This window comes from Levilactobacillus yiduensis, from assembly GCF_024718525.1.
In the GTDB taxonomy this organism is placed as follows: domain Bacteria; phylum Bacillota; class Bacilli; order Lactobacillales; family Lactobacillaceae; genus Levilactobacillus; species Levilactobacillus yiduensis.
In genome coordinates this window covers 1-57,671 of record NZ_JAMXAZ010000017.1, presented here as the reverse complement: position 1 = coordinate 57,671, position 57,671 = coordinate 1, and the positions used below count along the sequence as shown (strand labels likewise).

Annotated in this window: 51 protein-coding genes and 1 riboswitch (1 of these 52 running past the window's edge); of the genes, 19 read left to right on the top strand and 32 right to left on the bottom strand. The window is 52.7% G+C overall.

What is annotated here, in order from left to right; translation table 11 throughout:
* Window positions 1–911 carry the 5' portion of an aminotransferase-like domain-containing protein gene (locus tag NGM66_RS09940; protein WP_258115590.1) on the bottom strand. 304 nt of this gene lie to the left of the window's left edge, so only the first 911 of its 1,215 coding nucleotides appear in the window; it begins with the start codon at window positions 909–911; its stop codon lies beyond the left edge, outside the window.
* A gap of 530 nt (window positions 912–1,441) precedes the next feature.
* On the opposite strand from NGM66_RS09940, the gene NGM66_RS09935 reads away from it, so the two are divergent.
* The gene (locus NGM66_RS09935; RefSeq protein WP_208907890.1) at window positions 1,442–2,350 is read left to right on the top strand and encodes a LysR family transcriptional regulator; all 909 of its coding nucleotides are present in this window, start codon (window positions 1,442–1,444) and stop codon (window positions 2,348–2,350) included.
* Between the two features lie 354 nt (window positions 2,351–2,704).
* On the opposite strand, the gene NGM66_RS09930 is transcribed toward NGM66_RS09935, so the two are convergent.
* Window positions 2,705–3,955 (bottom strand): AAA family ATPase, encoded by a 1,251-nt coding sequence (locus NGM66_RS09930; protein WP_208907888.1) that lies wholly within the window; start codon window positions 3,953–3,955, stop codon window positions 2,705–2,707.
* Window positions 3,956–4,249: 294 nt separating this feature from the next.
* Here NGM66_RS09930 and NGM66_RS09925 point away from each other — a divergent pair, with 294 nt between their 5' ends.
* The 3 genes from NGM66_RS09925 (at window position 4,250) to NGM66_RS09915 (ending at window position 6,818) form a co-directional block, all read left to right on the top strand.
* Window positions 4,250–5,062, top strand: a complete 813-nt coding sequence (locus NGM66_RS09925; protein WP_258115589.1) for a hypothetical protein — start codon at window positions 4,250–4,252, stop codon at window positions 5,060–5,062.
* A gap of 20 nt (window positions 5,063–5,082) precedes the next feature.
* Window positions 5,083–5,820 (top strand): hypothetical protein, encoded by a 738-nt coding sequence (locus NGM66_RS09920; protein WP_258115588.1) that lies wholly within the window; start codon window positions 5,083–5,085, stop codon window positions 5,818–5,820.
* A gap of 590 nt (window positions 5,821–6,410) precedes the next feature.
* Window positions 6,411–6,818 carry a hypothetical protein gene (locus tag NGM66_RS09915; RefSeq protein WP_208907882.1) on the top strand — a complete coding sequence of 136 codons (408 nt, stop codon included), beginning with the start codon at window positions 6,411–6,413 and terminating at the stop codon, window positions 6,816–6,818.
* Window positions 6,819–7,147: 329 nt separating this feature from the next.
* On the opposite strand, the gene NGM66_RS09910 is transcribed toward NGM66_RS09915, so the two are convergent.
* From NGM66_RS09910 to NGM66_RS09895, 4 genes are all read right to left on the bottom strand, one after another.
* Complete coding sequence (locus tag NGM66_RS09910) at window positions 7,148–9,619, bottom strand: MucBP domain-containing protein (protein ID WP_208907879.1); 2,472 nt, start codon at window positions 9,617–9,619, stop codon at window positions 7,148–7,150.
* 267 nt (window positions 9,620–9,886) lie between these two features.
* A complete protein-coding gene (locus tag NGM66_RS09905; protein WP_208907877.1) occupies window positions 9,887–10,123 on the bottom strand; it encodes a DUF2922 domain-containing protein in 237 nt (78 codons plus the stop codon).
* 36 nt (window positions 10,124–10,159) lie between these two features.
* Window positions 10,160–10,357, bottom strand: a complete 198-nt coding sequence (locus tag NGM66_RS09900; protein WP_208907875.1) for a hypothetical protein — start codon at window positions 10,355–10,357, stop codon at window positions 10,160–10,162.
* Window positions 10,358–10,460: 103 nt separating this feature from the next.
* Window positions 10,461–11,024 (bottom strand): sigma-70 family RNA polymerase sigma factor, encoded by a 564-nt coding sequence (locus NGM66_RS09895; protein WP_208907873.1) that lies wholly within the window; start codon window positions 11,022–11,024, stop codon window positions 10,461–10,463.
* A 464-nt stretch (window positions 11,025–11,488) separates the two neighbouring features.
* Here NGM66_RS09895 and NGM66_RS09890 point away from each other — a divergent pair, with 464 nt between their 5' ends.
* Window positions 11,489–12,595, top strand: a complete 1,107-nt coding sequence (locus NGM66_RS09890) for a hypothetical protein (RefSeq protein WP_208907871.1) — start codon at window positions 11,489–11,491, stop codon at window positions 12,593–12,595.
* 923 nt (window positions 12,596–13,518) lie between these two features.
* Here the strand turns inward: NGM66_RS09890 and NGM66_RS09885 are convergent.
* The 9 genes from NGM66_RS09885 to NGM66_RS09845 form a co-directional block, all read right to left on the bottom strand.
* Entirely contained in the window at window positions 13,519–13,911 is a 393-nt protein-coding gene (locus tag NGM66_RS09885; protein ID WP_208907869.1) for a hypothetical protein, read from the bottom strand.
* A gap of 13 nt (window positions 13,912–13,924) precedes the next feature.
* Window positions 13,925–14,233 (bottom strand): hypothetical protein, encoded by a 309-nt coding sequence (locus tag NGM66_RS09880; RefSeq protein ID WP_208907867.1) that lies wholly within the window; start codon window positions 14,231–14,233, stop codon window positions 13,925–13,927.
* On the bottom strand, window positions 14,226–15,524 hold the full coding sequence (locus tag NGM66_RS09875) for a Y-family DNA polymerase (protein WP_208907865.1): 1,299 nt from the start codon (window positions 15,522–15,524) through the stop codon (window positions 14,226–14,228). The genes NGM66_RS09880 and NGM66_RS09875 overlap by 8 nt, the downstream gene beginning before the upstream one ends.
* Window positions 15,525–16,034: 510 nt before the next feature.
* Window positions 16,035–16,688: a thiamine phosphate synthase gene (gene thiE, locus NGM66_RS09870; protein WP_208907863.1), complete on the bottom strand. Its 654-nt coding sequence runs from the start codon at window positions 16,686–16,688 to the stop codon at window positions 16,035–16,037.
* Window positions 16,688–17,503 (bottom strand): bifunctional hydroxymethylpyrimidine kinase/phosphomethylpyrimidine kinase, encoded by an 816-nt coding sequence (gene thiD, locus NGM66_RS09865; RefSeq protein ID WP_208907861.1) that lies wholly within the window; start codon window positions 17,501–17,503, stop codon window positions 16,688–16,690. Before thiD ends, thiE begins: the two co-directional genes overlap by 1 nt.
* Before the next feature lie 597 nt (window positions 17,504–18,100).
* Window positions 18,101–18,889: a hydroxyethylthiazole kinase gene (thiM, locus tag NGM66_RS09860; RefSeq protein ID WP_208907859.1), complete on the bottom strand. Its 789-nt coding sequence runs from the start codon at window positions 18,887–18,889 to the stop codon at window positions 18,101–18,103.
* Between the two features lie 170 nt (window positions 18,890–19,059).
* Window positions 19,060–19,164, bottom strand: a riboswitch (TPP riboswitch).
* Window positions 19,165–19,211: 47 nt separating this feature from the next.
* Window positions 19,212–20,048, bottom strand: coding sequence for an oxidoreductase (locus tag NGM66_RS09855; protein ID WP_208907857.1), 837 nt, complete (start codon window positions 20,046–20,048; stop codon window positions 19,212–19,214).
* Between the two features lie 591 nt (window positions 20,049–20,639).
* Complete coding sequence (locus NGM66_RS09850; RefSeq protein ID WP_208907854.1) at window positions 20,640–21,398, bottom strand: ABC transporter permease; 759 nt, start codon at window positions 21,396–21,398, stop codon at window positions 20,640–20,642.
* On the bottom strand, window positions 21,395–22,045 hold the full coding sequence (locus NGM66_RS09845; protein WP_208907852.1) for an ABC transporter ATP-binding protein: 651 nt from the start codon (window positions 22,043–22,045) through the stop codon (window positions 21,395–21,397). Before NGM66_RS09845 ends, NGM66_RS09850 begins: the two co-directional genes overlap by 4 nt.
* 598 nt (window positions 22,046–22,643) lie before the next feature.
* Here NGM66_RS09845 and rlmD point away from each other — a divergent pair.
* Both rlmD and NGM66_RS09835 read left to right on the top strand, forming a co-directional pair.
* Entirely contained in the window at window positions 22,644–24,170 is a 1,527-nt protein-coding gene (rlmD, locus tag NGM66_RS09840; protein ID WP_208907850.1) for a 23S rRNA (uracil(1939)-C(5))-methyltransferase RlmD, read from the top strand.
* 451 nt (window positions 24,171–24,621) lie between these two features.
* The gene (locus NGM66_RS09835) at window positions 24,622–25,065 is read left to right on the top strand and encodes a hypothetical protein (RefSeq protein ID WP_208907848.1); all 444 of its coding nucleotides are present in this window, start codon (window positions 24,622–24,624) and stop codon (window positions 25,063–25,065) included.
* Window positions 25,066–25,631: 566 nt separating this feature from the next.
* Here NGM66_RS09835 and NGM66_RS09830 read toward each other — a convergent pair.
* Complete coding sequence (locus NGM66_RS09830) at window positions 25,632–26,375, bottom strand: SDR family oxidoreductase (protein ID WP_208907846.1); 744 nt, start codon at window positions 26,373–26,375, stop codon at window positions 25,632–25,634.
* Between the two features lie 205 nt (window positions 26,376–26,580).
* Between NGM66_RS09830 and NGM66_RS09825 the strand changes: the two genes are divergently transcribed.
* Both NGM66_RS09825 and NGM66_RS09820 read left to right on the top strand, forming a co-directional pair.
* Complete coding sequence (locus tag NGM66_RS09825; RefSeq protein WP_208907844.1) at window positions 26,581–27,438, top strand: DUF368 domain-containing protein; 858 nt, start codon at window positions 26,581–26,583, stop codon at window positions 27,436–27,438.
* A 202-nt stretch (window positions 27,439–27,640) separates the two neighbouring features.
* Window positions 27,641–27,916 carry a helix-turn-helix domain-containing protein gene (locus NGM66_RS09820; protein WP_208907842.1) on the top strand — a complete coding sequence of 92 codons (276 nt, stop codon included), beginning with the start codon at window positions 27,641–27,643 and terminating at the stop codon, window positions 27,914–27,916.
* Between the two features lie 61 nt (window positions 27,917–27,977).
* On the opposite strand, the gene glpK is transcribed toward NGM66_RS09820, so the two are convergent.
* From glpK to NGM66_RS09805, 3 genes are all read right to left on the bottom strand, one after another.
* On the bottom strand, window positions 27,978–29,495 hold the full coding sequence (gene glpK / locus NGM66_RS09815) for a glycerol kinase GlpK (RefSeq protein WP_208907840.1): 1,518 nt from the start codon (window positions 29,493–29,495) through the stop codon (window positions 27,978–27,980).
* A 464-nt stretch (window positions 29,496–29,959) separates the two neighbouring features.
* Window positions 29,960–30,607 carry an endonuclease III domain-containing protein gene (locus NGM66_RS09810; RefSeq protein WP_208907838.1) on the bottom strand — a complete coding sequence of 216 codons (648 nt, stop codon included), beginning with the start codon at window positions 30,605–30,607 and terminating at the stop codon, window positions 29,960–29,962.
* Between the two features lie 186 nt (window positions 30,608–30,793).
* Window positions 30,794–31,054, bottom strand: a complete 261-nt coding sequence (locus tag NGM66_RS09805; protein ID WP_208910978.1) for a hypothetical protein — start codon at window positions 31,052–31,054, stop codon at window positions 30,794–30,796.
* 162 nt (window positions 31,055–31,216) lie between these two features.
* On the opposite strand from NGM66_RS09805, the gene NGM66_RS09800 reads away from it, so the two are divergent.
* From NGM66_RS09800 to NGM66_RS09790, 3 genes are all read left to right on the top strand, one after another.
* The gene (locus NGM66_RS09800; RefSeq protein ID WP_208907836.1) at window positions 31,217–31,942 is read left to right on the top strand and encodes a gamma-glutamyl-gamma-aminobutyrate hydrolase family protein; all 726 of its coding nucleotides are present in this window, start codon (window positions 31,217–31,219) and stop codon (window positions 31,940–31,942) included.
* An 81-nt stretch (window positions 31,943–32,023) separates the two neighbouring features.
* On the top strand, window positions 32,024–32,680 hold the full coding sequence (locus tag NGM66_RS09795; RefSeq protein WP_208907834.1) for a DUF6198 family protein: 657 nt from the start codon (window positions 32,024–32,026) through the stop codon (window positions 32,678–32,680).
* 380 nt (window positions 32,681–33,060) lie between these two features.
* Window positions 33,061–34,935, top strand: coding sequence for a DUF5776 domain-containing protein (locus NGM66_RS09790; protein WP_208907832.1), 1,875 nt, complete (start codon window positions 33,061–33,063; stop codon window positions 34,933–34,935).
* Between the two features lie 321 nt (window positions 34,936–35,256).
* On the opposite strand, the gene NGM66_RS09785 is transcribed toward NGM66_RS09790, so the two are convergent.
* Both NGM66_RS09785 and NGM66_RS09780 read right to left on the bottom strand, forming a co-directional pair.
* Window positions 35,257–37,098 carry a S53 family peptidase gene (locus NGM66_RS09785; protein WP_208907831.1) on the bottom strand — a complete coding sequence of 614 codons (1,842 nt, stop codon included), beginning with the start codon at window positions 37,096–37,098 and terminating at the stop codon, window positions 35,257–35,259.
* Between the two features lie 632 nt (window positions 37,099–37,730).
* Complete coding sequence (locus tag NGM66_RS09780; protein ID WP_208907830.1) at window positions 37,731–38,621, bottom strand: alpha/beta hydrolase fold domain-containing protein; 891 nt, start codon at window positions 38,619–38,621, stop codon at window positions 37,731–37,733.
* 167 nt (window positions 38,622–38,788) lie between these two features.
* Here NGM66_RS09780 and NGM66_RS09775 point away from each other — a divergent pair, with 167 nt between their 5' ends.
* A complete protein-coding gene (locus tag NGM66_RS09775) occupies window positions 38,789–39,583 on the top strand; it encodes a tyrosine-protein phosphatase (protein ID WP_208907829.1) in 795 nt (264 codons plus the stop codon).
* A gap of 66 nt (window positions 39,584–39,649) precedes the next feature.
* Window positions 39,650–40,588 carry an alpha/beta hydrolase gene (locus NGM66_RS09770; protein WP_208907828.1) on the top strand — a complete coding sequence of 313 codons (939 nt, stop codon included), beginning with the start codon at window positions 39,650–39,652 and terminating at the stop codon, window positions 40,586–40,588.
* Window positions 40,589–41,015: 427 nt separating this feature from the next.
* Here the strand turns inward: NGM66_RS09770 and NGM66_RS09765 are convergent, their stop codons facing one another.
* Entirely contained in the window at window positions 41,016–41,237 is a 222-nt protein-coding gene (locus NGM66_RS09765) for a hypothetical protein (protein ID WP_208907827.1), read from the bottom strand.
* A 27-nt stretch (window positions 41,238–41,264) separates the two neighbouring features.
* Entirely contained in the window at window positions 41,265–42,560 is a 1,296-nt protein-coding gene (gene purB, locus NGM66_RS09760; protein ID WP_208907826.1) for an adenylosuccinate lyase, read from the bottom strand.
* Between the two features lie 273 nt (window positions 42,561–42,833).
* Between purB and NGM66_RS09755 the strand changes: the two genes are divergently transcribed.
* Together NGM66_RS09755 and NGM66_RS09750 are read left to right on the top strand one after the other, a co-directional pair.
* Complete coding sequence (locus tag NGM66_RS09755; protein WP_208907825.1) at window positions 42,834–44,120, top strand: adenylosuccinate synthase; 1,287 nt, start codon at window positions 42,834–42,836, stop codon at window positions 44,118–44,120.
* Window positions 44,121–44,145: 25 nt separating this feature from the next.
* The gene (locus tag NGM66_RS09750; RefSeq protein WP_208907824.1) at window positions 44,146–45,132 is read left to right on the top strand and encodes a GMP reductase; all 987 of its coding nucleotides are present in this window, start codon (window positions 44,146–44,148) and stop codon (window positions 45,130–45,132) included.
* An 87-nt stretch (window positions 45,133–45,219) separates the two neighbouring features.
* On the opposite strand, the gene NGM66_RS09745 is transcribed toward NGM66_RS09750, so the two are convergent.
* From NGM66_RS09745 to NGM66_RS09725, 5 genes are all read right to left on the bottom strand, one after another.
* Entirely contained in the window at window positions 45,220–45,594 is a 375-nt protein-coding gene (locus NGM66_RS09745; RefSeq protein ID WP_208907823.1) for a hypothetical protein, read from the bottom strand.
* A 201-nt stretch (window positions 45,595–45,795) separates the two neighbouring features.
* Complete coding sequence (locus NGM66_RS09740; RefSeq protein ID WP_208907822.1) at window positions 45,796–46,227, bottom strand: universal stress protein; 432 nt, start codon at window positions 46,225–46,227, stop codon at window positions 45,796–45,798.
* Window positions 46,228–47,802, bottom strand: a complete 1,575-nt coding sequence (locus NGM66_RS09735) for an Nramp family divalent metal transporter (protein ID WP_208907821.1) — start codon at window positions 47,800–47,802, stop codon at window positions 46,228–46,230.
* A 224-nt stretch (window positions 47,803–48,026) separates the two neighbouring features.
* Window positions 48,027–48,458, bottom strand: coding sequence for a universal stress protein (locus NGM66_RS09730; protein ID WP_208907820.1), 432 nt, complete (start codon window positions 48,456–48,458; stop codon window positions 48,027–48,029).
* Between the two features lie 3 nt (window positions 48,459–48,461).
* Window positions 48,462–50,054: an Nramp family divalent metal transporter gene (locus tag NGM66_RS09725; protein WP_208907819.1), complete on the bottom strand. Its 1,593-nt coding sequence runs from the start codon at window positions 50,052–50,054 to the stop codon at window positions 48,462–48,464.
* A 389-nt stretch (window positions 50,055–50,443) separates the two neighbouring features.
* On the opposite strand from NGM66_RS09725, the gene NGM66_RS09720 reads away from it, so the two are divergent.
* On the top strand, window positions 50,444–51,109 hold the full coding sequence (locus NGM66_RS09720; protein ID WP_208907818.1) for a metal-dependent transcriptional regulator: 666 nt from the start codon (window positions 50,444–50,446) through the stop codon (window positions 51,107–51,109).
* Window positions 51,110–51,348: 239 nt separating this feature from the next.
* On the opposite strand, the gene nhaC is transcribed toward NGM66_RS09720, so the two are convergent.
* Together nhaC and NGM66_RS09710 are read right to left on the bottom strand one after the other, a co-directional pair.
* Window positions 51,349–52,791: a Na+/H+ antiporter NhaC gene (gene nhaC / locus NGM66_RS09715; RefSeq protein WP_208907817.1), complete on the bottom strand. Its 1,443-nt coding sequence runs from the start codon at window positions 52,789–52,791 to the stop codon at window positions 51,349–51,351.
* Window positions 52,792–53,243: 452 nt separating this feature from the next.
* The gene (locus tag NGM66_RS09710; protein WP_208907816.1) at window positions 53,244–53,780 is read right to left on the bottom strand and encodes a GNAT family N-acetyltransferase; all 537 of its coding nucleotides are present in this window, start codon (window positions 53,778–53,780) and stop codon (window positions 53,244–53,246) included.
* Between the two features lie 169 nt (window positions 53,781–53,949).
* On the opposite strand from NGM66_RS09710, the gene NGM66_RS09705 reads away from it, so the two are divergent.
* On the top strand, window positions 53,950–54,339 hold the full coding sequence (locus NGM66_RS09705) for a hypothetical protein (RefSeq protein WP_208907815.1): 390 nt from the start codon (window positions 53,950–53,952) through the stop codon (window positions 54,337–54,339).
* Between the two features lie 680 nt (window positions 54,340–55,019).
* Here NGM66_RS09705 and NGM66_RS09700 read toward each other — a convergent pair.
* Window positions 55,020–55,883 (bottom strand): aldo/keto reductase, encoded by an 864-nt coding sequence (locus NGM66_RS09700; RefSeq protein ID WP_208907814.1) that lies wholly within the window; start codon window positions 55,881–55,883, stop codon window positions 55,020–55,022.
* Window positions 55,884–56,089: 206 nt separating this feature from the next.
* Here NGM66_RS09700 and NGM66_RS09695 point away from each other — a divergent pair, with 206 nt between their 5' ends.
* On the top strand, window positions 56,090–56,707 hold the full coding sequence (locus NGM66_RS09695; protein ID WP_208907813.1) for a hypothetical protein: 618 nt from the start codon (window positions 56,090–56,092) through the stop codon (window positions 56,705–56,707).
* Window positions 56,708–56,749: 42 nt separating this feature from the next.
* Here NGM66_RS09695 and NGM66_RS09690 read toward each other — a convergent pair whose 3' ends face one another.
* The gene (locus tag NGM66_RS09690) at window positions 56,750–57,538 is read right to left on the bottom strand and encodes a potassium channel family protein (RefSeq protein ID WP_208907812.1); all 789 of its coding nucleotides are present in this window, start codon (window positions 57,536–57,538) and stop codon (window positions 56,750–56,752) included.
* Window positions 57,539–57,671 lie beyond the last annotated feature (133 nt).

Here is a 57,671-nt window from a genome sequence, read left to right as displayed (position 1 = left end):
GCCGCACACTGCACGCGGTAGTGGTCCTTGAGGATGTTGACATGGGCGTCCAGGTCATTGGCCGTCAGGTAGGCGTCAATCGCTGCGTGGGTCACGCCGGTCGCCTCCAGGTCGCTGGCCAGCCGCACCTTCATGATGGCGTCCAGCAACTCCCCGTCGGCCACCAACCACCCGGTCCGTAAGGCGGGCATCAAAATTTTCGACAAGCTGGACACGAAGATGACGCGGCCCTCGGTGTCAAAGCTCTTGATGGCTGGTAACGGTGTTTGGTCATAGCCCAAGTCGCGGTACGGGGAGTCCTCGAGGATGATGAAATTATAGCGATTGGCGAGGGCCACCAGCTGTTCGCGCTTGGCCACGCTCATGGTGATGCCCGTGGGATTGTGGAAGTCCGGCACCGTGTACAACAGCTTGATGCCTGGATGGCGTTTTAAGGTGGCCTCCAGCTGATCAAGGTCGATGCCATCCGATTGTAGGCCCACACCGTAATACGTCGGCTGGTAGAGGTCTAAGGCCGCCAGCGCCCCCACGTAGGTCGGCACCTCGACCGCCACCTCGTCACCCACGTTCAGTAGCGCCTTAGCCACCAGTTCAATGGCCTGTTGCCCACCGACCGTCAAGACCACGTGATCGGCGTCCGTCGTGACCTGACCCCATTTACCGATCCGCGCCGCCAGCTTGGCCCGCAACGCCGGATTGCCCTGCGGATTCTGGTACTGAAACAGGTGCGCGCCCTGCTTGGCGATGGCCGTATTGAAGGCCCGCTGGACCGCCGCCACCGGGAACAAGCTCTCATTGGGACTGCCGGCCGCAAACGAAATGGCGCTGGGGTCCGGGTCATTTGCGAACAGGCCACTCAACGCTGACGGCACATCTGGATTCGCACGAGTTGCCAACAAATCTTTCAACATGGAAATCACACACCTTTCTGACAGCGCGGGGCTGTCGGCTAATCAACGGTAGCTTCATGAGAGTGGGACGAAAAGCGGTGAGCTAGCGAGCATTAAGACTGATAAGCGAATAATCCCGGGTTTGGCTTGTTTGCTTATCAGTTTTAAGCGGAACCAGCCGCCTTTTGGCCCAGGTTTCGGCCCTATAGGCTTGGTGATACCACCTACCGGGGCACTTTGTCCCAAGCCCTAACCTTGCGTTCATGATAGAATATCGGTGCGTGAAAAGCTGGTTCAACTATTTGGAAATTACGTGAATGTAATTCATCTTTACCAATTTGGGTGGGGACCGGTTGGGCGGGTTGCTAGCTCATTTCACAGTTTTACCAAATTCCCCGTAACCCCACTGCTAATTCACTGCCCCAACCACCCATCTCTCGTTCCCCTAGCCGCACGCTTATGCTAAAATACGAGTAATGGAAAAACTGTTCATCTATTTCGACTTTACGTGAATCACATTCAACTTACGAACATTTTAGGGGGTGTCGTCGATGTTACCTTTTGCTTACCGCGTCTTCCAAGCTATCGTGCAAGAACAAACCTTTTACCGAGCGGCCCAAACGCTGAACGTCACGCCCTCAGCCATCAGTCACTCCGTCAACCAATTGGAAAAGGAGCTGGGCTTTCCGCTCTTCATCCGCAACCGCACCGGCGTCGAGCTGACACCGGACGGGGAAAACGTCTTACCCTTGATTCAGGGAGTCATCAACGCCGAGGACCGGCTCCAACAAGCTGCCGCCAACATCAACGGCCTCAACGCCGGGTCGGTGCGGCTGGGGGCCTTCTCCTCCGTGTGCATCACCTGGCTGCCGCCCATCATTCGGCAGTTCAAGCAAGACTACCCGCAAATTGACATCAACCTAGAGCAGGCCGGCTTCAGCGACATCGCCGCCGCCGTCAAAACGGGCCGGTTGGACCTGGGGCTGTCCGCCTTACCGGTCGCCGAAAAGTTGACCGTCCTGCCGCTGGTCAAGGACGAAATCTACTGCATCACACCGAGCGATTTCATCCCCGCCAACCGGACCACCGTCACGGCCGCCGACTTGGTCGATCAAAACTTCATCCTCCAACGTGGCGACTACGACAAGGACACCAAGGCCGCACTCGACCACTACCGCATCCGACCGAACGCGCTCCGGTTCTCCATTGATGACCAGTCGATTCTGGCCATGGTCGAGGCTGGCATGGGCATGGGCATTTTGCCCGAACTGGCCTTGGAACGGGTCAGCGGTAACGTCAACGTGTACCCGTTCGACACGCGTTTCTACCGGACAATCTGTCTGGTGGTCAACTCCGAACAGGCCAAGGCGCCCTCGACCGCCAAGATGATTGCGGCCATCACGAGCTACGTTGCCAAGGCCTATCCGGATAAGGTGTTGGAACATCCGCATGTGGGGTAGTGCTAGGTCTGTCCGCCTTACCGTTCGCTAGATATGAGTTGGAACGCGGTGGGCGCCGGGCCAAGCCAAAGTGCGGTCTTGACCCTCACCTTGAAGCCGATAACCCGCGTCTCCAAGGTGCCAGTTCCCTAACCAGCAAGCTGCTAAGGGAACTCCCACGGCTGAACTCATATCTAGCAAACTCTCGGCTACGGTGGCGATTGGCAGTGATAATCAACTTAATACCCCACCGCTGATGCGTATTAACACCACTAGTTACTACACTCCTAGAAATTGAATTAACATTTTTAATCGATCCAAGTTAAAGCCACCAACAGAGACGCGCCATTTCGACGCGTGCCTGTTGGTGGCTTTTTAATCATTTTGACCGTCATTGATTGGTTTCAAAGCTGGGACTGCTCGATATTTCCCCAGGATATAGTCCTTCCCATAACTGGCATCATTCCGGACCTTTTTTCCCGACGGCTCAACAATCGTGTCCAATGAATACAGGTCTGACACACCATCCTGATTCTTGTCCACAAACCAAATTTCATCGCGTCTGAAATTGCTTCGGTCGAGTGTATACAGTTCTTGGGTAGTGAAAATCAGTTGTGCCCCGTGCGGATTCGTACTGGTGTTGTGGAATATCAATAGGACGTACCGCAACAGTAAGGGGTGTAGCTTGGCGTCCAGCTCATCAACCAATAGCGTACCGCCCGTATCCAATACTTGTTTCAAATCTACGTACAGCATTAACATCTTGCGTGTACCACTGGATTCATCACTAATTGACGTTTGTTTCAGTTTGTCGGTTCGCGGATCACGGTGAAAGGTCACCACCTGAAACCGCTCATCTTCTACTTCCGGCAAATCGCGCTTGATAACGCCCAGCTCTTCAATTCCCACGTCAATCGCATGACTGAAATTCTCAAACGCTGCCTTTTCTTTAGGGTCCCGCAACAGCTGAATCATCCGACTAGATGCTCGGCCTGTAAAACTTCTGAGCTTAATTGATTCTGTTCGTGGATTGCCATAATCCTTGATTGCCAAGTGTTCAAACCAATCACTCACTTCTCGAACGATTGGAATATTCAGGTTGGCCAGCGCCGATAAAAATAACGACCCTTTACCGATTGCTGGACTGATGGCCTGCACTGCCGCATTCTCCATTAGTATTCCCGTCACCGTGTCAGCCGTGCGATCTAAAATGTTCAAATAACGTTCTTCTACCTTAGATTTATCCCGTTGATAAAGGAATTCCGAAGTGACAACGCCCTTCAAATACCCAAACCCGTACTGAAAGATATTGGTTTCAGTAGAAAATAACACACTGAATTCTGTTGGCGTCTGGTCATCTGAAAACCAGTACGGGGTAACTCGGCGCTGGTACTGCTCACTGACAAAGGACCGACGAACCAGTGCTCTCATCAATGACAAGGCCCGGATGACCGTCGTCTTCCCAGAGGCATTCGCTCCGTACAAGGCCGCTAACTTTAGCACTCGTTCATGTAGCACATCTACGACAACATCGGCTGGCAGCTCTTTCAATGCAGTCGCCGTTAGGTCTAGCGTCACTTCATTCCTGAAACTTTTGAAATTCTTGATAGTCAATTGATGGAGCATAGGCTCACTTCCTTTTTCTCTTTAGAATATCCTATTTAATTGTTTTTTCAATTATTATCGATTTTTTCTCAAATATTTCTATTTTGCCTATTATTCGGGATTTACCTTCTTCATCGTTTTCTATCTGGTCATCCCCACCTACCACGATTTTTGGCGGTCTTCTGTGGCCAAGTCCGCGACGCCCATCGTTTAGCAACTGCACCACACTATTAATCCGAAATATAATTATCCACAAAACCAATTCATCTCCGGATTATCGTGATATAATTATAAAGTAATTTTGCATCTACATAAATGAAGGGAGAAATCATGAATAAGTTGCCTAAATTTTTAGCTGTCGGTTTGGCTACCCTTAGTATGGGGGTCGTTACGCTCTCCGCCCCCACGTTACCGGCTGCCGCTAAAACCAAGGCTGCTAAAGTGATCAGCACTAAGAAGCTGGCCAAGCCCCGTTACTACGCCAATGGTGGGCACCTTTACACCAGCACCAAGCTCACCAAGAAGGCCAAGCACAATTTCACGCTCATCAAGTCGCCGCTCTCAGCGACTAAATCGGCGAAAGTCAAGAAGCCCAATGGTAAGACGGCCACTTACTACTACGTTTCTCAGAAAAAAGGCACCGTCAAAGGGTGGGTGTGGCAAGGCTATTTAAACCGCACCAAGAACTACGCCCAACGTCGCTCCGACATCCGTCGCGTCAAAGCGCTCGCCCGTTATTTCCCGAAAGTCAAGGTGGAAAAGGGCTGGGAAGATGAAAGTACTCGCACTAGCATCATCTACGACTGTAACCGTGCCAAGTTAGCCACGGCCTATTTAAAGGCACCTTTGAAAGGGTCCATCGACTTTAGACCCATCGGCATCGGGGACGCCATCGCCGAGATGTACGCTTCAGACCCCAAAGAATCTCGGGCTATTCTGGCCGCTTACAACATCTTCAAAGGCCGGTTCGATCACAAGACCAATGCTAAGCTGGCCAAGACCCAAAAGCTGGTCCTCAAGCGTATTTCACAATACAAGGATCCTTCAGACTACCACTCTGACTTCTTGGAAGAAGCTACCGAGAAACTCACCAAGCAGTTAATCGCCGCTCTCAAAACCATCAATTAATTCCAATGGAGGTCTTCACAATGAATAAATTTATCAAGACAACCGCTGTGAGTCTCGTTGCCCTCAGCCTAGGCGTTTCATCCCTGCCAACTACCACCTTACCCGCACTGGCTAAGACCAAGGCGGCGAAGGTCCTCAGCTCCAAGAAACTAAAGAAGACGGCCTACCACGTCAATGGCGGCTACCTCTATTCCAGTACGAAGCTGACCAAGAAGTCCCACAAAGCCTTCAAGTACCTGAAGACCACCTTCTACGCCACCAAGTCCGTTAAGCTCAAGAAGCGCAACGGCAAGACGGCTACTTACTACTACGTCAAGAACAAGCGTGGCAACGTGAAGGGCTGGATCTGGAAAGGTAATTTGAAGAAGGTCAACACCAAGGCTTTGGCCCGGCGCAAGTCGGATATCAAGCACGTCTTAGCGGCAGTGCGGGCGATGTCCTCTGGTGACCAATCGGATGCTTTAGATGCATTTAAAGACGTCACGACCAGCAATGCATATGATGACTACAGTGGCTTGCCTGGAGTCATTCAAAATATCCATGGTTTTTCCGCAAAAGATGGTCAGGCTACCATTCAGGCTGTAGCCAGCTTTAAAGGTCGGTTTAATTCTGTAACCAACGCCAAGTTAGTTGCTATGAGCGACCAACTCGCTGAGACAATCTCTGCAAGTGACGATCCTACTGACGACTCAGATATTTACCAAGCAAGCGAAAACCTCGGAGAAACACTAGCAGATGCCGTGGCAACGTTAGATTAACTCCATTAACACTACCTGCTAAATCAAATACCATCAACGCTCAGCCATTATCTTCGACGAGCGTTGGTGGTATTTTTATTTTGGTTGCCGTCCCCATTTTAGCGCCAGCCTTATCCGCTTATTTATATTACACCATATAATATTAATTATAAGTGTATTTAATAGGGATTATCTATCCCGTGTGTTACCATGACTTTATAGCGAAAGGAGGGATCTATTTGCGTAAATTCACAGCACAGTTACCCGCTTGTTCTGATGTGAAGTCCACCGATCTACCGTCAACGGCTCATCTGAACCAAGTGGATCGAACACCCCGATCAAGACCGCAATCACTAGGCACTTAAAGGTTGCCCACCGAAGATGATTAGTCGAGGCGGATAATCTTTTGAACTATTACCGTATATAGCCGCAAAAGAGTTAATTTTAGTGATTTGTCACAGCTTTTCCTATCGCGACTTTAAAACTAGCCCCAGTCAACCGCTTGATTACGTCAAACAGCCAATCGTTAAGGGCCTTTTTCGTCACCATGTACATAAGGTCTGCACGTCACCCATCACTGCCATCAAACTATAATGGAGGTCTCCACTATCATGAATACCCTTATTAAAACAACTACCGTGAGTCTCATCGCCCTGAGCTTAGGCGCTGTGGCCCTACCCATCGCCACCTTACCCGTACACGCCAAAACCAAGGCGGCTACAGTTCTCCCCGGCATCCATATTTTGAACAAAAAGACTGCCTACCACATCAAGGGTGGTTACATCTACGCGAATACGCAACTGATCAAGAAGACTCACAAGTCCCTGAAATACCGGAAGACCAACTTTTACGCCTCCCAGGCCGTCCAGATCAAGAAACCCAACGGCAAAACGGCAACTTACTACCACATCCAAAATAAGCGTGGCAACGTTAAGGGCTGGATCTGGAAGGGCCACCTGAAAAAGGCCAACGCCAAGTCCTCGTCTCAATATGTAACGGGCCACATCTACACGTCTTAGCAGCAATGCCGATGGTGCCTCCGACATTGCTAACGCCGTTCAAAATCTTAGTGAAGCCCTGGCAGATGCCCTTTCGACGTTAAAATAATTGTGTTAACAGCCAGCTGTTAAACCAAATACCATCAGCGTTCAGCCGTTAGAGGCGGGGCGTTGGTGGTATTTCCTGTCATCCCACACAATATGAAGCCGCTAAGATCATCCTAGAATTTTAACTATCAGAGCATATCACCGATGGCGACTGTCTCTCACAAAATACACTTCTGCAATTTTTATGTAAGATCACACTGTCGAAACAGCGTGATTGCGGGTAAATACCCACGAAACGGTTCTTATCCGTGTTGACGCTTCAATCTAAGCCCTAGCCAGCCCAGCATCCCCGTCAACAAGGCCACGCCCCAGATTGCGGACGTCGGTTGGTCACCAGTCTGCGGCAGCGTCGTCGCACCGGTAGTCGATACCGGTTGCGTCGCGGCGTTCGCTGGCGTCACGTGGCTGTGCGCCAATACTGTGACCTGGCCGGCCGACTGACTGCCCGTGGCACTCGGCGGCGTCAGCCCTGGCAGCGCCGTATCCCCAGCACCATCATCCGTGACCGTCCCCGGTTGGTGGGCACCCCCCGGCGTACCCGCGCCAGGTTGGGACCCGGTATTATGATTGCCAGTGTTGTGGTCTCCGGTCCCTTGACCGCCAGGAGTATCGGGTTGACCACCATCCTGACTGCCGCCTTGGTCGCCATCTTGCCCGCCAGTCTGACCACCACCCTGATCACCCGACTGATTGCCGCCATCCCCATCCGGCGTCTCTTCGTCCGGTGCTGGTGCGGGCGTCGTCGGTCCTGGTTCTCCTGGCGTCGTTGGGTTGCCACCCTCATCCGTTCCCGGTGGTGTTGGCTTGTCTGGTCCCTCCGCGTCGGACTCCTCTTCCGCGTAAACGTAGGTCACATCAATCGCGTTATCCCCGTACACACCCGTGGCGTTGTCCGGTGTCGTTTGCAGGACGTAATGCGGAATCGTTTCCGGCGTCGTCGCGTACGCTTCACCGACCAGTCCCGGCTTTAACGTAGTTGACGGCGCAATTTCAACGCCCGCTTCATCTACGTAATGGACCGTTACGTCAGCCGCACTGTGGGAAATCGCGTATGGCTGAATCACCGCAAAGTCCAGCGAGCCGCCAGTGGGGTTGTGAACCCCGGTCAAGTAATAGTAGTCCGGCAATGGGTCAACCAGAATGCTGTCATTACCGGGCCATGACGTGGCGCCCGGCTGCTGGTTTTGAATATTGGTATAGTACACGCCGCCGTGACCGTCTGGCTTCGGATTGCCGCCCGTGAAGTACACGTGGTACGTGTGTTGGCCGTTCACATAAAATAGTGGCTGGGCAACGCCAACCGTCACCGACAGCTGGACCACTTCGCCGTCAATCGTGGTACAAGCCACTTGGAGGTGGCCCTCACGATCGGCCTCATTGATCAGCACTGAATCGAGTAAAATGAACTGCCCCGTGTAGGAAAAGTTGTTCGGGGCATGAGAAACGGTGTTGTTCAGCGGCGAAAAGTCCTGAATGCAGTTGTAGGCCAAAAACAGGTTCTCGAGGTGCTGCAGGTTGGTTAACGGCGTCACGTCATGGACCCGGTTGTGCTGCAGGTCCAAGGTCGTCAAGTGTTGGAGGTTGGCCAGTGGCGTCACGTCCACGATGTCCCCGTAAAAGGCGCCGGTGCCCACGTCCAGCGTGTTGGTCAACATAATCGTTTCCAAATTAACAGCGTGTTCCAGGCCCACCAGTGAAAATTCCGTGTGGCCGTCGATGTAGGTGCCCATGCCGTTGTGGCCCACGGCAATCAGCTTCTTCAAGCGGGCCAAATCCTCTTGCGTGATGTCAGCGACCGTCGTCCAGGTCTTGTCATCGGCGTTTAGTTCCTGTAAAGCCGCCAAGACAATCTGTTGCAACTGCTTGTTGGGCATCCACAGGTCGATGGCCGGAGTCTCCTTGGTGTGGCTCACGGTCATGGTGGCTGGCTTGGTCAGCTCGGCTTGAACCAACGCCACGGCCGGTTGGGTCCACCCCGTCTCGAGTGCACTTGGCAAGTTCGCCAGGTCCGGCCGGGTTTCCGGCACGGTCACTGTAGCCGCGGTCGTGACTGGCGTCGGCGCAACGGCGGGCTTCGTCATCGCGCCAGGCGTGACCTGGTCGGTTGTGGTTGGGGCCACGTCACTGATGGGGTCTGCCGTGATCGTTGGCGTTGCGGGGACTGCGTCAGTGCTTGGTTCGTCGGTCGTACTGAGTGCGGGTGTTGCATCAGTCGGCGCCTCGTCGGTCGTACTTGGCGCGAGGTCGCTGGTTGGCTGTTCGGTCGGTGTGTCGGTCGCAGTTGGTGCCGTTTCGGCTGTCGTGTCGTCTGTGATCGGTGTGTCCGTCACGTCTGCGGTTGGCGTCTCAACGGTTGCCGCGGGCGTGGTGTTCGATTCGTCGGTTGTGTCCGTCGGCACGGTCACCGCATCAACGGCTGGTTTTGTGGTGGCTGCCGCGTCGGTCGTGGTCGTTTCATCGTCGGTCGTATTTACTTCATCGGCCGTTGCCGACCCAGCAGTAGTTGACTCGGCCGTCAATGTATCACTCGTCGAGGTCACCGGGGCGGCAGCTACTTCACTGATCGCCGTATCTGCCGTATCGCTAGTCGCCGCCTGAGCCGACCAGCCCAGCCCCATCACGCAGGCCCCGCTAACGATACCAGCGATGACCCACGACTTCCCCTTCTTATACATCTTGAAACGTGTCTTCAATTCCATTTTTGGTTGCATCATTGTTCTCCCCCAGAATAATTGGTCTTCGTCAGTCCCCGGTATGAAACCGGTTTCCAACGTCATGCCCACAGTATAAAAAAATCGTTTGGTCACGGGTGAAATAATTACAAATTAAGCCTATATTTTTTGCTAGTTGAATTTTCAACCGTTTTTCACTGATAGGTGGATAATGTTTTCATTTTTCACGCGTTGTTCTAAAAATGGCCGGCTCCCTCGCAGGAAAGCCGGCCATTTTCAGGTGATCAGTTCAGTTTCTTAAGTCAGACGTTAGACGGCCGGCGTTACGGTATCGCCCAACAGGTTGGTCTTCGTCGTTTCGATGATGTCGGCGCGCACTGGGGTAGCGTAGAGATCCACGCCGTCCTTGTTGAACAACTTGGCCGCGGCAATCTCATTCATCAGCTTTTGCACATCGTCAGTGGTGAGGTCCGTGTTGACGTACTTCAACCGCAAGTGCTTGATGCGCAAGTCGGAACCCTTAAAACTCAATTCTAATGCTTTCATTTAATTACTCCCTTTCAGTTGACTGAGTGACAGACGTTAGGCAACGGCCGTTTGCGTGGCCACGGTTGCGGCGTGAAATGGTAGGCCGGTCAAGCCAGCGAGGTAGCCGCCAAAGGCTTCGATCTGTTTGGCTTCGGGCGTTGCGACCGCGTTTTGTAAAACGATCTTTACGGGGCGGTCAACGTCGGCGCCTAAGATAAAGGTGATGGTGGTCTTCTTCCAGTTGGTTTGCATGGTGGTGCTCCTCTCATGTTGCGAAATTTTTATAAGTGGTTGGCCAACCCTTATACTCTTACTAACGAAATCCAACCGGAATTTGTAACCCCCTAAAGCCAAATTAATTAAAAAATTTTTCTGGCGGGGTTAAATGATTGACCAATCGGCGGATGAGCGTGCGGCGCCATTTGTACACCGTATTGCGGCTCACGCCATGTTTAGCGGCAATCTCATCGGCCGTCAACTGGTCGATCAGCGTGCCCACCAAGAAGCGCCACTCACCGGTACTGCCGGAGCCCCCGATGACCTTTAGCAGGTAGCGGCGAAAATCCTGTTGCCCGATGGCGTCTAAAATATCGTCGTCGCTGGGCAACACCTCTAACAGTGTCGTCTGGTCGCCGTCTTCTTGTCGGTCATTTTGCTTGCGGTCCCGGCGTAACCGGTCTAACAGCGCCCAGTAGATCTTGCGTTGGGCGTAGGCCAGAAATTGGTGCGGCTTGGCTTCCGGGTCATCGGGAAAGTCGACGTAGACTTCCGGGAACAACAGCCGGGCCTCTTGCAGATAGTCCTCATAATCGGGATGCGCGGGGCGCAGATGCAGGCGTTTGAGCGTCGCGTACAAAATCATTTCGTGGTCGCCGGTATATAGAAATTTATAAGCAGCGGCGTGTGGGGTCTGTTGCATGTTGAATCATCCTCTCAATTCTGATGATCCATGGCCATGGATTAGCCCCCACTTTACCGGACGTTGTCAGTGAGGACCAACCGGGAAAATTTCGCGAAAACGGGGGTATTTTTTCCCACTTTAGGCGTACTTTTGGGCCGCAACTTTGCAAAACGGCGTCAGGTGACGGTTTCGTGAAAATGACGAAATTTGTTGGATTGTTGGTAATTTTTATTTTGGGGGTGATTTTTATTTTTGGACCCGTTTGACTGATTTCAAGGTCACTGATTTCGCTAAAAGACTGGTATAGTGGGTGATTAGCAACAGAACTTAACGCGCTCTATTTAGCCGCCTCACTGTCGTCTTCCCCTCAGTTCTCGCAACCGCAAAATCTTTTTGCCTGTTTTTTGTTCAGAACACTAAAAATTGTGGTATAAATAATTATGTAAACAGTTTTAAATACTTATTTGAGGGGACTTAGAGTCATGAAAAAAGCAGTTTTGTTAACGGCCGCAGCCACTGCTGCCCTGCTCTTCGGTGGGACGACGACACTGGCACACGCCAAGACCTATACGCAACATGGTAACGCGCTGGCAAATTACAATGTCAACAAGTATAAAACCGTGAAAAACAAGAACCTGTTCGTTAAGCGCTACACGTTCCAGCAGAGTTACACGAACATTTTCCAGACCAGCCCAACCAGCATTTCCAGCACCAAGGGCAAGAAGGTCACGTTCAAATCCAACGTGTTCCTGCCAGTGACCTACAACCGTTCCGCTGACTGGGGCAATCCCCAAAGCGAAGTGCTGTCCAAGGATGGCAACACCTTGTATGAACTGATCACCACCAGTTCCCAAAGCACGGAAGGCTGGATCGTCCGCTATAATCTGGGCGCACTCCGGAGTCAATTTGGTATCAGCACGTCACACATGGACGCCCTGCGCCGCGCGACTTACGACCACTCCGTCAACAAGATGACCAGCACCGACAAGGCCATCATGAAGTACGTCAAGATTGGGCCGAAATTTAACACGGGCCACGGTCAATCACTGGCAATGAACCCCAAGAACGGCCAACTCTGGTTCATCGGTGCGCCCGTCAAGGTTCACTCCAATGTGCAACAAGTCTCAACCTCAACCTTGAAGCCAACCAAGAAGATCAACTTCATGTTGAAGAGCACCGTTACCATGGGCTCCAACCTGACGTTTGACAAGAAGGGCAATGCCTACTTCTTCACGTACTCCAACGGTGGTTGGGCGCCTAAGGGTGCGGTCAAGATCTACAAGGGTAAGATCAACCAGAAGTCTGTGAAGTTCCACCTGATCATGCAAGGTCTGCGTTACCGTCCAGGGACCAAGCCACAGTCGATTGCATACAATGTTAAACGTAACCGGTTGTACTTCGTCTCCGACAGCAGTATTTCTTCCGTACCTGTTTCCAAGCTGGGCCATCTGAAGGCTAGCCAGGTCGAAGGGACTAACCTGAGCGGCAAGCGTGAGTTCGAAGGTATCCAGTTCACCAAGAACGGTGCGGGCTACCTGATGACGAACAAGGGTGCCGAGTTGATGAAGACCACAAACAATAAATTTTAGCTTATAATCAAGTTGGGTAGTCGCCGCGAGTGGTCCGCGGTGGCTACCTTTTTTTGCGCTTTGCCTGTCTGTTAGTTACATGGTGTGTACTGGCCGCCTTACCGTTCGCTAGACATGAGTTGGAACGCTGTGGACGCCGGCCCGAGCCAAGGAGCGGTCTCCGGCCTCAACTTGGAGCCAATAGTTCGCGTCTCCAAGTTGTCAGTTCCCTAAGCGCCGTGGCCCATGGACCGGAACGGCAATCATCATCGGCTGACCAATACAAATCACCTAACCGCTGCTGGCAACCACCCTTGTAGCCGAGAGTGGCGCGAAATCTAGGTTCAGCCGGGGAATTTAGCAGCGCTCCTTGCTGGTAAATTGGTGACTTTGAGACGTGGCCTTCGGCTCAAAGCAAGTGCTGAGACCGGGCTTTGGCTCAGAACGTCCTCCCCCAGCGTTCCAACCTAGATTTCGCGCCACGGTAGGCGGCCAGACCTACACCAACATAGTGGACGATTGGCAGCCACCCTTGTAGCCGGAGGTCCGTCAAATATGAGCTCAGCCGTGGGAGTTACCTTGGCGGCGCGCTTCATGCCGGTTAGGTAACTGGCGTCTTTGAGACGTGGTCTTCGGCTCGAAGATGAGGTGTCGAGACCGCCCCTTGGCTCGACCCGTCCGCCCACCGCGTTCCGGCTCATATTTGGCAGACCGGAGGCGGCCAGACCCAGCCGTCAATAAAGGTGTTAATCGCACAATCAGTACCGAACCAGTAAACAAACGGCCGCCGCAATGTTATACTGGCCCCGAGGTGGGTTTCAGCCCATCTGTGAAACACACCATAACTCAATCTCCAACAAAGGGAACACTGATGTCGCGGTCGGCATCGATGGTCCCTTTGCTAATCTTTGGTAACCAAAAACGTGCGCCGACCCTCGCTGTGGTCAGTGCACGTTTTTAGTTAGAACAACGCATCGGATTGCCGCCAACGCTACCGATTGGCATTTACCGGTAGGCAGCTGGCAAATGATTTGATCGTCAAACACCCCGGCAACCACGCCATCCAAGAGCTGGATCGTCTGGTTGTCATCCACCACGTTTAACTGCAAATGGACCGGCTGTTGACTGCGCCAGGCTGCGGCGAGTCGCTCACTGACGACCGCCGCAGTTTGTTCAGGCAAGGGCTGTTCCACCTGCTCGGCCGCATGCATTTTGGCCAAAGCACTGGTGTGGTCAGACAAGTAGAACCCACCCCACTTCAACATGCCGCGATCGTGATAATCACGGGCAAAGAAGTTCTGGGCGAGGTCGTCATTGTCAGTCTGATGCAAGATCATGACGCCTCGCTTCCTAACGAATCCAGCGCTGACTCAGGGGCCAACGCACCCGACCGAAGTCGACGAAATTCAGCGTGAGCGCCGTGTCCTGCCGCACCTGCGTCAGTACCCGTTCCAAGACGGCCAGGTCGGTGGTATGGAGCGAATGGAGCGGAATCGACCGTTCGCGGTGATTTTTTCGTTTGATGTCTAAGAAGAAATTGAAGACGTGGCCGTACTGGTTATTGATCACGTCCAAGCGATACTGACAGTGCCACTGGGCCGTGAATAGCGGTGCCAGTCGGCTTAAAATCAGCTGGGCTTCCTTGGTCTCATCAATCAAAGCTATTCCCCCCATTGTGACCGCCGACTAACGATGCCCGCCGCAACATGGTCCCGCCCTTGAGCAGGCTGCTGGCGGGAATCACGGCGGTCTTACCGAAACGATCCCGCAACTCGTCGATGACCCGGTCGAATTTATCGTCCTTGATCTGTCGCTGCGGGTCCTGAAATAAATCCAGTTGCAGGCGCCCACTGGGACTCAGACGCGACAACCCCACGCCCAAGTTGCGGACTGGTTGGCCGTCCCAATTATCCCGAAACAACGTCAACAATTCCCGGATGATTGTCTGAGCGTTGTCGGTCGGGTCAATGCGTCGGCTATGATTGAACCCGCTACGCCCGTCGTCGGCTTGGCCATCCCAAGCAAAGCCGACGTACAGGCTGATGCACCCTGTCTGTTGGTGGTGATGACGCATGCGAGCGGTCGTTTGCTGGCCAATCTCTCGTAAGACCAACTCAATCTCCCGTTGGACCTGATAATCGCGCGGCAAGACCTGCGAGTTGCTCCAGCTCTTTTCCTTGGGTGGCCGTACCTGCGTAAAGTGGCTACGGTCGATGCCCCAGGCCAGTGCAAAGAGTTGCGCGCCAATCAGGCCCATCGTCTGCTGCAGTTCATACGGGTTCACGTGGGCCAGCTCCCCCATACTGTGAATGCCCAGGCGCTGAAGATGCGCGGCGGTGCGGCGACCAATACTCCACACCTTCGTCAGGTTGGTGATTGGCCAGATGTAGCGGGGAAAATTCTCGTAGGTCAGGCGACCGATCAATTCGTGGTCGTGTTTGGCCTGCAAGTCCAACGCCAATTTCGCTTGGACCGGATTCTCCCCGATACCCACGGTGGTGTACAACCCCAACTCGTGGCGAATCCGTAGCTGAATCTTGCGGGCGACTTCCTCCGGTGTGCGGCCAAATAACCGCCAGGACTTGGTCATATCCAAAATGGATTCGTCAATGGAGTATGGAAATAGGTCGGCATCCGCCACGTACTCACGGAAGATTTTATTGATGGCAAGATTCTTTTGAATGTACAAGTTCATCCGCGGCGGTACAACTAAGATACGGGAATCATGCGGCACTTCGTATTGGCGCGACACATTACTGATACCAAAGAGTTTCTTGGCCATCGGTGACGTTGCCAAGACCAGCCCTGAGCCCGTGTTATCGGCCTCGGACATCACGACGATGATCGACTGTAACGGATTCAGTCCCCGCTCAACGCTCTCGACGCTGGCGTAAAAGGACTTGTTGTCGATCATAAAAAACAGACCGTGTGGCTCTTGCGAATAGTCCATGACGTATTCCCCCTCTCGTTGTTCTCATTATACGAACACTTGTTCTAATTTACAAGGGGAACAGGCAAATTAATTTGTCGTTTTTTATCTGCTAAATGTGATTCATCTCACAATTAGCAGGCGTAAGTCGTAACCAATTTGGGGAAATATTTTGACATTCCCTAAACCAAATCGGTCAGTTAGCTTACTCACCCATTTGGACATTTTATTAACGAATATATTGCAGAATGGTCATATTTTAATAGCTTTTATTTGGTAGTCGTGTTAGAATGTACTTGTGAAGTTAGCCCTAGTCAACTAGCTTCCTCAACTTTGGAACAGGTCTGGTTTGCCGCACTTAAACACGGTGAAATCGGGCCTGTTTTTTGTTGTTTTAGACGATAAAACCGACTGTTACAGGTATTTCAGAGTGGCTAAGACAGCATCCTTACCAATTTAAATGATTTACGGGTCTCCACAAAAAAACACGCCCCCCGTTCAACACAATTTGAACGTGAGGCGTGTCCGTTTCTATTTGGCAAAGGCTTGGCGCATGGCTTGCGTGTCCGCATACGGGTCGGTACTCTGCGTCAACAGGGTAATGACCGCAACGCCCGCCGCTCCGGTCGCCGCAATGGCTGGCAACGACTTGACCGTCACGCCGCCAATCGCCACGATGGGCACGTTGGCCTGTTGCACGAGTGCGGCCAGACCATCGACGCCCATGGCCGGATCCGCGTCGTCCTTGGAAACGGTCGGATAGATGGGACCGCTCCCGATGTAGTCGATGCCGCCGATCTGGTTGGCCGCGGCAACTTGCTCAGCCGTATTGCACGACAACCCCACGAACATCCGCCGACCATCGACCTTTTTGATGACCTGCTGAATCTTCTGGTCGCTCTGACCCACGTGAATGCCGTCCGCATTGAGCAGGATGGCCAGATCCACGTCGTCATCCACGATAAATGGCACATTGGCCTCATGGCATTGCACGCGCAAATCGCTTCCCAGCGCCACCCGCTGCTCCTCATTTAACGTGCTAGCACCCTTGTCTCTGAACTGAAACGCCGTGATACCGGCATCCAGCATGGTCGCTAACACCTTGCGCAAATCTTGACCGGGAACGTCTTGGCTCCCCGCCACAAAATAGGCCCGTAACAGACCTGATTCAAACGTCACTGACATTATTCAGCGCCTCCTTGATTGTAAGCCCAATGATTCAACGGTCCGTGACCGTGGCCGACCGCGATTGGATTGGCGATGGCCGCCGTCACGTAGTCCTTGCCGATGCGAATGGCCGTTTCAAAGTCCTTGCCCTTCGCCAGTTCGGCGGTAATGCAAGACGACAGCGTGTCACCCGTGCCGTGAGTCCGCACCGTATCGACCCGTGGTGCCGTCAGCCAAAATGACCGACCGTCCGCCAATAAGACGAAATCACTGGCCTTGTCCGGCGTGGCTTCGTGACCACCCTTGATGATGATGTTCTTGGCCCCCAAGTCTTGCAGTGCGACTGCCGCCTGTTCCATGTCAGCCGCCGTGGTGATCTTTTGCTCAGTCAAGCGTTCGGCTTCCGGTAAATTCGGCGTCAACACATCCGCCAGTGGGACCAATTCCTCACGTACCGTGGCCACGGCATCATCTGCCAACAACGCCGCGCCCCCCTTGGCAATCATCACCGGGTCAACCGTCAATGGGCCGAATTGGTATTTCTTCAAATTTTCCACGACGCCATGCACGTGAGCCGCATCGGCCAGCATCCCCGTCTTGCAGGCCCGAATCTTCAGGTCGTCCGCCAAAGACGCGAATTGTTCGTCGATCAGCTTTTGCGGCAAGGCCATAAAGTCCTGCACGCCCAGTGTATTTTGCGCGGTTACCGCGACGATAACGGCCGTGGCGAAGACGTTGCGCTCCTGCATCGTCTTCAGGTCAGCCATCACGCCGGCCCCGCCACCGCTGTCCGTCCCAGCGATCGTTAAGGTTTGTGGAAATTCATTTGCCATGGTTACCCATCCCTTCTGGTTCTGTTGCATTTTTTGATAACTTTTAAATTGTGTAGAGCTGCTCGCCTACGGCTGCCAGGAGTTCCGCCTGCTATGGGGGACACCTTCAGCCTGAGAAGCGGGCTTCCGGTTCGCTTCAAAGCCTCGCCAAACCCGCGAGTCTTCGAAGTCGCCCCACGCTGTAGGCTGAGAAAAGACCTCAGCCAACACCGTCGACACAGCTGGCTCCACTCCTGGCCTCCTCCGGCTAATACTTGTGACATTCAGCAACCAAACGTCAGCCCATTGTCTGACCACCAGCGTTGCCGTCTCAAGTAGCCGTTGCAAGCGACCACCACCGGAGCTGTGAGTGGCGCGAAATCTAGGCTCAGCCGGGGAATTTGGCAGCGGTCTGAGCTGACAAATTGGTGACTTTGAGACAGTGGTTTTCTGGCTCAAAGCAAGCGCCGAGACCGCCCTTTGGCTCGGGGCGTCCTCCCCCAGCGTTCCAGCCTAGATTTCGCGCCGCGGCAGGCGGCCAGTTTCCACAATATGCGGAACCCCTGGCAGCCGCAGGCATCTGGTTTCCGCCATTTACACGGTAGGTGACCACCAGTCTTATTCGAAAGCGGCAATGCCTTCGATTTCGGCGACGGTGGCGGTTTGGAGCTTGTCGAGGAGCTTCATGATGAACGTGCCGGCACCCAGGTTTGGCGTGGCGTCTGCGACCAATTGACCGATGGCGGCGAAGACCAGACAAGCCGTTTGGGCCGCCTCGAAGTAGTCATCGGTGACTGCGCAGAAGGCCGCCACGATGCTGGATAGCATGTCACCCGAACCGACGTGGACCTGGAACAATTTCGTTCCGTTCAAGACCTTGACCACCCGTTCGCCGTCCGTGATGACGTCGGTGGGACCGGAGAGGATGACCACGCACTTTAATTTCTGCGCGCAAGCCTTGGCGATGGCCGCCAGATCCCCGGAACCTTCGCCGGCGTCGATGCCCTTCGCTTGCCAGTCGACACCGGCCAGCGCCGCGATTTCGCCCGCGTTACCCCGAATCACGTCGGGATGGAAATCAGCCAACAGGCCGGTCGCCATTTGCATCCGGTATTTGACCGCGCCAACCGCCACCGGGTCGATGACCAGTGGCCGGTGTTGGCGGTTCGCCGACTGACCCACCGCGCGGATCTGGGTGACCTGCGTGGCCGTGACAGCGCCCAGGTTCAGGCACACTGCCCCCGCCAAGCCAACCATTTCGTCCGCTTCGGCCACTTCCTCAGACATGATGGGCGACGCGCCAATCGCGTTGATACCGTTGGCCACGTCTTGGACGGTCACGAAATTAGAAACGTTAAAGACGATCGGGTTTTGCGCCCGCAATTCATCGAGCAAAGTCACTTTCATTGGTGAAATCCTCCCTTGTACTATCTAATTCAGGCCAGCCTACCAGGTATGTGCGCTCGCATTTCTAACAGCCACCTAACTAATTGCGCGGCTGGGACCATGTGAGCGCTTTACATTTGGACAAAATAAAAACGGGAACCGCCTCACGATCAGTGAACCGGTGGCCCGTTGTTGGTGCCACGACACGTTCCCTTCGCAAGTCTGAACTTGACAGGTTCCAAGGGATCACGGTCACCCGTATCTCAGCCCAATCGTGGACACCCCTAGTGTTCTGGTTAAGTTAAGTATAACAGGTTTTCCAGGCATGGCAATGATTCTCGGATTAGCGGGCAAACCGTTCAGCCGCCTCACCAATCACCTGCCACAGGTGGTCGATCATCTTGTCCGACAAGAACCGCCGGGCCACTAAGATCTGACTGCCAGAACCCGCGTGATACCGAGTCTTGGGCCGCCGTGACAGCGCCGCCCGGTCGACCAACCGCGCAATGACACGCGGCTTGCTGGAGAACTGCTTGACCACGGTCAAAATGGCTGCGGCGCGGTCAGCCGTTGGTTTGTACGGCCCCTGCCCCGAGGTCGTGCGTAAATGCTCGGCGGCAATGTCAGCCCACTCGGATTGAATGGCTCCCGGTTCAATGACGACCGTCTGAATGCCCAGCGGCTCAAGCTCCAGGCGCAGGGCGTCCGAGAGACCCTCCAGCGCAAATTTTGACGCCACGTACCAGCTGGCCAGCGGTTGGGCGACCTTGCCGTCTACGGACGTGATGTTGATGATGCGGCCGCTGTGTTGTTGGCGCATCATGGGCAACACGGACTGAATCAGCCGCGCGGCCCCAAAGAGGTTCACGTCAAATTGGTCGCGGGCCTGGTCCATCGGCACATCTTCTAGGGCCCCCATCAAACCATAACCAGCATTGTTGACCAAAATGTCGACCCGTCCCGTTTCACTAACGATGCGGTCCACCACATTTTCCACGCTAATCGGGTCGGTCACGTCTAGGGCTAACGTCGTGATGCCCAAGTCGTCTAGGTCATTCATACGACTGACCCGCCGCGCGCCCGCGTAAACGATGACGCCGTTGCGGTGCAGGCTCCGTGCAATGGCGTTGCCGATGCCAGACGAGGCTCCGGTGACCAGCGCTACTTTTCTATGTGTCATACATATCCCTCCCAATTCGGTTCTACTGTCTTGTCTAAAACGCTTTGTCTCTAGAATAGCGAATTCCCGTAAGCGATTGCAATTAATCTGGCAAATTAGTGCTAACGTCGTTGTCTATCCGCCGTAGCCGGCCCGGGACTCCCACCCTATGGGGAGCGCTTCCAGCCTGAGGAGCGGTCTTCCAGCTCATTTGTGAGCCTCACCAAACCCGTGAGTCTCCCAAACGTCCCGTGCCGTAAGACCGGAAACCCACCGGCCTAACGCCACCGACACAGGGTTCCGTCCCGGGCCGGCTACGGCTCACAACAACATCGCCCACTATTTACCAGCTAGCTGCTTACTGTGCGTCACCACCACGTTTCTTTCTGAGACTTGTCCTCACAGCTGGTGATTGTCGTTTAGCCTTGCCAGCCAGACGCAGAATCCCGTGACAAGGGTGTTAGGTCGGCGTCTTCTGCCGGCCTTACAGCCTGGGACGACTTTGAGATGGCCGGGTTTGGGACAGCTCAAAGCGAGGCCAAAGACCGCTCCTCAGGCTTTGACCGGTCCCCATGGGATGGCCGCGTCTGGCTGGCAAGGCGGAATAAACAGCTAAATCACCAGCTGTTTGCGGTCGTTGTAGAAGCCGCGGTAGGCCCAGTAGCACGCCAGCACCGAGCCAATGCTGGTGGCCGACATCAGCATGAACGTGACCATAATCTGATATTTGATGGCCCGCACCGGGTCGACGCCGGCAAAGATTAATCCGGACATCATCCCCGGCAGACTCACGATACCGACCGTCTTGGCAGAGTCGATCGTCGGCTGCATCCCCGTCTTGATACTGTCCCGTAAAATTTCCTTGGACGCATCCTTCAAATCCGCGCCCAACGCTAATTTTTCCAACACCGCCTGCCGTTCCTGCTTGAACTGGGCATTGAGGTTGCGGTAACACAGGCCAATGGCAACCATTGAATTGGACGCAATCATCCCGGAGATTGGAATCATTTGCGACGGGATGAATTTAATCGCGCCCGCCAGCATCAAAACGCCCAGGGTGACGCCTGTGCTAATGAGGATGGCACCAATGGAAATCGGCAGGGCCCGCGGAATACCGTTGCTTCGCTGTTTCGCGTTATACCCGGCGTTAAAAATAATAATTAAAATTAAAATCGTGGTCAGCCAGATATTATCGACGCGAAACACGTATTTCAACAGATACCCAACCACAAATAGCTGGACGACGGCCCGGATGACACCAATGATCATGTCGCGGTCGATGCCTAATTTTTCCTTCCAGCCAATTGCCAGCGCAATGACGACTAGGCCCAGCGCCAACAGTAAAGATTGATTGTTCACAGCTAAATTCATGCGTTGCCTCCTACGATGCGGCCGTCCTTGACTGTGATCAGTCGTTTGGCCGCGTCGATTTCTGCTTGATCATGGGTGATGGCAATAATCGTCAGGTGGTCCTCTTGGTTAAACCGTTTGATAAGCGACCAGACGAACGCCTTGTTCTCGGAATCCAGCCCCGCCGTGACCTCATCTAAAATCAAGACTTCCGGGTAGACCATCACGTTGCGCAACAGGGCGACTCGCTGGCGCTGACCACCGGAGAGATCTGTGACCGCCTTGTCCAAATCACTGGCGGCCAACCCTACCACCTCCAGGCCTTCCACGGCGCGGTCTTGGTCAAACGGTAGCTGACGAATCTGGTAAGGGAATTGTAAGTTGTCCCGGACTGTGTCGCCAAAAAGCGTCGGCTGCTGAAAGCTATATGATACGCGGCGCCGGTAAGCCACCGGGTCGTAGCTTTCAATGGGCTGGCCGGCAAAAGTCAACTGGCCACTGGTCTTACTGAGGAGTGACGCGATGATGCGGACCAACGTGGATTTACCGCCACCGGATGGCCCGGTCACCGTCACCCACTCCTCCTTGTCAATATTCAGGTTGATGTCGGTTAGAATCGCCGTGTCATCGACCTGGTAGCCCACATTCTCGAGTTCGATCAAACTCATGGCACCTGCTCCTTTCTTGTTCTTTAGCGATCTGTTTCGTGGCACAAAATTAGGGCCGAAACGCTGGGACCACTGATTGCCGGCTGACCCTGGCAGATTGGTCCTTGTCAGTGACAGCGCGTTGCCTCCACTAGAACTAAGCTGATTGTCGCTTAGCAATCCCGTTGTAGCCGAGAGTCCGCCAAATATGGGTTCAGCCGTGGGAGTTCCCTTAGTGGCACGATTCACGCCACTTAGGTAACTGGCGTCTTTGAGACGCGCCTTTCCGGCTCAAAGGCGAGGCGTCGAGACCGCCCTTCGGCTCGACCCGTCCGCCCACCGCGTTCCGACCCATATTTGGCGGACGGTAGGCGGCCAGCTCACACTGTGTGGCCCCAAACCAGCCACCAAAAACATCTGCTTTCATTGTACCGAAACCCCAGCCAATCGCCTACGAAAACGGCTTTTAATTTTGGCCGGCCAAGGTCGCGCGCCCCGGGGGACGTGAAAGTTTGGTATAATGTTCAAGACCGTAAGTCTTTTCGGACTTAATGACTGAATTTCTAAAGAACGATGCGGGTGTCTGGTGTTGACCGGCACCCGGGTCACAGGAGATAAAATGGCAAATTTTGAATCACACAATCACCGTGGCGGCCGCGACCGCTACGCCCACAATGACCGTAACGACCGGCACAGTTACCGGGACCGCAACCGCGACAATCACGGGACTAGCCGTGGCTACAATGACCGGCGCCGCCAAGAACGGGAAAACCCCGGCGTGACCGTGGAAGTCGGCCAACGTTTTCCATTGACCATCAAACGCATGGGGATCAACGGCGAAGGTATCGGCTACTACAAGCGCATGGCCGTGTTCGTGCCCGGCGCTTTGACCGATGAAGAGGCCGTCGTGGAAGTCACCAGCGTGGCCACCCGCTACCTGCGCGCCAAGGTCCACCGGATTCGCAAGGCCAGCCCCCACCGCGTAGAACCACGGGACAGCTATGCCGATGCTGTCGGCGGCTTTGAGCTAGAACATTTAGACTACCCCGAGCAACTGAAATTCAAGCGTGATATCGTGGCCCAATCCCTGGAACGCTACCAGCCCCAAGGCTTTCGCCACTACGATCTACGCCCAACACTGGGGATGGACGACCCCTACGGCTACCGCAACAAGGCGCAATTCCAGGTTCGCCGCAACGCCGAGGGCAAAGTCGAAGCCGGGTTGTACGCCGAACGCAGCCACGATCTCGTTGACCTGGCCACCTGCTCCGTCCAAATGCCCGTCACCATGACCGTGATGCGCGCCGTGGTCGCCATGCTCCAGGACTTGGACATGCCCATCTACGACGAAGAAGCCAAGTCTGGCATCGTCAAAACGCTGGTCGTGCGTGCTGCTGCCAACACCGACGACGTCCAACTGGTCTTCATCACCAACTCCCAAAAGCTACCGCACAAACGCGAACTGCTCGAACGCATCGCTAGTGAGCTTCCCCAAGTGACCTCGGTCATGCAAAACGTCAACCCGGGTGAAACCTCGCTGGTCTGGGGCGACGAAACGAAGCCGTTAGCCGGCGCCGACGCCATCACGGAAAAGTTAGACGGCCTGGCCTTCAAGCTCTCCGCTCGCGCCTTTCTACAACTGAACCCGTCACAAATGACCGTTCTGTACGCCGAAGCCAAGAAGGCCTTGGACTTACAACCGGGTGAAACCGTGGTCGACGCCTACTCCGGGATCGGGACGATTGGTTTGTCTTTAGCCGACGTGGCTGAAGAAGTCCGCGGCATGGACGTCATCCCCGAAGCCGTGGCCGACGCCAATGCCAACGCGGCGGCCAACGGCATCACCAACGCCCACTACGAAGTCGGCACCGCCGAAGACCTTCTGCCCAAATGGATCATGGCCGGATTCCGACCGGACGCCATCGTGGTCGACCCACCGCGCACCGGTTTGGACGCGACTTTGATTGAAACCATCCTGGCCGTACGCCCTGAAAAGTTCGTCTACATTTCCTGCAACCCATCGACGCTGGCCAAGGATTTGGTCGAGCTGACCCATGATTATCAGGTCGATTATATCCAGTCCGTGGACATGATGCCGCAGACCGCGCGCTGTGAGGCAGTGGTTAAACTACGCCGCCGTCAATAGATTAATAGGCAGCAACTGGTTTTCGTGTTAGACTTTTAGATAACGACAAACTGACACCCAATGAGTATTGTTGATGCCGTTGCCTGCGGCTGCCAGGGCTTCCGCCTGCTATGGGGGACACTTCCAGCCCAGACGCGGGCTTCCAGTTCGCTTGAAAGCCTCGCAAAACCGCGAGTCTCTCAAGTCGCCCCACCCAGTAACCTGGCAAACAACGCCAGCTAACTGGGTCGACACAGCTGGCTACACCCCTGGCCTCCTCCGGCATGATTGTATCTCCCATCTTAGATGGGCCAGTCTTGTCACTACCCAATGGTTGCTAGTGATCATCATGACTAGGGGTTTCAAAAACCTGTCTCACCGAACTGGGATGGTATTTTACCCGCCAGATTGGGTAATCAGTCTTAACCATATCGTCTGGACGAACGAAATTTTTAGAAAGTTGGCAAATGACATGCAAGATCCTTTTAAGGGCTTTAACGACGACGATCAAAACAATCAAAATGGTGACGGCCCTCAAGGACTGCCGTTACCGCCTAATTACGCGACCGTCGTGAACCCCGAGACGGGAAACATGCGGATCGCTAAGGTGGGGTTCTCATGGACCATGTTCTTCTTCCCCCCATTTCCAGCCATCTTCCGTGCCGACTGGTATAACTTACTGTGTATCTTAGGGGTCGACCTCGGGGCATCCATGTTACTGATGATGACGGTCCCCACCGCGCAAACGGCGCAGTTCACGGTTTCCGTGTGGCCATTGCTTCAAGGCCTACTGTGGGGGTCACTGTACAACCTGATGTACTTCAAGCACCTGTTCAACCGGGGATTCATCCCCGCCGATGAACGCTCCCGCGACCTGTTAGCGCGGGCCCACTATTGGTCACAACCGAAAGAATAAGCTGAGAGTCGACTGGCAGTGTTGCTGGTCGGCTTTTTTAGATTGCTCATTTAAGAGTGAAAACTAACTGTCATCATGGTAGTCGCACAACTTTGCACGCTAGATCTAGTTGTTTACAGCTACATGGTCCAGCTGGCCGCCTACCACCCGCCAAATATGGGTCGGATCGCTGTGGGCGGACGGGTCGAGCCAAAATGCGGTCTCGACACCTCGCCTTCGAGCCGAAGTTCACGTCTCAAAGGACGCCAGTTACCTAACCAGCAAAAAAACGCTGCTAAGGTAACTCCCACGGCTGAACCCATATTTGGCGGGCTCACGGCTACGGAGGGTGATTCCCCCACAATCGCTTTAATCCTTGGCAACAGTTGGCCACAATCAAATCCAGTGTGGCTGATACTACTAAGACACCAGAGGCATTCTGGTTTCACCAATTTTCGTAGTTAGAACACCATTTGACCAGAATTTACTGACTTAATCCGCCTTTAAAATTCAGCTGATGACAACAAAAAAATCCGCAACCAATGACAAAACGCGTTGGTTGCGGATTTTTTGATCAAGCTAATAACTTAAGCTTGCTTCGTTGGGTAAATCGTGAATTCATTAACGTTGACTTCGGCCGGTTGGTCGATGGCAAAGTTAACCACGCGGGCGATGGCGTCTGGCGTGATGCCGACCGCGTCGTACAGTTGGTCCATGCCTTGCTTGGCATTTTCATCAGTGATGGTGTGCAACAGTTCCGTGTTAATGGCCGCTGGGTACAGCGTGGCCGTGCGGATGTTCGTGCCTTCTTGCGCACTTTCCGTCCGGATGACTTCCATCAGGTTGCGCACAGCAAATTTCGTCGCGCCATAGACCCCTGCGCCAGGGAAACTCTTGATGCCCGCCACAGAAGACGTCGTGACGATTTGGCCGTGCTTTTGAGCCGTGAAATCAGGCATGACGGCGGCCACCCCGTTGAGTACCCCGCGCAGGTTGATGTCGATCATGTCGTTCCATTCCTGCGTGTGCAGCGCACTGATCGGTGAGGTCGGCATGATACCGGCGTTATTGAAGATGACGTCGATGCCACCAAATTTAGACTTTGCCAGATCAACTAGGCTCTGGACTTCAGCGGCATCCCGCACGTCCGTGACTTGGTAAGCGGCCTGACCACCAGCGTCGGTAATTTCGGCAACCAAGGCCGCCAACCGGTCAGCCCGGCGTGCGCCCAAGACGACCTTGGCACCATTGCTGGCTAACAGCTTGGCAGTCGCAGCGCCGATACCTGAAGAAGCTCCCGTGATGACAACCACTTTATTTTTAACAGTCATATTTAAATCGCTCCTATTCCTTAGTGAATGTTGCCAGTATAGGTGGTTAGAGCGACTCGAAGTCAAGGCCTATGCGTAACTTCTTTAAATTTTTCGTGGTGATTAATTCTTAAATAATCCTGTACTTTCACGCGGCCGGATTGCCCACAGCCCCTAATTCTGGTATCTTAGGGAAAACGCTAACCGCACGACGAAGGAGAAAATTATGCAAACGACGCGTCCTGACAGCCCGGTGAAACGCTTCTTCAAAGGCGTCATCATTGCCCTGGGCTTTATTTTACCCGGTGTTTCCGGCGGGGTCCTCGCCGCTATCCTAGGCATTTACGAGCGCCTGTTAGGCTTCATGGCCCACTTTCGCCAAAATTTCAAACGCGACTTCTGGTACTTTGTGCCGGTCGGTCTGGGCGGCATCGTGGGAATCGCCCTGTTGTCCGCGCCGCTGGAATACCTGCTGGCTCACTGGCAAGTCATTGTCCTGTGGGGCTTTGCCGGCGCCATCGTGGGCACGTTGCCTTCCCTGAATCAAACGGCCGTTGCCCAAAGCCCCCGAGATGGCATCGACCACCTGTGGTTCTGGGGCACCCTGTTGATCAGTGGTGGCCTGTTATATTTCATGAGCGACCTGTTTGGCACATTACCGGCAAACTTCGGTGGCTTCGTGGTCGCTGGCGCCTTGATTGCCCTGGGGGTACTGGTGCCGGGGCTGAGTCCGTCGAACCTGTTGCTGATTTTAGGCCTGTTTACACCGATGTTGACTGGCTTTAAAAATTTCGACCTGCTAGGCGTCTACTTACCCATCGCCATCGGCGGCGTGTTGGCCATGGCGCTATTTTCCAAGGGGATGGACTACCTCATCCACCGCTTCCATTCGCGGGTGTACCACTTCATCTTGGGCATTGTGACCGCTAGCACCATCTTGATTCTGGTGCCCAATAGCCACGCCGCCGAAAGCATCTCGTATGCCGGGACCACCTGGATGACGTTGGTCTGGAGCGCCCTGGCGCTGGTCGCAGGGATTGCCCTGGGGTACTGGATGAGCCGGTTGGAAGAAAAGTATAAATAGCGTCGAACATTAATTTAAAAATATCTAGACCGTCCCAATCATAAGGGGCGGTTTTTTGCTGGCTTGCTCAGTGTTGGCCACGGATCAATGATTTTTATTAAACGATTTATAACGGTTGCTGCTTGCTTTTACCGTGACAATTGCGTACAGTAAATTTCAGCAACCGCCACCACCTTCACCAACCGAAAGGAAGCCCGCCACCATGAATCATATCGACCACTTCATTCAACAACAAAGTGCTAAGAGTGCTGAATTCGCTGCACAAGCTAACCAAACCGCAATTAATCTTGACGTTGCTGTTGCCGTTCGCAAGCTTCGCGAGGAAAAACAATTAACACAACGTGCATTTGGCAAACTGGTTGGTAAACCGCAATCTACAATCGCCCGCATTGAGGAGGGCCGAATGAATGTCTCTGTTAAAGTGCTAAGTGAAATTGCTGCCGCCGTCAATAAAAAAGTCACCGTTCAATTCACTTAACTACGCAAAAAGTCCCAACCACCAATCACCGGCGGTTGGGACTTTTTTATGGACAACCTGATTAATCTTGCTGTGGTTTAAACGCCCGCGTGGCGGCAACGGCCTGTTGCCAACCGGCGTACAGGTGGTTGCGGCGGTCCTCGGCCATGTCTGGTGTGAAGACGCGTCCGGCATTGCGAATCTCTTTGATCTCATCCAGGCTTTGCCAGAAGCCCACGGCCAGGCCAGCCGCAATGGCCGCCCCCATGGCCGTGGTCTCTTCATCGGCCGCCCGTTGAACGGGAATATTCAAAATATCCGCCTGGAACTGCATCAAATAACGGTTCCGCGATGCCCCGCCATCGGCCATCAATTCGGAAATGTCGATGCCGGTATCCTGTTTCATGGTCCGCAAGACGTCACGCGTTTGATAAGCAATCGACTGCAGGGTCGCCTTCACGAAGTCGTTGCGGTCGGTTCCACGCGTCAGGCCAAAGACGGCCCCCTTGGCATCCGGATCCCAGTACGGCGCGCCCAAGCCGTTGAAGGCCGGCACGACATAGACTTCATCTTCGTCGGTCGAGGCCATGGCCGCCTGTCGCGACTCGGGAACACTGCTGATGATCTGCATGCTCTCGTGCAACCAAGCCAACGCGGTGCCGGCCACCAGGATGGATCCTTCAAGCGCGTAGGTCACCTGACCGTCCAACTGATAGGCAATCGTCGTCAACAGGTTATGCTTGGACAGCTGCGGTTTGTGCCCGGTATTCATCATGACGAAGGCCCCGTCACCGTACGTGTTTTTCACGGTTCCTGGTTCTAACGCCAACTGCCCCAACAACGCGGCGGATTGGTCCCCGACGATGCCGGCAATCGGCACCTCCACCCCGTAAAATTGGAAATTCTGGGTGACGCCGTAGACTTCGGAACTGGATTTGACCTCCGGTAGCATGGCAGCGGGGATGTTCAGCCAGTTTAAAATGTCCGTGTCCCACTGGAGCGTGTGGATGTTAAACAACATGGTCCGGCTAGCGTTACTGTAGTCGGTCACGTGAATCTTACCACCCGACAATTTCCAAGCCAGCCAACTATCGACCGTCCCAAATAACAGCTCACCCTTTTCAGCTCTCTCCTGTGCGCCAGGCACGTGATCCAAGATCCAGCGCACCTTGGTGGCACTGAAGTAGGCATCGACCACCAGACCGGTCTTTTCCTTAATCGTTTCCGCTCGACCCGCGGCAACCAACTCCTTGGCAAGGCTGGCCGTTTGCTTACTTTGCCAACCGATGGCGTGGTAGATAGGCTCGCCGGTCACGCGGTCCCACACGATGGTGGTTTCCCGTTGGCTACTGATCCCAATGGCCTGAATATTTTCGGGATGGATCGACGCGTCGATCAACGCGCTGGCAATCACCGATAATACGCTATTCCAAATCTCATTGGCGTCAGATTCGACCCAACCGGGATGCGGATAGTATTGCGGCACTTCCTTGTATCCTTCGATCACCTTGCGCCCGGTATGATCAAAAATCAGCGCCCGCGTGCTACTGGTCCCTTGGTCAATTGCTAACAGATAGTTTTCCGGCTGTTTGAGTGCCATATGTAAAACTCCCTCCAAAATTAACGCTTCAGTAAGCGGTTCCAAATCAATTGCATTAATCATAGCACGACCCTTGTGAAAAACGCTAGATTTTGTCCCCGCTCTTGGCGCGTTTGAAACTTTCTTAAGAAATCAACCGTTTGTTTTTTAAACTGGCTAAACTTCCGCCTTACCGTTCGTCAAATATGAGTTGGAACGCTGAGGGCGCCGGGTCGAGCCACAGGGCGGTCTCGACCCTCACCTTAGAGCCGATGACCCGCGTCTCTAAGGTGCCAGTTTTCTAAGCGGCAAGAACCACGCCGCTAAGAAAACTCCCACAGCTGAACTCATATTTGACGAACTATCGGCTACTGTGGTGATTACTGACAACAACTATGTTCTTCTCCCAACTGATTAACCATTTAGCACAACAGTCGATCACATTGTAGCTAGCTATAAAGTTATCGGCGACAACCAATTCACTTCTAAACCACCAACCGTTCTCCCGCCAAAAACGACTGCGCAAAGTCTGCATCATCCTTCACCCGCTTGCCGAACTCATCGATCAGCGCATGGAACTCCTGGCAATCGGCCAGGCCCAGTGGAAATTGGCGCAAGACTTGTTTCTGAAATGCCGGGTACGTTTTGGGCATCGTGGCCCCTAGCCAGGCGAACAAGCGGCGGGCGTAGGTGTCGACCATGAACGTGCCGTGGTCCAGCGTGTACATCAAGATGTAATCGGCCGTTTCGTTGCCAATGCCGGTGATGGCCATCAGGTCTGATCGCAGACTACTGCCGGATCGCTGTTTGAGCGCGGCTAAATCGTCATTGGCCTGGCCCAACCAAGTGGCCAACGCCAAAATGGCCGGCCCCTTGCGATTGTAGAAGCCGCTGGAGCGAATCAGCGGCGTGATGGTCTCCGGGGTTAGCTCCCGCAATTTTGCCGGGTCAAAACCCGTGGTTCGCTTTAAATTGATCAGCGAGGGCTCCACGTTTCGCCAGTTGGTGTTCTGAACTAAAATGGCGCCCAGCATGATCTCCACAGGCGTTTCGGCCCACGGTGTTCCCGGCTTCAGCCACGGTTGCGGCCCCATCTCGGCAGCCATGCGCTGGTATAGTTCTTCAATTGTCATGTGCGTCCTCCTTATTGATGGTTAAGTTATTTAGGGTAACGGTTAATTGGCGGTATGTACTGGTCACCTGACCATCCAGCGCCCCTGAACATGAAACACGGTGGACGGACGCAAGCACTACCACCCAATCCACCCGTCAAAAAAGCTAGCCGCGCGCGAAACGTGACTAGCCCTTAACGCTTATCTTTATTTTTCACCATTGTTGCGCTTGATTACCAAGCGGATATCGTCGTCGACCCCTTCTGGATGCAACTCCTCTTTGTAATCGAAGTTAGCGCTTTGGAAGTACTTCTTGATTTCATCGTTGATCGTCTCGACAGCCCGAACATCCTTGTCCTGCCGTTTCAATAAAAGCGTGTATTCCTTTGAATCCTCATCGACGTTTTCAAAACGATACTCAACCGCTTCGGAATTCAAAATTTCTTGAATCAACTGCCGTTCTGTCATCATGTTTACCTCGCTTAAATTTAGTCTACTTCTTTATTGTAAAGTTATTTAGAAAATTTGTTAACTATTTCGTTACAAGTTTCGGTAGTTCCGGTAACAAATTTCCTTAGAAATGGGTATACTGGTCAACAAATACCTTTATCATTGAAAGGAAGCGACGCCATGCGTCCTCGCATTGCCCTGCCCGCCGACACACTCGACGAGGCAACGAATATCATTAACGAAAGAAACGCGGCTTTTGCCCCGCGACCAGCCGTAGAAGCCATTGTCAAAACGGGCGGCCTGCCCATTATCCTGCCAAGCATCGACCCGGAGGATGTGGCCGACTACCTACCACTCTTTGACGGCGTGGCCTTCTTAGGCGGCGCCGACGTGGACCCCACCTTTTTCGGCGAGGAACCCCACATCCGGTTGGGCAAGACCTACCGCAAGCGTGACTTATTTGAAATCGAACTGCTCAAACAAGCCGTGGCCGCCAACAAGGCCATCTTGGGCATTTGCCGGGGCCTGCAGCTGATCAACGTCGGCCTGGGGGGCACGTTGTATCAAGACCTGAGTGAAGACCCGCTGGCCCAGATCAAGCACAGCCAAGCCGCCATGGGCAATCAGCCCAGCCATCACGTGACGGTCGTGCCCGGGAGTACACTGGCCACGCTGACCGGCGAACGGCCTTACGTCAATTCTCGGCATCACCAAGCCATCAAGGATGTGGCCCCGAGCCTGCGCGTGACCGCCAGTGCCGATGACCAGGTCATTGAAGCGCTGGAATCCAAGGACACCGACCAGATTCTCGGCGTCCAATGGCACCCGGAAAACATGTACAAGCACCACGACGAATCGCGGCAGATTTTCCAGAATTTCGTCAACCGCGCCGCCCAACGCATGTAAAAAGTTGGTAAAGGCCCTTTTCATTGACCGGCACTTCCATTACACTAGAACTTGTGCAGAAAAATCAGGAGGTGTGTGGTCGTGGCGAAAATGAAGGACTTTGGGCAACGGATGCGTTTTTTGGGGTTCTCCATCGTCCTGAACTCGGCGGCTAATGCCCTGACCATCTCCACCAACCTGGGGAGCGCCGTGTGGACCGGGTCGTCCGTCAACCTGGCCAACTGGATTCACGTCCCCCTGGGCACGACGCTGTTTATTTACGGCATCGTCATCACGCTGTTGAACCAACTGTTGCTGGGGCAATTTGACCGGCGCCGGTTCGTGTCCAACCTGCTGTACATCATCCCCTTCAGTTACCTGGTCGAGTGGATCGGCTACTTCTGGAACTGGATTGGCGTGGGGCAGTTGCCGCTAGCCGGCCGCGTGATTGTCGACATCATCGGCCTGTTTGGAGTCGCGTTTGCCGTCTCCATTTATAACCGGTGTAATATCATCATGCACCCCAACGATGACCTGGCGTATATTCTGCGGTTCAAATACCTCCGCGGCTCGGCCATCATCGCCCAGTGGGCCAGTTACGCGCCGCCCCTGTTGATCATCATCCTGTCCTACATCTTCACCGGTGAGCTGCACGCCATCGGCTTTGGGACCGTTTGGGCATTGGTGACCCAGGGCATCGTCATGGGCTGGGCAGATTATCACGTCTTCCCACGGCTCAAACACCACGTGGACGTGTAAGTCATTTAATATTAAAAACAAATGAGAAGCCAGACTTGTGAAATTTAACAAGTCTGGCTTTTTTGATTTGTTATTAGTTTTTGTCAACAACTAATCGGGCAATCATTACGTCGTCAATTATTGTCGTCCAGTTTCCTTGAGGGTATCTGTTTTCCTAGCCATTTTCATGACGATTGGTCACGTCTTGCAACCACCTCTTATCGAAACCGTTCCCCCTATTTGCCATTTTATTCATTGTGTGTAACTCGCATTAGACATATGGTGCTCTCTAAGCCAACTATTAAAAATGCCGGTATAACAGTAGTTGCCCTAGCTTTTGCGGCTACAACCATGATATACTGCATATAATAAATATAGAAAAAGTAAAGGGAGTGTGCTAAATGACTAGGGGATTTAGTAAATTTATGACGGCCGCCTTCGCATTGGTATTATTAGGGGGCGTGGCCACACCCGTTGTGGCTCAGGCTGATGCAGCGACAGAATCCGTCGTGACTACTAGTACTGATGACAAGCAAACTTATACAATCGGCTCAATAGAATTACCATATACGCAACTAGTGCAAAATGGTAAATCCATTAAATCCTATTGGTACAATAAAAGTACCGATGATCCAACGACAGCCACACAGCCACAAACAATGACTATGGACCAGCTTAAGGATACAGACTACATGGCCAACTTTGCAGCTGCCAACAATGATAAAATAGCGGCTCAAATTGGCCCTGCCATCGTCCAAGAATTCAGTTCTATCAGCCTATCTAAAGGTGAAACAGTCGGTGAATATATTTACGCCCTATCTGATCCTGATCAAACATATGATGATTTTTTTGACCAGCTAGACGTTTCAAGCTACATGAATACATGGCTCGTTAAAAATTTAACATTGCTTAAACTCGACCAGATTAGTCCAGAAGAACTTTCCGCAGGCTATCAAAATGAGTTACGTCCCATACTCGTGACAACATTTAGCGATAATTCAGGCCAGCTAAAACAGTTTGATCAACTCTTCGGAAATCCAGAAAATATTGAGAATCTTCATGATTATTTAGTGAAAAGTTTTTTCACGCAATACATTCAAGCTATGCATCTTGATAAACTGAGCGATGCAGAGCGAGTTACGTTAGACCCTGCAGCCTCTGCAGCTGCTACCAAGTCTTTTTGTCAACAGCCGATGAGTAACTTCCTAACTAAACAGGCCGACGGGACTTACCAGCTAAATACAATCGTTATCTTTTCCGCTTTCTACGTATTCACTGATGGATCGACTGTTGAAAAGCCAGTTCTGCCATCGCTGCCTGATGTAACACCCGACCAGAGCCAACCCGTCACCGTCCACTACGTCGATGACCAAGGCAACCAGCTCGCCAAAGACCGGACCTTGACCGGCGACCTCGATACTGCCTACCACAGTGACGCCTTAACCTTTACTGGCTACAAGCTGACTCAGACGCCTACCAATGCGACCGGAAAGTTCACCACGCAGCCACAGTCCGTCACTTACGTTTACAGCAAGGAAGCGGCGTTGCAAACCGGGTCGGCCGCTGCGACCATTAATCCCATTGCGCCTAAAGGGACCGTGGTCTACACGACTAAAAAGATTGGGCTTTACAAATCAGCCACCTTTACCTCTAAGGCACGCAAACAATGGTATGCTAAAAAATCACGGATGAACCGACCAATGTTTGTGGTCACGGGCTACGCAAAATCTAAGAATGGTGTCAAGCGCTACCAGGTCAAGGACGTCAATCACCACAGTAAGACCCGCGGCAAGACCGGGTACATCACCACTAACCGCGCCTACACGTCTCCCGTTTACTACGCCGCCAAGCACAAGACCGTCACGATCATCAATCCTAGCGGTGTGAACAGCTACGCCAAGAAAAATTTGACCGGGAAGAAGCATCACTACCGTCAGGGCCAAACGGTCAAGGTGAAAAAGATTGTGCGCCACAACCTCACGACTCGTTTCGTCCTCAGCAACGGCCGCTACATCACCGCCAACAAGAAGTTGGTCCAAGCGGGCCGCGTTACGATGCCTAAGCGAGTCGCTGCCAAGGGGGCTTTGAACCGCTACACCACGGCCAACCTGACGAAACGCAATCGTCACTACGCCCGCAAGGCCCAGGCGACCTTCACTGTTCGGGGCTGGGATTATTCCAACGCCAACAACTTCAGCAAGGGCGATACCCTGCGCTACCGCGTGGCCGGCGGATATATTTCCGGCAATCCACAACTGGTTCACCAAATTCGGTAAAATCTCACTAACCTAAATAAGCAGCCCAGGACCACGGCCCGGACTGCTTATTTGTCTTGTTTTACAAAAGCTGAAAGTAAACTTAACGCGTTAACTCCTGGAACGACAGCATTCTGTCCACTAAACTTAGGGAACCCAAGAGCCTGTGTCAGCCAGGGTTCCGGCAAGTTGGTGTTATCAGTAACATTGTGTTGGCCAGAAGTTAAGTGACAAGTTGACTGCTAGGAAGGGTTAAGTCGATTATTGTTGTCAACCACTCCTGTAGCCGAGAGTCCGCCAGTTTTCGCTAAGAAGCTGTAAACGACTAGCAACCTCGTTTTCTTACTTAAAGACCTTGGCCAGTTGGTCAAAGTTCACGGTTCCCAGACCGGCAGCCTGGTTGTAAGTCTTGCCAGGTTGGCCGACGTAGAAGAGATTCCCATTGTTCGTGTCTGAATCCAATTTGGTAAATGGTGACTGACTGGTTTGGGCCAACGCGTAGAGCTGGGGGTTCCACAGCCCCATGCGCTTGCTGCGGTTACTGTTGATGACGGCAGCCATCGCCGCAAATTGTGGTGCGACCACGCTGGTACCCCCGACCGTGCTCCAGCCATCGGCGCTGTCATAGTCATCGTAGCCGGTCAGCGGATCGGCATTGGCCACGACATCTGGATAGTTTCGCCCACTGGCCTTGCCCGTGATCAGGCCGGCATTCAACCGTGGTAAGCCATCGTCAGTCAAGTATTGCCGGGCGTTGTAGGTGTTCACGCCGGATACACCCTTTTGATATTGTGGCGTGGCGTACAGCGTGGAGATCCCGCCACCACTACCGCTTTGTAGCATGTCCAGCAGATCCGAGTTTTTCTGGAAGAAGGCCGGGTCTTGTGAATAGGCGTCAAACAGCTCGTCGCCGCCCCAGGTCCGTTCCTGATCGACCTTCACTTCCACACCATTGGCCAACGTCCCCGAGAATGGCAACGTGGTCCCACCAGTGGCCGTGACCCACGGGTTATTGGCCGGGAAGTTGGCGTAGATACCCTCGTCGACATCCCCGTTTTTAGCCAACTCCTCGCCGTAAGCCCCGGTGTCCCCACTGGCCGCAAACGTGGATACACCTTGCGTAGCGCCTTGTGCCAGCAACGTGTTCATAATGCTGCCATATAGCGGCGTCAACACGTGATATTTGTTCAGACTCTGCAAGACGCCTTCTGACAGGCCCCAACTGAGCGACAGGCTGCTGGCTTTATTCTCACCAAACGCCGTCGCAAACGCATTGAGCCAGCCCACATCACTGAGCGATGCCGTGTAAACGCGGATCTTGGCCTTGGGTGCCAACGCCCCCGCCTGTTCAACGTCCAGCGCCGTTTCGGCATTGCCAGGATCGACGTTACCCCAGATGTTCATGCCGCCCGTCGATTTCACGCTGATCCGGCTGGCAGAATCGGCCACGCCCTCAGCTGACCAAAAATGCGTGATGTCAGACTTGTTGACCTTGCTAAAGCTGATGATCCCAATGGTTTGCCCACTGCCGTCATTGCTATTCGCCAGGCCAGTTGCGTGGTATTGGCTCAAGAAGTTTTGCGGTGCGCCATCGCTAGTCGGCCCATCCGTGGCCGTGCTGGTCGCGCCTAGGCTAGATAACTTGACTAGGTTGGTGATCCCAATGACAGCCTTGATTGGCTTGGCCACGTTCTTCGGTAACTTCGGTGTTTTCTTAGAATACTGAATCTTGGTGCCGTAATAACGGGCCGTCTTTAAGTTGGTCGCAAAGGTCTTGTTGACCGCACTGGCACTCCCTTTGATCTGCATGATCAAGCCATCATTAAACGTCGTGACCTTAAACTTATGTGACTTAAAGTATTTCGCGAGCCGTTTGGTCGTGGTCGTTGATTGACCAAACTTTTGGCGAAACTGCTTGGGCGTTAAATAGGACTTAAATTGCTTGTTACCCGCCGTGTTAACGGCATAGGCTGTCTTGGTCAGCTCGGCTGAATTCCGAGTGTTTAAGACCAGATCCAGGGTTACCGTTTTGCTAGCTGAAACCTGCTGGACGTTTTGCAACCCGCCTAGCTGACTTTCACGATACGGCGTGGCGACCGTGCTGGTGCTGGCCGCAGTGGCTTGAATGCCACCAAAGCCGCCCAGCCCCACAATCAGGCCGGCCACGAGAAACCGAATTTTCATAGGACATCCCCTCCATTAAGCATTATTATACGCTGACGTCCAGTTGAACGGTGGCCACAGTTCTCGCGTTAAGCAACATACTTAAATTGACTAGTAAAAGAAAGCAGTCTTACCGCATTGATTTCCGGAACGACAGTATTCTGTCCACTAAAGTTAGGGAAACCAGGAGCCTGCGTCAGCCAGGGTTCCGCCTGCTCTGGGGAACACCTCCAGCCTGAGGAGCGGTCTTCCGGTTCGCTTGAAAGCCTGACCAAACCCGCCAGGCTCTCAAGTCGTCCCACGCTGTAGGCTGAGAAAGTACCTCAGCCAACACCGTCGACACAGCTGGCTCCATCCTGGCTGACTCCGGCAAGTTGATGTCTTTCAGTAATATTGTGCGGGTTAAAATTTCATTGATAAGTTACCTGTTACCAAGGAACAAGTCAATTATTGCTGGCAAGTATTCCTGTAGCCGAGAGTCCACCAAATATGGTGGTGTTTCCTTAGCAGGTGGCCTTTTACCCATTCATCTTTGAGCTGAAGAACACATCTCAAAGATGCCAGCAGCAGGTGAGCCAACTAAACGACAACGTCCCTTACTTGCCACCGCGCAAAAAAGAGACCGGGCATCACTACCCCATCTCTCACAATGATTATGCATCCATATTTTGCGTCAAAATGAACTGTTTGACTTCCTTCAACGTGCGCTTGGTCTCTGGTAGCTTGCCCCAGAGAATGTAGTCGTGCAGCATCGACTTGACCTCGCGGGCCTTGTACGGTGTGCCGCTGGCCTCGGCTAATTTTTGGACTAGGCGTTGGTCATCGGCCGCCAACAACTCGTTGGTGCCGTAATACAACAGAATCGGCCCCAGGTCGGCGAAGTCCCCGTAAATCGGGCTGACTAGCGGATCAGTCACCGGATGGTCGCCGGCGTAGTCGAACCCGATTTTTTTGAGCGTGGCTAGCGTCAAATACGGGTCGTGCTTGGCAGCCGTTTGGAGGTCCGGATTCATCATACTGAGGTCGGCCCACGGCGAAATCAAGATGGTCCCCGCCGGTAATGGCTTTTGGTGGATCTTCAACTGTTGAAGCAGCGTCAAGGCCAACCCACCACCTGCCGAATCACCCATTAAAAAGAACTGGTCGTCCGGATACTGCGCCCGCAAATAATCGTAGGCGTTCATGGCAAAGATCACGGTATCGTCAACCGTGGCCTCTGGCACTAACGGATAATCCACGTAGGAGACCCGCAAATTAGCCTGCTGGATCAACGTTTCCATTAATTCACGATGGCTATCCGTCCCCTGCATGGTGTAGGCACCACCATGAAACAACAGCACGTGTTGCCGCAACGGCGCGCCAGAGGCGGCGGTCAAGATACGGCCCCCGAAGACTTGCCGCTCTTTCGTCACGATGGTAGCCGGAAACTTCTCGGGCACCACGGCCCGGTTTTGCCGACTGGGCTGTAAAAATGCTTGTTGAATCTGCTGTTTGAGCTGACTATGCTGGGTCTTGAAGAGTAACCATTTCCCACGCAAACTCACGACTATCACCCTATCTTTTTGCCTTCATCAATTCTCTCGACTTATATTGCCAGTATACAGCGTTTCACGCAAAAACGCCTCCCTTAGAGTGAATTACTAGGTAATTTTTGCCAAAACCGTTAGAATAGAGGATGTAACAGTTGAGATGAAAGGGTGGCAAAGAGCCAATGACAAATAACCGAAAACTAAACGTAACTGGCGGCTGGAATTTCCGGGAACTGGGTGGCTACGCAACCGTTGATGGTCATACCGTGAAGTGGCACAAGTTATTGCGGACGGACGGGTTGGCTCGGCTCACCCCAGAGGATCAAACCTTGCTGGCCGACTATGGCGTCATCGCGGACGTGGATTTTCGTTCCAAGGATGAACGCAAGCAGGCGCCCGACAAGGTGCCAGCGGGCGTGACCTATCATTTCTTACCGGTCTTCCCCGATGGCGATGAGACTGACGCCTCGGCGACGCAAGAACAGTTGGAACAACGCTTCAATACCAATGACCAGGCCGGCTACCAGCACATGTTGGACGTGTACCGGAAGATGGTCACGTTGCCGAGCGCGCAAACGGCTTATCACAAGTTCTTCGGCACCCTGCTGGCCAACGAACAGGCGGACCAATCCGTGTTGTTCCACTGTACTGCCGGCAAGGATCGGACGGGGATGGGCGCCTTTCTAGCGTTGAGTGCCTTGAACGTTGACCCCCAAACCATTCAGCAAGACTACTTGTTGACCAACCCCAACGTGATGCCGCTGGTCGATAAGCAAAGCGACCAGGCCCGGCAGAGCGGTCATTCGGAGGCGTTTGTCACCAACATTCGTGCGCTGTCGACTGTTAACCCGGACTACCTCGCCGCGGCCCTGAAGATCATCAACACCCAGTATGGTGGCGTTCAGGACTATTTACACGATGTGTTGGGCTTATCACACAATGATTTAACAACTTTACGACAACTTTATTTGGACTAAACATCCGTACCAGGCTAACCGATTCACGGGTAGTCTGGTTTTTTAACTGGAAAGGACTGGATATGGATGAAGAAAAAAACACTGACCTGGGCCTTGCCATTGGCGGGCATCGCCCTGACCTCACTGGCCGCTAGCGAGCACCTCTTTAATTTCGCCTTTAAGCGGGTCAACTACGTCCCGGAGACCTCCGCGGACAAGCAGAAATACGCCGATGCCTACTACGCCTACGTCGATTGGTACAAACAGATTCCCAAGGAAAAATGGTACCTGCACGAACACGACCCGCAAAACCGCATGGTCGCCGAATACATCCCGGCCGAAACACCAAGTCGCCAGACCGTCATCATTTCCCACGGCTACAAGGGGAACGGCGAAACCATGGCGAATTTTGCCCAAATGTACCACCGGCTCGGCTTCAACGTGCTCTTGCCCGATGACCGCGGCCACGGCGAAAGTGCTGGCAAATACATCAGCTTTGGCTGGCTAGACCGGCTCGACTACCTGCAGTGGATCCAACAGGTCATTGACCGCGCCGATAATGACGTCAAGATTCTGCTGTTCGGCGTCAGCATGGGCGGGGCCACCATGGAAATGCTCTCCGGTGAAACCCTGCCAGATCAGGTCAAGGCCATCATCGCCGACTGCGGGTATTCCAGCATCGAATCCGAGCTGACTTACCTGTTGAAGCGTCAATTCCACTTGCCGAAGTACCCGATTGAACCCCTGGTCAGCACCATCTCCAAGCGCCGGTTGGGCTACTACCTGGGCGACGTGACCGCCACGGAACAACTGCAGAAGAACAAGCGACCGATTCTCTTCATTCACGGGGAAAAGGACGTGTACGTACCGGTGGGGATGGCCTACGAAAATTACGCGGCGACCCACGCACCCAAGCAACTGTGGATTGTGAAAAATGCTTCGCACGCCGAAAGTTTCTGGACTAATCCGGCGCGCTACCAACAACACGTGACGGAATTTCTGCAGACGTACTTCGACGACGAGTGAACCTTAAGCCTAACTTAACGGCATTTGGCCGGTTATCGCAATTCCTTCACACTTTAGTTTTTCTTTACCAATTAGTCAAAAAGTCATCACGACTTTGCCCCGATTCTATTCACAAACTCCGGGTATAGTAATAACCATAGTAATTAGCCAATACCAATTACTACTAAATTCTATTCCAATCCCTTTTGATTCTCTCCCCCTAAGAGAATCACCCCAAGGTCAGGTTCCCTCAAGCCTGACCACTCCTCTAAAATACATTTACACCCCCTAATGTGAATGTACTCCTCATGAAAAAAGTTCGGCATCACTCTTTCCCCGAGAGTGACGCCGAACTTTTTGTTTGCTTACTGATAGTGTGTATACGCCGAATAGCTGGTGACCTGCCGATTTACCGTATCAATCCGATAAACGACCCGGCAAACTCACCTTACAACCAACGCCAAGCCTTGTACAAATCTTCGCGCTGTTGGACCGTTTGATGTTGCGCAGCCGCGGCCAGCTGTTTTTGTACCGCTGCCCACTGTTGTTCACTCACCAAAATCGCGTCCGTGGTTTGATCTTCAATCCGGACTGCCTTACCATCTTTGACCTCTTGTAACAAACTCTGGAGATTCCGCTGCGCATCAGCTGGTGAATACACTTTTTCCATTGTTCATTCCCCCACTTTTCTTGACTATTAGTCTAGGCCTAAGCGTTTGAAAATAAAGTCCACTCGCCGTAAGTGATAGTGATAATCGAAGGCATCGTCGATCTGCGCCGGTGTCAATCGGGCCGTAATCTCAGCATTAGCTTCCACTAATGGCCGGAACTGGGTCTGTTGATCCCAAGCCTGCGCCGTCAGTGGTTGCACCAAGTCATAGGCGGCTTCACGACTCAAACCCGTTTCAATCAGCTTCAACAAGAGTCGTTGACTGTAGATCAGACCGTAAGTCCGACCCATGTTGGCCTTCATGGTTTCTGGGAACACGTCCAAGTTGCTTAAAATACGGTTGATTCGGTGCAACATGTAATCCAACAACGTCGTGCTTTCCGGCAAAATCATCCGTTCGGCTGACGAGTGGGAAATGTCGCGTTCATGCCAGAGACTGACGTTTTCATATGCCGTGACCATGGTGCCCCGCAACACGCGGGCCAAACCAGTCACGTTTTCCGAACCAATCGGGTTACGCTTATGTGGCATGGCTGACGAGCCTTTTTGCCCGGGGTTGAAATGTTCTTCAACTTCATGAATTTCCGAACGCTGCAGGCTCCGAATCTCCGTGGCAATGTTTTCCACGCTCGTCCCAATCAACGCCAACGTCGCAACATAGTCAGCGTGCAGGTCTCGCGGCAACACTTGGCTGGCAATTGGTTGCGCACTAATTCCCAACTGGTCACAAACAAAGGCTTCAACTTCGGGTGGCACGTTGGCAAAGGTGCCGACTGCCCCACTGATTTTTCCGGTTTCCACCCCCGCAGCGGCGCGGTCGAAGCGGTCAAGGTTCCGTTGCATTTCAGCGTAGAAACGGGCTAATTTCAGTCCAAAGGTGGTTGGCTCAGCTTGAACCCCGTGCGTCCGGCCGATCATGACCGTCTTCTTATACTTCAACGCCAGGTCCTTTAATGTGGCGATCAACGTGACCAGACTCTGACGAATCACCACGTTGGCCTGCTTCAACCGGTAGCCCTGGGCCGTATCCACCACGTCGGTACTGGTGACGCCAAAGTGAATCCACTTACGTTCAGCCCCCAGTGATTCCGACACGTTGCGGGTGAATGCCACCATATCATGGTGCGTCACGGCTTCGATCTCGGCGATACGATCAACGTCAAACGTGGCGTTTTCCCGAATTTTCTGGGCATCTGCCACAGGGACCTCACCTAATTTGGCCCAAGCTTCGTCGATGGCGACTTCAACGGCAAGCCAAGACTGATACTGATTTTCCAGGGACCAAATCTGGCCCATTTCTGGTCGGGTGTAGCGTTCTAACATCAAAGTTCCTCCTCAGTAATAGGTAAAATCCGAACATTATTTTTAAAATTCGTTTCTTGCTCCGCTATCTATTTTAGCATAGAACGTCCTATTTTTACCAGACATTTCACCGATATATCCATTATTAATTAGTTTCTACTCATAATTAAAAGAACTTTTATACTGATTATTTAAATAATTGTTCGCTTTTCGCTTGCAATTCAATTACGAACTTGATACAATTATTTTTGCTGGGTGTTCGGCCTGGTAAAAAATAACGATGAGGTGTTTGCAATGTCATCAACAGTAGTAGTTGGTAGTCAATGGGGCGATGAAGGTAAAGGAAAGATCACGGATTTTCTGAGTGAGAAGGCTGATGTCATTGCCCGCTACCAAGGCGGTGACAATGCCGGCCACACCATCGTCTTCAACGGTCAAACGTTCAAGCTGCGGCTGATTCCTTCAGGGATCTTCTACGCCGACAAGCTGAGCGTCATCGGTAATGGCGTCGTGGTCAATCCGAAGTCCTTAATTGAAGAACTCACTTATCTTCACAACAATGGGATCTCAACGGACAACCTACGGATCTCTGACCGCGCCCATGTCATCTTGCCTTACCACATCCTGTTAGACCAAGCCCAAGAAAAGGCCAAGGAAAACAAGATTGGCACCACCAACAAGGGTATCGGCCCGGCTTACATGGATAAAGCCGAACGAATCGGGATTCGCATCGCCGATTTATTGGACCACGATATCTTTGCGGACAAGTTACGCCAAAACTTAATTGAAAAGAACAACGTCTTGACCAAGCTTTACGGCGTTGAACCTTTAGACTTTGAAACGATTTTTGAAGAATATTACGCATTAGGCCAACAAATCAAGAGTCACGTCACCGACACGTCCGTGGTCATCAACGATGCCATCGACGCCGGCAAGAACGTCCTCTTTGAAGGGGCGCAAGGGGTCATGTTGGACATCGACCATGGGACTTACCCATTCGTGACTTCATCCAACCCCGTCGCCGGGGGCGTGACGATTGGGGCCGGCGTTGGCCCAACCAAGATCGATCACGTCGTTGGTGTTTGCAAGGCCTATACGTCGCGGGTGGGTGACGGACCTTTCCCAACCGAACTCTTCGATGAGATTGGTGACACGATTCGTGAAACCGGTCATGAATACGGGACTGTGACCAAGCGCCCCCGGCGAATCGGTTGGTTCGACAGTGTCGTCTTGCGCCATGCTAAACGGGTTTCTGGCTTAACCAGTTTATCCCTGAACTGCTTAGACGTGCTGACCGGCTTAAAGACCGTCAAGATCTGCAAGGCTTACGCGCTGAATGGCGAAACCATTTACCATTACCCAGCCAGCTTAGTCGACCTGGACGCTTGCCAACCGATCTATGAAGAATTACCTGGCTGGACGGAAGACATTACCGGCTGTCACTCAGTCGAAGAACTGCCCGTCAATGCCCAAAATTATGTTAAACGCTTAGCTGAACTGGTTGGCGTGGATATTGCCACGCTGTCCGTCGGCCCTGACCGCGAACAGACGAACATTTTACGTGACGTCTGGAACGCCTAACCCCACGAACAAGGAGTGACTGCTCATGCATCCCGCAGAAGTATTTGATTACGAAGATATTCAACTCGTTCCCAATAAATGTATCATCGACAGCCGTAGCGAGGCCGACACTAGCATCGAATTCGGCCCGCATCGCTTTAAGATCCCGGTCGTCCCTGCCAACATGGAGACCGTCATCAACGAACCGTTAGCCGTTTGGTTAGCGCAAAACGACTATTTCTACGTCATGCACCGTTTCCATCCCGAAGAACGTCGGGGCTTCATCGAACGGATGCATGACCAGTCCCTGTTTGCGTCGATCAGTGTGGGCGTCAAGCCTGACGAACACGCCTTCATCGACGAACTGGCTGCGGCTGATCTGGTACCGGAATACATCACCATCGATATCGCCCACGGCCACAGTGACGCGGTCATTCGGATGATCAAGCAGATCAAGACCAAGTTACCCGACAGTTTTGTGATTGCCGGCAACGTCGGGACGCCCGAAGCCGTGCGAGAACTCGAAAATGCCGGTGCGGACGCCACCAAGGTCGGTATCGGCCCCGGAAAAGCCTGCATCACCAAGCTCAAGACTGGTTTTGGGACCGGTGGCTGGCAATTAGCTGCCGTTCGGCTCTGTGCCAAGGCGGCGCGGAAACCGATCATTGCAGACGGTGGGATTCGCTACAACGGCGACATCGCCAAATCCATTCGCTTCGGCGCCAGCATGGTCATGATTGGCTCCATGTTAGCGGGCCACGAACAGTCACCCGGTAGCCTGTTGACCATCGACGGCCGGACCTTCAAGCAATACTGGGGTTCTGCGTCCGAGAAGCAAAAAGGCGCATACCGCAACGTTGAGGGGAAGCAAATGCTGGTCCCTTACCGCGGCGATATCGCCAACACGTTGAACGCCATGCAAGAAGACTTGCAATCCTCTATTTCCTACGCCGGTGGCCGAAATCTGCTGGACATTCGGACCGTGGATTACGTGATTGTGAAGAGTTCCATCATGAACGGCGATAACTACTAATGACAACTTAAAATCACGAGCAGCTTTCCTAATCTTAGGAAAGTTACCCGTGATTTTTTGGCACTCATTCACTTATTGGCGAAATTGTTAGTCGCTAAATCGATTCTTTAACGTCGTCAGCAATTGGAAAAAGTTCAGTCCCGCCGCCTGCCCCCAGCGATTCAGGTAGCTGGAAACTGTGTTGGTTTTTTTCATATCTTTCGTATGCTTCGGGTAGGCAGTCGTGTCCACCCGTACCACGGTCTTCGTATCGCCCGCTGGTACGGTGAGCTCAGCAAAAGCGACCGGCTCTGGGACGGCATCCCCATTTTGCAGTCTGGCCACAATCAGCTTAGTCGCCATCGACAAGGCCGCTTCCGTTGTCGTGCCCCAAGCCAATCCAATCTTCGGAATGGTCACGCAGTACCGGCCGACCTCGGGATGCAGAATCACGGCATACGTCAACAGATTTTCTCGACTCATGATGACTCCCCCAATCTCATCTGTCCGGACCCACTCCTGGTCCTTAGGTCTTCATTATGAGGACTCGTCGCGCTGTATTCATAGCAAATGCACTGGTTTTGAAAGTTACCCTACCTTACTGACTCAGGACAGCAGCGGCCCCCAAAATAAAAGGCGCCTGGGAAAAGCATCCCAAACGCCTCATACCTATTCAGTTACCCGTTAGCGCACGACCAACACCGAAATCGGTGCGTACTTGGCCATGTAGGCGGCTTGACTCCCAAAGTGACGACTGACGCCCGTTTTCGCAATCGACCCGACGATCAAGATATCCGGTTTTACTTCCGGAATCACCTTTTTCACAATGGTTTCTCCCGGTTCGCCCTCGGAAATAATCATTTGAACATCGGCAACGCCAGCAGCCTCTGCTTGATGCTGGTACTTGCGGATATGCCGCTTCAGCGATTCATACTCACCATGGACAAAATCCGTGTCCAGCACCTGGTAAACATTCATACTTTCACTTTCCAAAACCGAGGCAATGATCAGTTCTGCATGATCTCGTTTGGCCTGATGAATCGCATAATCGAAGGCCAGCAAGGCGTCCGCTGAATCGTCAACCCCAACTAAGATGCGTTTAAATCCGGTTGACATTCACTCATCCCCTACTTTCTTCTTAGCAGCGATTTGTGCCGCCAAGCGCTTGTTACCAAAGTGCAATTCAACAACGGTCCAAGTTAACAATCCCAAGACGGCTGCAATCAGCAGATACGCGATGCCGTTGGCTAAAACCAACTCGCTGCCAGTGACGTTACTCCCAAAGAAGGCCTGGACTTGACTCGGCATCCCTTCCAGGTTCAACGCCGTCAAGGCAATCACGGAGAACCAGCCTAAGATCTTCAACCACCAGGAGTTCTTGAACCGCTCGCCCATTTCCAGCTTGCTGTCCGTCATCATCAATAATGGCAGCATTGAGAATGGTAAGGCAAACGCCAAGAAGACTTGTGAGTTGTTCATTAAATCATTCAACGCTTCGTGTTCCGCAATGGCACTCTTGCCACTGGTCAACGTGACACAGATCAGAACAGGAATGACGGAGATCAACCGGGTGACTAACCGCCGTAACCACAGTGGCATCCGCATGTGAACGAAGCCTTCCATAATGACTTGACCGGAAAGCGTCCCGGTAATTGTGGAATTTTGCCCGGAAGCCAGTAAGGCAACGGCAAATAACGTGGACAAGATACCGGTCCGGGCAACACTGCTGAGCACACCATTACTCATCGTGGACGTCGTTGACAAGGCGTGGAACAAGCCGAAGAAGGAAGGATCTTTGACGGCACCGGTCTTGAAGACCGCAACCCCCATAATCAACAGTAAGGCATTCACAAAGAACGCGAAGGTCAGTTGAATGTTTGAATCCAACCCGGCAAACTTAACCGTTCGAGCAACATCATTTTCGTCAGTGTGGTCAATGGCCCGCGTCTGAGAAATCGCGGAGTGCAGGTACAAATTGTGCGGCATGACCGTGGCCCCAATAATACCTAAGGCCCCACTTAACGGTGTCATCCCGGCAACCGTCCGACCAGTGGAGAAGGTCTCAGTCGTTGGGACCAAGCCCTTAATGACGCCACCCCAATTAGGATTAGACAGTGCTACTTGATAAACAAAGACGAAGAGAATGACCATGATCAAGCAAACAACGATTGCTTCAATCTTACGAAAGCCGACCTTGGTCAACAATAACAGTAACAACACATCAAAGACCGTAATGAATACGGCAATGACCAACGGAATGTGGAACAACAGGTACAGGGCAATCGCCGCACCGATAACTTCCGCAATATCCGTGGCCATAATCGCAAATTCCGTCAGAATCCATAACACAACACCTAGTGACTTACTGGTCCGGGCACGTATGGCTTGCGCTAAATCCATCTGACTCACGATGCCAAGTTTAGCTGCCATGTACTGCAACAGCATCGCAATCAAACTTGACATCAAGATAACAGACATCAATAGGTACTGGAAGTTTTGCCCACCGGTAATTGATGTCGACCAGTTCCCGGGATCCATATACCCCACAGCAATCAACGCACCAGGCCCAGAGTACGCAAACAGTGTTCTCCAAAACCCGATATCCTTGGGTACCTTGACCGTCCCATTAATTTCCTCCAGCGAACGGCCATTGGCGTATTCAATCAACTTATGTTTCCTTTCGTCAGCCATGCAATCGCTCCTTTCGGGTACTCTCTTTGATCAAGGCTAGTGTACGGCAACTGGTCGTCGTTGGCGTAGCTAATGCCCAAGTTGTTAGATTTTGCCGATGGGTGGTTAACTTTTGGGAGTAAAAAAGTCGTCAAACCGCTGTTTAGCGGCCTAACGACTTAGTTTGGCTAAATTTACTATCTATGCGTGACACTGACGCATTTCGTAAAAATCAATCCGACGACTTACCGAACGACCATCACCGAGATGGGGGCGTACTTGGCCATGTAGGCCGCTTGACTCCCGAAGTAGCGACTCACACCCTTCTTGGCAATCGATCCGATCACCAACAGGTCCGGTTGTACGTGGGGAATCACATCGCGGACGATGGTCTCCCCTGGTTCGCCTTCCGCAATCACCATTTTGACGTCAGCCACGCCAGCGTCTTGGGCTTGTTGCTGATACCCCCGCACGTGATCGCGCAACTCGTCGCGTTCCCCGTGGACGTAGTCGCTGTCCAAGGCTTGATACACGTTCATGTCGTCATGTTCCAAGACGGAGACGATCACCAACTCCGCCTGGTCACGTTTGGCCTGATGAATCGCGTAGTCAAACGCCAACAGCGCATCGGCCGAATCATCGACCCCTACTAAAATCTTTTTAAATGTCGTTGCCATGAGCTAAGCCTCCTCATCTGTAACCGCACTGTCCGCATGGTCCGCCGCCAGTCGTGCGGCTAACCGCTTGCTACCCTTGTGCAGTTCTACGATCGTCCATACTAACAAAATCAAAATAGCTGCGTCCAAGATGTAGGCGATCCAGTTGGCTGTCGCGGTCTGAGCGGCCGTGATGCCATCACCGTAAAAGCCTTGAATCGAGGCCGGCATATTGATTAGGTTCAGGTAGGTCAAGGCTAAGACCGAGAACCAGCCCAGTACCTTGATCCACAGCGAGTTCTTGAATCGTTTGCCCATTTCGACCTGACTATCCGTCATCATCAATAATGGCAGCATCGAGAACGGTAAGGCGAAGGCCAAGAAGACCTGCGAGTTGTTCATCAAATCATTCAACGCTTCGTGTTCATCAATGGCGCTCTTGCCACTGGTCAACATGACACAGATCAACACAGGAATCACGGAGATCAGCCGCGTGACCAACCGCCGTAACCACAGTGGCATCCGCATGTGGACGAAACCTTCCATGATGACTTGCCCGGTCAAGGTCCCGGTAATCGTTGAGTTTTGACCAGAAGCAAGTAAGGCGACCGCAAACAAAGTCGACAGCACGCCAGTCCGTGCCACGCCGGCCAGCACACCGTTACTCATCGTGCTGGTATCTGACAGGGCTTGGAATAGACCAAAGAATGACGGGTCTTTGACGGACCCACTCTTGAAGACGGCAACCCCCATGATCAACAGCAAGGCGTTCACGAAGAAAGCCAAGGTCAATTGGATGTTGGAATCCCAGCTGGTGAACTTCACCGTCCGGGCCACGTCTTCTTCATCGTGGTGGTCAATCTCCCGCGTTTGCGAAATCGCTGAATGCAGGTAAAGGTTATGTGGCATGACCGTTGCCCCGATAATCCCCAAGGCCCCACTGATTGGCGTTTGACCACCAATCTTTGGCGTTGACGCAATCGTCTTGGCACTCGGAATCAAGCCACCGAAGACGCCACCCCAGTCAGGATTGGACAAGGCGACTTCATAAGCGAAGACCACTAGGATCACTAGAATCAGGCAAACCACGATGGCTTCGATCTTGCGGAACCCAATCTTGGTCAGTAACAATAAGAGCAAAACATCTAATACCGTAATGAATACGGCAATAATCAACGGGATGTGGAAGAGCAGATACAAGGCAATCGCCGCCCCAATCACTTCCGCAATATCCGTTGCCATAATGGCAAATTCCGTTAGGATCCATAACACGATGCCTAGTGACTTACTGGTCCGGGCACGAATCGCCTGGGCCAAGTCCATTTGGCTCACGATACCAAGTTTAGCTGCCATGTATTGCAGTAACATCGCAATCAAACTTGAGATCAAGATAATCGACATCAATAAGTATTGGAAATTTTGCCCACCCGTGATGGACGTTGACCAGTTACCTGGATCCATGTAACCGACCGCAACTAACGCACCAGGCCCGGAATACATGAACAGCGTTTTCCAGAACCCTTTCCCCTTCGGTACTTTGACCGTACCGTTAATCTCTTCAAGTGACCGCCCATTGGCATATTCAATGAGTTTGTGCTTCTTTGGTGTATCACTCAAAATCAAGACCCCCTTCTGTTTCCTACAAGGCCCATTGTAACCTAAAGTTTGTTTAAATCAAATAGAAATTTAGGGACAGTTAACTTTAAAATGTGAACTCATTAATAATTTTATCTGCTAGTTAAGCGGTTACATTCCCAACCTCATCACTTTCAATTTACTGAAACGGCTTTTAAGTTTGGCTGAAAAATATTTTGGTTCGCAAAACTTTTAGCGTTAGAGTGCCTGTTTAACGGCATTCTCATTAACTAAAATCTTATTAAACAATTATAAACAGATGATTTTTAGAAAAATTTGCAAGTGGGCCCGAAGACCGGTAAAATTTAAATCGTAAAAATAAAATTTTAGGGGTACTGAAATATTTTCTAATTTCCTGGGGAGTTGATTAGATGTCGAACCATCAAAATACGTATTTAAAAATCATTGCTGAATGTAGTTTTGCCCGTGCGCGCGTCAGCAATAAACAAATTATCCACTTTGCCAACGTAACGCCAGCGACGGTTACCGAAGCCACTCGGCAGTTGCAGGCCCAGGGGCTGGTTCACCGGCGTCGCTACACTGGGGTCACACTGACCGAAGCGGGCCGGGACCAAGCGCGCCACCTCCTATTTGCGTATCGGCTGTGCGAGGTGTTTTTAGACCGTCAGCTGCACTTGCCCCTCGTGCAGATTCCAGATCAAGCCTGGCAAATGGCGGACACGTTGACCATGGCTACCGTGGCGGCCATGGCCGATTACCTTGACCATCCCCAACGAAGTCCATTTGGCGGCGCATTGCAACCGGACCAAATGCTAGACGACAGCCGCGTCACCCGCCTCAGCGATGTCCCGGTCAACGCGACGGTCACGCTGTGTGGCTATTTAGAAACGGCAAACCTGGTGGCTTACGTGGCGCACCTGCGTCTCCCACTGAACGTTCCGGTAACGGTGGTCGCCCGAGACGACGAACTCCACTTGCTGTACCTACAACTGCCAGACCAACGGGAAATCACGGTTAACGGTTTGGTGGCCACTTATTTGTATACGTTGCCGGTGACAGTACCGGTTGAGAATTGAACACTTGGAGGCAGTGAGGCCGACTGATGGTCAGCTTCTTCGTCGGTATTCAAGCGACTCTCAACCAGCCGGGACGCCCGTAAGAACAGCGCCAATCAAAAACGCGTGAACACCGCCATCAACTGGCAAGTGTTCACGTGTTTTTACTCATTATTTTGTTTAGTCATCCCCGGCCAACACAAACCGTCGGCCACCCACGGGGATGCTTTCTATTACAATCGTTTGACCAGTACTACTGCCTAACGCCCATCAGCAGCCATGCTGGCTGCAGTGGCACTACTGTCGTCAGAGGATGGCAGGCGCTTCAAGCCAACGCCCGTGAACCCACTCAGGATGGAGAAGACTGGTGAGAACAAGCTGAAGAAACAGAATGGCAGGTAAGCCAGCGTCGAAACGCCCAGCGTGTTGGCAGCGAAGACGGCTGCGACACCCCATGGTACCAAGTAATTGATGACAGTTCCACCATCTTCTAAGACCCGGCTCAAGGCCAAGTTATCCAGGCCACGCTTATTAAAGGTTTCCTTGAAGGCCTTCCCAGGTAAGATGACGGAGAGGTACTGTTCCCCAACGAAGATGTTGACGCCGATTCCGGACAGGATGGCTGCGGTGACCAATGAACCTGAGCTCTTCAACCGCTTTGCCAATGGGACCATTGCCGTTTGGATAATGTCGAACTTCATCAGCAGGCCCCCTAAAGTCAGGGTCAAGATAATCAGAGACACCGTGGACATCATGGCGCTAATCCCACCACGTGTCAGTAAGGCATCAACACTGGCGTTACCAGTCTTGGAGACGAAGCCGGATTCAATCATCGTGGCCACACTACTAATTGAGGTGCTAGGCTTTTCGATGAACAACATCACGATTCCCAAGCCCACGTTCAACAGCAACGTTTCAATGGCGGGAACCTTGCGCCAAGCACAGACGAACATCACGATGATAGGTAAAGCTGCCCACCAGGTAATGGAGAAGTTGGCGTTTAACGTGGCAACGGTACTGTTGATCTTGCCCATAGCATTGGTATCAGAAGCACCGGTGCCCATGAAGAAGTAAAGTACTAAGGAAACCAAGAAGGCTGGAATCGTCGACCACATTAAGTTTTTAATGTGCGCAAATAATTCGGATTCTGCGATGGCTGACGCCAGGTTGGTCGAGTCAGACAGTGGTGAGGTCTTGTCACCGAAGATGGCCCCAGAGATGATGGCCCCAGCAACTAATGCGGGGTTGAAGCCCATCGTGGTCCCCATCCCGAACAGGGCGATCCCAATCGTGGAGATGATGGTAAAGGCGCTCCCGATAGACGTCCCGACGATGGCACAGACCAGGAAGACGGACGGTACGAACCATTGGGCTGAAATCAAATGAAACCCGAAGACCATCATGGATGGAATAATCCCAGCGGCGATCCAGACACTGATCAGTGCCCCAATCAACAGGAAGATGAAGATGGGAATGATCCCGGTCTTGATGCCGTCGATGATGCCACTGTGAATAGTGTCCCAGTCAGCGCCGCGGACCTTCGCCCACAGAATGACCAACGCGATGACCAGCAGCACGGGCGTAGTTGGTGACAGGCCAAATTTGATAACGCCTAAGCCCATAATGACCAACATGGCCAGTAAAATAATCATTGCTTCGCCGAAGTTCATCGGTTTCTTTTCTGATTGTGTGTGTTCTTTCATAAAAATCGCTCCCTCTTATTTTGCCAAGTATGTATAAAAAAATCGCCCCTGCTGCAATTCTGCAACAGGGACGATTTAGACTAAACCGTGGTACCACCCAACTTGGGTCACTGGTTCTAGACCCAGTAACTCCACTCTCTAGAAGGTAACGGCTCTAGTCTTTCCGCCTGGCGTACCAGGACATTCCACTGTATTTCGTCGTAATCACCCTGATCGGTTCGCAGCAACCACCGACTTTCTGACACCCAGATGACACGCTACTTGGTAATGGAAATTAGCGTTCTGTATTTGATTGACTTTGATATTAGCACGCTGTTTAGCGACCGTCAACCTCTAATTTAATTTTAATCTTTCGGGTGGCGGTTAAAACGCCGGCAAATCAACGGTTTAACCACATACATCTTTTTTTAGTTTGTGAAATCACCAGGTCACTCAGTGATTCCTAACCAAGCTTAATCGCGGTAAAAGACGTTCGGGTACTCGATCATCCCGCCGACGTGGGCCAGCGCCCCGGCCGTCAGGGGTTTGATCAGGTGATTGCCCATCGGGACTGGCAGGCTATTGTGGATGGCAAAGTCTTCGGCCATCACGTAACCCCGGCTCCCGTAGTAGTTCATATCGCCTACCACACTGATTGCGGGAAAACCCGCCAGCCGAGCCCGGGTCTCTAACTCACTCAGCAATTGACTCCCAACACCTTTTCCTTGCCAATCAGGATCCACCGCGAGTGGTGCCAGGGCAACGATCGTTGTGTTATGCCGGTTGCCCCGTACGGTGATGGGGCTCAACAGGCCATGACCCACCACGGTCTCGACCGCTGGCTTGGCCACGACTTCTAGGCTCTGCTGATAATCATACGTTGACCGCAGCTGGTGGATCAAGCCCACCTCACTGCCGTCACTTTCTTCGACGGGTTCAAACGCCGCTGAAACCAATTGGTCTACCTGTTTGAAATCTTCGGGCTGAATCGTCTCAAAACTTAAACTCACTTCGTCTACCTCTCAATTCTTAAGCGCTCGGCAACATTACCGTGTTATTATACACGACTGGCGCTAAAAGTCGAAACTTCCTGACTGAATTTAGAGAAATCGCTTGAATTTTCGACCTAAAACCCCGTACACTGGTAACAACTCTAAAAGAAAAATGAGGTGCTCAATTTTGACGCACAAACAGCGCTGGGCCGCCATTTCCGTCGCCATCTACGTCGTCTTCGTGATTGCGGCCATTGTGATTGGCTTTTTAGACCCCAGCCAAATTGGTCTACAGTGGACCATCTTCTGGTATTTTGTCGTTGCCGCCCTGTGTTATTACTTTTATTTTAAAAATGTGAGCTACCGGGAAGTCGTTTACTACGCCACCCAATTGGGTCTGAATCAAGATGACCTGAAGGCTATGGTGCCTAATTTAAAGGAAACCCAAGACGTGCCTAACCCGGATCACCCAGACTTCTTCAGCCCCTTCGCCAAGGTGCCCATCAACGTCGTCAACGTTTTGACGGACAAGTTGGTGCCGATGGCCAAAGACGCTGGTATTCCGTTGTATCGGTAAACGATGGCTGACGATGTTAGTTTTGCTGGCCGCCTTACCGTTCGCTAGAGATGAGTTGGAACGCTGAGGGCGCCGGGCCAAGCCGAAGAGCGGTCTTGACCCTCACCTTGGAGCCGATAACCCGCGTCTCCAAGGTGTCAGTTCCCTAAGCGCCGTGAACCGTGCCGCTAAGGGAACTCCCACAGCTGAACTCATCTCTAGCGAACTCTCGGCTCCTGTGGTGATTGCCAACAAGTTGGTACGCAATTGTCCGTGATACAGATATGACCTGCGAGTTGGGTTAGTAGCTGTCATGACCTGATTCGGTGCCGCAATAACGCTGGACGACGAGGAAAATTAGTAGCTACCAACGACTAACGGTATCATTGACCACGTTTCAAGACCGTGTATCCTGAACTCGCCATCTGCGCCGGAGGAGGCCAGGGGTGGAGCCAGCTGTGTCGACGGTGTTGGCCGAGGTTGTTTCTCGGCCTACAGCGTGGGGCGACTTTGAAGCCTGGCGAGTTTTGCCAGGCTTCAAAGCGAACCGGAAGACCGCTCCTCAGGCTGGAGGTGTCCCCCATAGCAGGCGGAACCCCTGGCAGCCGTAGGCAACTGGTCTACGCAATCTTCATTAAACACAAAAACAAGACGTTGCCACCGTTGGATTGGGTGGCAACGTCTTGTTGTGTTAGCTGAGGTTATTTTCGGCTGGAATACGTCTGGGACTTCTTTAACCAGGCGTCATCGTCAGGATCTGGGCCGACGCGTTTGCCGGCATCGAGATCTGCGATGGCCTTCATCTCGTCTTCATCCAAGCCAAAGGCAAAGATGTCGCGGTTTTGTTGTACCCGAGCCTCGTGAATCGACTTAGGAATCACGATTTCTTCGCGTTGAACGTGCCAGCGTAAGATGATTTGGGCCGCACTCACATCATGCGCCGCTGCCAATTCATTGATGACGGGATCGGTCAAGGCGTTGTTATTGCCGCCACCCAATGGACTCCAAGCTTCGTGCAAGATGCCCTCGCTTTCCAAGTAGGCGTGCATGTCGTCTTGTTGGAAGTACGGGTGGGTTTCAATCTGGTCAACGACGGGCTTAACCGTTCCGTTGGCCAAGATATCAGCCATTTGCTTTTGATTGAAGTTAGACACCCCAATGTTCTTGATCTTGCCGGCCTTGTACAGGTCTTCCATGGCCCGCCAGCTATCCAGATAACCAGGTGCTGGCCAGTGGATCAGGTACATATCCAGGTAATCGAACCCTAACTTGTCCAGCGTTTCTTGGAAGGCCGCCTTGGTCTCGTCGTAACCGCGGACGCTGTTCCAGAGCTTGGACGTCACGAAGATGTCCTCGCGCTTCACGTCACTCTCACGAATGGCTTCGCCAACCCACTGTTCGTTACCGTAATATGCGGCCGTATCAATGTGCCGGTAACCCGCAGCCAACGCCCATTTGATGGCATTCTTCGTGTCTGCCGCATTGTCGACTTGGAAGACCCCTAAGCCGAGTTGCGGAATCCGGTTGCCGTTATTTAGCGGTAATTCGGGAATATCATTATGCAAAAGTAAAACCACCTTTCAATCTTAGTTCCACTACCATCATACAATAGGTTCGCAAATTTCGTGATGAGAATGATTGGAAATTGGTAAAAATCAGGGTGAAAATTTTCTTCTGCTGGCGTTTTGCGGTATTATGGAGGGTGTGGTAGTTTGTCGTCTCGGCGGCAAGCTTGTTTTTTCACACCGTTCTGGACATGGAGGTTTTTCAGTTGAACAACCAAGAACCAAAATCACGCGTACAACGGTATAACTTTAACCAGGGATCGGACCAACCCACCCGTCAGCGGCCACGGAAGCCGCGCCGGTGGTGGCCGTGGCTGATGACGTTGATAACACTGGCAATCGCCATTCTGCTGGTCTTAGCGATTAACCATCACAACAGTAACTCTGGAAATGACACCAGCGCTTCATCGAGCACCAGTGCCTCTATCGTGGCCAAGGCTTCCTCGGCTTCGGAACAGGCCGCTTTCGAGAGCTTCAAATCGACGTACAGCAGCTACAACGATAACGGGTTAACCGTCACGCAAAAGCAAAAATTACAGAATATCATCAACAACGAATCTAACGACGCCGTACAGGACCGCGAGCAAAAGCTGCTCGATCAGGCCCAAACCAAGCAGAGTGCGACGAGTTCGAGTCAATCCGCCAGCTCTAGTAGCAAGGCTAGCTCGGATTCAACGTTCGCCAGCACTCACACCTTCTCGTCGGTCGCCGACGCCCAGAATTGGGCTCAGGCGTCAAAAGACCAGTGGCTACAGGCTGGATATTCCACCTACACCATTACCTCTGACGGGCAAGGCAATTACAACTTACAGTTCGTTCGCTAGGCATTTTCACCGCATTACCCATTTCGCAAGCTGACAGTGAGGTCACGACTTAGGTCGCGGCCTTTTTTGATTGCGGACTTTCTTAGCTGGCGTCAACCGGTCAACCTGAGTCTGCAGGTGATCGACCTTGGTCGTGAGCGTGTCGATTTTAGCCAATAAACGATCCAGGTCGGCTTGTTGCTGTGCCTCCTGATTAGAGGTTACCTGTTCCGTTCGGCTGGCGACGAAATCCGAAATCGTGCTGGTCAACAGACCAATAAAGCCAATGCCACCGACCATCAGGAAGCTGGCAATGATTTTACCAAAGGCCGTGTGGGGCGTCTCATCCCCGTAGCCCACGGTCGTCGCAGTGGTGATCGCCCACCACAGTGCATTGGCCAGGCTCTGTCTTTCCGTTAACGAGAAGAGAAAGGCGCTGAGCACAATGATGACCACACTGATGGAAAACAGATAGATGAAGCCAGTCTGGTAAATGAAGCGGTGATACGCCCGCGTCCATTTGCCGGACAAGCCCAACCGCCAAAAGAGATGGTGGAAACGAATCAGCCGCACCAACCGTGCCAGCCGGAAGAAAGCAAAGACCGGATGCAACGGGATAATCCCCAGCAGGTCAAATGCCGACTGAATCAAAAAGACTTTGCGATTTTTGGTGATGCCGAGGCGAATCACGTAATCAATAGCAAAGACTAACAATAAGCCGTTGGCGATTTTCATTTCTAACCCGTAGTCGCCAATGCCGACGAGTAACAGAATCACGTTTAGTACTGAGCCCAACGTAAGGGTTGTGACCCCCACGTGATAGGCAATCAAGCCCCGGGACTGCTTGGCCATGTGTCTACCCTTCCCCCGATTGATAAGTTACCTTCTAATATAGTCAAATTTGAAAATTTGGTAGCGTCAAGAATCTTGTGTAAACGAAATGCCTTCGTACATATAATATGTATCTAACTTAAATAAATGATGC

Coding starts and splice junctions, on each gene's coding strand:
- NGM66_RS09750 (WP_208907824.1), top strand. CDS start 44,146: ATGCATCCCGCAGAAGTATTTGATTACGAAGATATTCAACTCGTTCCC.
- NGM66_RS09745 (WP_208907823.1), bottom strand. CDS start 45,594: ATGAGTCGAGAAAATCTGTTGACGTATGCCGTGATTCTGCATCCCGAG.
- NGM66_RS09820 (WP_208907842.1), top strand. CDS start 27,641: ATGAATCATATCGACCACTTCATTCAACAACAAAGTGCTAAGAGTGCT.
- NGM66_RS09900 (WP_208907875.1), bottom strand. CDS start 10,357: ATGCAAACCAACTGGAAGAAGACCACCATCACCTTTATCTTAGGCGCC.
- glpK (WP_208907840.1), bottom strand. CDS start 29,495: ATGGCACTCAAACAGCCGGAAAACTATCTGTTAGCAATTGACCAAGGG.
- NGM66_RS09825 (WP_208907844.1), top strand. CDS start 26,581: ATGCAAACGACGCGTCCTGACAGCCCGGTGAAACGCTTCTTCAAAGGC.
- thiD (WP_208907861.1), bottom strand. CDS start 17,503: ATGGCAAATGAATTTCCACAAACCTTAACGATCGCTGGGACGGACAGC.
- NGM66_RS09810 (WP_208907838.1), bottom strand. CDS start 30,607: ATGACAATTGAAGAACTATACCAGCGCATGGCTGCCGAGATGGGGCCG.
- NGM66_RS09785 (WP_208907831.1), bottom strand. CDS start 37,098: ATGAAAATTCGGTTTCTCGTGGCCGGCCTGATTGTGGGGCTGGGCGGC.
- NGM66_RS09765 (WP_208907827.1), bottom strand. CDS start 41,237: ATGGAAAAAGTGTATTCACCAGCTGATGCGCAGCGGAATCTCCAGAGT.
- NGM66_RS09720 (WP_208907818.1), top strand. CDS start 50,444: ATGTCGAACCATCAAAATACGTATTTAAAAATCATTGCTGAATGTAGT.
- NGM66_RS09735 (WP_208907821.1), bottom strand. CDS start 47,802: ATGGCTGACGAAAGGAAACATAAGTTGATTGAATACGCCAATGGCCGT.
- NGM66_RS09730 (WP_208907820.1), bottom strand. CDS start 48,458: ATGGCAACGACATTTAAAAAGATTTTAGTAGGGGTCGATGATTCGGCC.
- NGM66_RS09925 (WP_258115589.1), top strand. CDS start 4,250: ATGAAGGGAGAAATCATGAATAAGTTGCCTAAATTTTTAGCTGTCGGT.
- NGM66_RS09915 (WP_208907882.1), top strand. CDS start 6,411: ATGAATACCCTTATTAAAACAACTACCGTGAGTCTCATCGCCCTGAGC.
- NGM66_RS09850 (WP_208907854.1), bottom strand. CDS start 21,398: ATGAATTTAGCTGTGAACAATCAATCTTTACTGTTGGCGCTGGGCCTA.
- NGM66_RS09895 (WP_208907873.1), bottom strand. CDS start 11,024: ATGCAACAGACCCCACACGCCGCTGCTTATAAATTTCTATATACCGGC.
- nhaC (WP_208907817.1), bottom strand. CDS start 52,791: ATGAAAGAACACACACAATCAGAAAAGAAACCGATGAACTTCGGCGAA.
- NGM66_RS09845 (WP_208907852.1), bottom strand. CDS start 22,045: ATGAGTTTGATCGAACTCGAGAATGTGGGCTACCAGGTCGATGACACG.
- NGM66_RS09930 (WP_208907888.1), bottom strand. CDS start 3,955: ATGCTCCATCAATTGACTATCAAGAATTTCAAAAGTTTCAGGAATGAA.
- NGM66_RS09835 (WP_208907848.1), top strand. CDS start 24,622: ATGCAAGATCCTTTTAAGGGCTTTAACGACGACGATCAAAACAATCAA.
- NGM66_RS09690 (WP_208907812.1), bottom strand. CDS start 57,538: ATGGCCAAGCAGTCCCGGGGCTTGATTGCCTATCACGTGGGGGTCACA.
- NGM66_RS09875 (WP_208907865.1), bottom strand. CDS start 15,524: ATGGACTATTCGCAAGAGCCACACGGTCTGTTTTTTATGATCGACAAC.
- NGM66_RS09790 (WP_208907832.1), top strand. CDS start 33,061: ATGACTAGGGGATTTAGTAAATTTATGACGGCCGCCTTCGCATTGGTA.
- NGM66_RS09920 (WP_258115588.1), top strand. CDS start 5,083: ATGAATAAATTTATCAAGACAACCGCTGTGAGTCTCGTTGCCCTCAGC.
- NGM66_RS09770 (WP_208907828.1), top strand. CDS start 39,650: ATGAAGAAAAAAACACTGACCTGGGCCTTGCCATTGGCGGGCATCGCC.
- NGM66_RS09740 (WP_208907822.1), bottom strand. CDS start 46,227: ATGTCAACCGGATTTAAACGCATCTTAGTTGGGGTTGACGATTCAGCG.
- thiE (WP_208907863.1), bottom strand. CDS start 16,688: ATGTCAGTGACGTTTGAATCAGGTCTGTTACGGGCCTATTTTGTGGCG.
- purB (WP_208907826.1), bottom strand. CDS start 42,560: ATGTTAGAACGCTACACCCGACCAGAAATGGGCCAGATTTGGTCCCTG.
- NGM66_RS09905 (WP_208907877.1), bottom strand. CDS start 10,123: ATGAAAGCATTAGAATTGAGTTTTAAGGGTTCCGACTTGCGCATCAAG.
- rlmD (WP_208907850.1), top strand. CDS start 22,644: ATGGCAAATTTTGAATCACACAATCACCGTGGCGGCCGCGACCGCTAC.
- NGM66_RS09805 (WP_208910978.1), bottom strand. CDS start 31,054: ATGACAGAACGGCAGTTGATTCAAGAAATTTTGAATTCCGAAGCGGTT.
- NGM66_RS09800 (WP_208907836.1), top strand. CDS start 31,217: ATGCGTCCTCGCATTGCCCTGCCCGCCGACACACTCGACGAGGCAACG.
- thiM (WP_208907859.1), bottom strand. CDS start 18,889: ATGAAAGTGACTTTGCTCGATGAATTGCGGGCGCAAAACCCGATCGTC.
- NGM66_RS09830 (WP_208907846.1), bottom strand. CDS start 26,375: ATGACTGTTAAAAATAAAGTGGTTGTCATCACGGGAGCTTCTTCAGGT.
- NGM66_RS09885 (WP_208907869.1), bottom strand. CDS start 13,911: ATGATCTTGCATCAGACTGACAATGACGACCTCGCCCAGAACTTCTTT.
- NGM66_RS09755 (WP_208907825.1), top strand. CDS start 42,834: ATGTCATCAACAGTAGTAGTTGGTAGTCAATGGGGCGATGAAGGTAAA.
- NGM66_RS09890 (WP_208907871.1), top strand. CDS start 11,489: ATGAAAAAAGCAGTTTTGTTAACGGCCGCAGCCACTGCTGCCCTGCTC.
- NGM66_RS09775 (WP_208907829.1), top strand. CDS start 38,789: ATGACAAATAACCGAAAACTAAACGTAACTGGCGGCTGGAATTTCCGG.
- NGM66_RS09855 (WP_208907857.1), bottom strand. CDS start 20,048: ATGACACATAGAAAAGTAGCGCTGGTCACCGGAGCCTCGTCTGGCATC.
- NGM66_RS09935 (WP_208907890.1), top strand. CDS start 1,442: ATGTTACCTTTTGCTTACCGCGTCTTCCAAGCTATCGTGCAAGAACAA.
- NGM66_RS09910 (WP_208907879.1), bottom strand. CDS start 9,619: ATGATGCAACCAAAAATGGAATTGAAGACACGTTTCAAGATGTATAAG.